General features: G+C 35.3%; 29 protein-coding genes and 12 pseudogenes (2 of these 41 cut by a window edge). 35 read left to right on the top strand and 6 right to left on the bottom strand.

Translation table 11 applies throughout. The features are described 5' to 3' along the window. The 5 genes from ABWU65_RS07865 to ABWU65_RS07845 form a co-directional block, all read left to right on the top strand. Positions 1-1,512: the 3' portion of a hypothetical protein gene (locus ABWU65_RS07865; RefSeq protein ID WP_353280091.1), read on the top strand. It extends 501 nt beyond the left edge of the window; 1,512 of the gene's 2,013 nt are visible here — the last part of the coding sequence; the start codon falls outside the window, past its left edge; its stop codon occupies positions 1,510-1,512. Further along, entirely contained in the window at positions 1,512-3,638 is a 2,127-nt protein-coding gene (locus ABWU65_RS07860; RefSeq protein ID WP_353280089.1) for a hypothetical protein, read from the top strand. The genes ABWU65_RS07865 and ABWU65_RS07860 overlap by 1 nt, the downstream gene beginning before the upstream one ends. 862 nt (positions 3,639-4,500) lie before the next feature. Continuing rightward, positions 4,501-10,410 (top strand): ankyrin repeat domain-containing protein, encoded by a 5,910-nt coding sequence (locus ABWU65_RS07855; protein WP_353280613.1) that lies wholly within the window; start codon positions 4,501-4,503, stop codon positions 10,408-10,410. A 263-nt stretch (positions 10,411-10,673) separates the two neighbouring features. Continuing rightward, a complete protein-coding gene (locus ABWU65_RS07850) occupies positions 10,674-12,833 on the top strand; it encodes an ankyrin repeat domain-containing protein (protein WP_353280611.1) in 2,160 nt (719 codons plus the stop codon). Further along, positions 12,818-18,181: a tetratricopeptide repeat protein gene (locus tag ABWU65_RS07845; protein WP_353280609.1), complete on the top strand. Its 5,364-nt coding sequence runs from the start codon at positions 12,818-12,820 to the stop codon at positions 18,179-18,181. The genes ABWU65_RS07850 and ABWU65_RS07845 overlap by 16 nt, the downstream gene beginning before the upstream one ends. Here ABWU65_RS07845 and ABWU65_RS07840 read toward each other — a convergent pair. After that, positions 18,175-18,984, bottom strand: a pseudogene (locus ABWU65_RS07840) (IS982 family transposase). The gene ABWU65_RS07845 and the pseudogene ABWU65_RS07840 sit on opposite strands and share 7 nt — an antisense overlap. 97 nt (positions 18,985-19,081) lie before the next feature. On the opposite strand from ABWU65_RS07840, the pseudogene ABWU65_RS07835 reads away from it, so the two are divergent. Together ABWU65_RS07835 and ltrA (ABWU65_RS07830) are read left to right on the top strand one after the other, a co-directional pair. Further along, a pseudogene (locus ABWU65_RS07835) lies at positions 19,082-19,255 on the top strand (transposase); the annotation flags it as partial. Positions 19,256-20,467: 1,212 nt separating this feature from the next. Then, positions 20,468-21,712 (top strand): group II intron reverse transcriptase/maturase, encoded by a 1,245-nt coding sequence (gene ltrA, locus ABWU65_RS07830; RefSeq protein ID WP_007302363.1) that lies wholly within the window; start codon positions 20,468-20,470, stop codon positions 21,710-21,712. 578 nt (positions 21,713-22,290) lie between these two features. Here the strand turns inward: ltrA (ABWU65_RS07830) and ABWU65_RS07825 are convergent. Further along, positions 22,291-22,530, bottom strand: a complete 240-nt coding sequence (locus ABWU65_RS07825) for a transposase (protein ID WP_019236516.1) — start codon at positions 22,528-22,530, stop codon at positions 22,291-22,293. A 695-nt stretch (positions 22,531-23,225) separates the two neighbouring features. Here ABWU65_RS07825 and ABWU65_RS07820 point away from each other — a divergent pair. From ABWU65_RS07820 to ABWU65_RS07800, 5 genes and pseudogenes are all read left to right on the top strand, one after another. Continuing rightward, positions 23,226-23,741, top strand: a pseudogene (locus tag ABWU65_RS07820) (ankyrin repeat domain-containing protein). Positions 23,742-23,810: 69 nt separating this feature from the next. Then, positions 23,811-26,372, top strand: coding sequence for an ATP-dependent chaperone ClpB (gene clpB / locus ABWU65_RS07815; RefSeq protein WP_353280608.1), 2,562 nt, complete (start codon positions 23,811-23,813; stop codon positions 26,370-26,372). A 27-nt stretch (positions 26,373-26,399) separates the two neighbouring features. Further along, complete coding sequence (locus ABWU65_RS07810) at positions 26,400-31,070, top strand: NAD-glutamate dehydrogenase (protein WP_353280606.1); 4,671 nt, start codon at positions 26,400-26,402, stop codon at positions 31,068-31,070. A gap of 5 nt (positions 31,071-31,075) precedes the next feature. After that, on the top strand, positions 31,076-31,366 hold the full coding sequence (locus ABWU65_RS07805; RefSeq protein ID WP_007302915.1) for a twin-arginine translocase TatA/TatE family subunit: 291 nt from the start codon (positions 31,076-31,078) through the stop codon (positions 31,364-31,366). After that, entirely contained in the window at positions 31,338-32,714 is a 1,377-nt protein-coding gene (locus ABWU65_RS07800) for a PleD family two-component system response regulator (RefSeq protein WP_007302914.1), read from the top strand. The genes ABWU65_RS07805 and ABWU65_RS07800 overlap by 29 nt, the downstream gene beginning before the upstream one ends. A 22-nt stretch (positions 32,715-32,736) precedes the next feature. Here the strand turns inward: ABWU65_RS07800 and recO are convergent, their stop codons facing one another. Beyond that, positions 32,737-33,465, bottom strand: a complete 729-nt coding sequence (gene recO / locus ABWU65_RS07795; protein ID WP_007302913.1) for a DNA repair protein RecO — start codon at positions 33,463-33,465, stop codon at positions 32,737-32,739. 196 nt (positions 33,466-33,661) lie between these two features. Between recO and ABWU65_RS07790 the strand changes: the two genes are divergently transcribed. Together ABWU65_RS07790 and ABWU65_RS07785 are read left to right on the top strand one after the other, a co-directional pair. Further along, complete coding sequence (locus ABWU65_RS07790; RefSeq protein WP_052265027.1) at positions 33,662-34,210, top strand: hypothetical protein; 549 nt, start codon at positions 33,662-33,664, stop codon at positions 34,208-34,210. A gap of 49 nt (positions 34,211-34,259) precedes the next feature. Beyond that, positions 34,260-34,353 (top strand): annotated as a pseudogene (locus ABWU65_RS07785) (IS200/IS605 family transposase); the annotation flags it as partial. Between the two features lie 103 nt (positions 34,354-34,456). Here ABWU65_RS07785 and ABWU65_RS07780 read toward each other — a convergent pair. Next, a pseudogene (locus tag ABWU65_RS07780) lies at positions 34,457-35,315 on the bottom strand (IS256 family transposase); the annotation flags it as partial. Positions 35,316-35,395: 80 nt separating this feature from the next. Here ABWU65_RS07780 and ABWU65_RS07775 point away from each other — a divergent pair. The 17 genes and pseudogenes from ABWU65_RS07775 to ABWU65_RS07695 all read left to right on the top strand — a co-directional run. After that, positions 35,396-36,199 (top strand): annotated as a pseudogene (locus tag ABWU65_RS07775) (IS4 family transposase); the annotation flags it as partial. Positions 36,200-36,261: 62 nt separating this feature from the next. Beyond that, a pseudogene (locus ABWU65_RS07770) lies at positions 36,262-37,090 on the top strand (IS630 family transposase). Between the two features lie 41 nt (positions 37,091-37,131). Continuing rightward, positions 37,132-37,933 (top strand): annotated as a pseudogene (tnpC, locus tag ABWU65_RS07765) (IS66 family transposase); the annotation flags it as partial. A gap of 427 nt (positions 37,934-38,360) precedes the next feature. Next, positions 38,361-38,483, top strand: coding sequence for a hypothetical protein (locus tag ABWU65_RS07760; RefSeq protein ID WP_262986403.1), 123 nt, complete (start codon positions 38,361-38,363; stop codon positions 38,481-38,483). 43 nt (positions 38,484-38,526) lie between these two features. Beyond that, positions 38,527-39,771 (top strand): group II intron reverse transcriptase/maturase, encoded by a 1,245-nt coding sequence (gene ltrA / locus ABWU65_RS07755; RefSeq protein WP_353280030.1) that lies wholly within the window; start codon positions 38,527-38,529, stop codon positions 39,769-39,771. Between the two features lie 461 nt (positions 39,772-40,232). Further along, positions 40,233-40,355: a hypothetical protein gene (locus tag ABWU65_RS07750; RefSeq protein ID WP_262986403.1), complete on the top strand. Its 123-nt coding sequence runs from the start codon at positions 40,233-40,235 to the stop codon at positions 40,353-40,355. A gap of 43 nt (positions 40,356-40,398) precedes the next feature. Beyond that, positions 40,399-41,643 (top strand): group II intron reverse transcriptase/maturase, encoded by a 1,245-nt coding sequence (ltrA, locus tag ABWU65_RS07745; protein WP_353280030.1) that lies wholly within the window; start codon positions 40,399-40,401, stop codon positions 41,641-41,643. A 461-nt stretch (positions 41,644-42,104) separates the two neighbouring features. After that, a complete protein-coding gene (locus ABWU65_RS07740; protein WP_262986403.1) occupies positions 42,105-42,227 on the top strand; it encodes a hypothetical protein in 123 nt (40 codons plus the stop codon). A 43-nt stretch (positions 42,228-42,270) separates the two neighbouring features. Beyond that, the gene (ltrA, locus tag ABWU65_RS07735) at positions 42,271-43,515 is read left to right on the top strand and encodes a group II intron reverse transcriptase/maturase (RefSeq protein WP_353280030.1); all 1,245 of its coding nucleotides are present in this window, start codon (positions 42,271-42,273) and stop codon (positions 43,513-43,515) included. 461 nt (positions 43,516-43,976) lie between these two features. Further along, positions 43,977-44,099 (top strand): hypothetical protein, encoded by a 123-nt coding sequence (locus ABWU65_RS07730; protein WP_262986403.1) that lies wholly within the window; start codon positions 43,977-43,979, stop codon positions 44,097-44,099. Between the two features lie 43 nt (positions 44,100-44,142). Beyond that, positions 44,143-45,387: a group II intron reverse transcriptase/maturase gene (gene ltrA / locus ABWU65_RS07725; protein ID WP_353280030.1), complete on the top strand. Its 1,245-nt coding sequence runs from the start codon at positions 44,143-44,145 to the stop codon at positions 45,385-45,387. Positions 45,388-45,848: 461 nt separating this feature from the next. Then, positions 45,849-45,971 carry a hypothetical protein gene (locus ABWU65_RS07720; RefSeq protein WP_262986403.1) on the top strand — a complete coding sequence of 41 codons (123 nt, stop codon included), beginning with the start codon at positions 45,849-45,851 and terminating at the stop codon, positions 45,969-45,971. Positions 45,972-46,014: 43 nt separating this feature from the next. Next, entirely contained in the window at positions 46,015-47,259 is a 1,245-nt protein-coding gene (ltrA, locus tag ABWU65_RS07715; protein ID WP_353280030.1) for a group II intron reverse transcriptase/maturase, read from the top strand. A 461-nt stretch (positions 47,260-47,720) separates the two neighbouring features. Next, a complete protein-coding gene (locus ABWU65_RS07710) occupies positions 47,721-47,843 on the top strand; it encodes a hypothetical protein (RefSeq protein WP_262986403.1) in 123 nt (40 codons plus the stop codon). Positions 47,844-47,886: 43 nt separating this feature from the next. Further along, positions 47,887-49,131 (top strand): group II intron reverse transcriptase/maturase, encoded by a 1,245-nt coding sequence (gene ltrA, locus ABWU65_RS07705; protein ID WP_353280030.1) that lies wholly within the window; start codon positions 47,887-47,889, stop codon positions 49,129-49,131. Between the two features lie 526 nt (positions 49,132-49,657). Next, positions 49,658-51,076, top strand: a complete 1,419-nt coding sequence (locus tag ABWU65_RS07700) for an AAA family ATPase (protein WP_265025150.1) — start codon at positions 49,658-49,660, stop codon at positions 51,074-51,076. Positions 51,077-51,145: 69 nt separating this feature from the next. Further along, a complete protein-coding gene (locus tag ABWU65_RS07695) occupies positions 51,146-51,784 on the top strand; it encodes a Bro-N domain-containing protein (RefSeq protein WP_353280604.1) in 639 nt (212 codons plus the stop codon). Positions 51,785-51,800: 16 nt separating this feature from the next. Here ABWU65_RS07695 and tnpA (ABWU65_RS07690) read toward each other — a convergent pair. Next, positions 51,801-52,219, bottom strand: a pseudogene (gene tnpA, locus ABWU65_RS07690) (IS200/IS605 family transposase). A 289-nt stretch (positions 52,220-52,508) separates the two neighbouring features. Here tnpA (ABWU65_RS07690) and ABWU65_RS07685 point away from each other — a divergent pair. The 3 pseudogenes from ABWU65_RS07685 (at position 52,509) to tnpA (ABWU65_RS07675) (ending at position 55,046) form a co-directional block, all read left to right on the top strand. Further along, positions 52,509-53,739: pseudogene (locus ABWU65_RS07685) on the top strand (IS256 family transposase). A 28-nt stretch (positions 53,740-53,767) separates the two neighbouring features. Continuing rightward, a pseudogene (locus tag ABWU65_RS07680) lies at positions 53,768-54,163 on the top strand (integrase core domain-containing protein); the annotation flags it as partial. A gap of 464 nt (positions 54,164-54,627) precedes the next feature. After that, a pseudogene (gene tnpA / locus ABWU65_RS07675) lies at positions 54,628-55,046 on the top strand (IS200/IS605 family transposase). A gap of 16 nt (positions 55,047-55,062) precedes the next feature. Here tnpA (ABWU65_RS07675) and ABWU65_RS07670 read toward each other — a convergent pair. After that, positions 55,063-55,209 carry a hypothetical protein gene (locus ABWU65_RS07670; protein WP_007302910.1) on the bottom strand — a complete coding sequence of 49 codons (147 nt, stop codon included), beginning with the start codon at positions 55,207-55,209 and terminating at the stop codon, positions 55,063-55,065. Positions 55,210-55,434: 225 nt separating this feature from the next. Between ABWU65_RS07670 and secA the strand changes: the two genes are divergently transcribed. Beyond that, positions 55,435-57,671, top strand: the 5' portion of a protein-coding gene (gene secA, locus ABWU65_RS07665) for a preprotein translocase subunit SecA (RefSeq protein WP_353280602.1). It continues 415 nt past the right edge of the window; the window shows 2,237 of its 2,652 coding nt (coding positions 1-2,237); the start codon lies at positions 55,435-55,437; its stop codon lies off the right edge, out of view.

Raw genomic sequence — 57,671 nt, 5'->3', positions numbered from 1 at the left:
TTAAAGGAAATTACTGAAGCATTTAAGAGCCATCTTGCTTTGCAGCCAGTATTAAAGTTAGATGTATCCGATCATTATAATAAAGTATATGGTGATATGTATACAAAGATTACTCAAGAATATCAGTTGAGAATTAGAAATGGTCAGGCAATTCGTCTTTTATATGAAGGTAATGAATCACTAGTAAAAAAGCTTGATGGTTTAAGGGATGGTGATGATAAATTAAGGTCGATATTAACCAGTATTAGTAAAGAAGTAGTGAATGGAATACGTAATGGTGAATTTATTGAGGAAGTTTATGATAAACTAATTGATAACGTACTCAATGCTGCAATTGAGGAAGGACATCATCCTTTATATCAAGAATGCAACAACACGGAAGGAGATAAGGAGCAAAAGATTGGAATAATAAAAGAAAGAATAAAGGAACAGGTCAAGAAAAACAATAGGCATGAACTTTTGAAAGAGTATATGGAATATGCTGCTGATAAAGATCAACCTAGTATGCATATCATCAGTGTGTTGATAGTCAATGGTGCATCTTTATTAGCAAGTTGTGTTATAGATCCGAGCACAAATCAATCAATTACAATAAAGGAGAGGTTGCAAGGATTGGGGGGAGAATATAAAGCTCTAATAGATAAATCGATTTTTACAGTAATGAGAAAGGTTCATAAATTGCTATTTGATTTTTCGATTGTAGGAAAGGAAGAAGTAGATTTACTTAAACTAGTATCAGAAACTCCTTCTGAGGACGGGTCTTTTGTAAAAAGTGGGGAGAAGGTGCCATTACTAAATGAGATAGGTGGTCAGGGTGAAAGAGAGTTTATGAGTCTATTGAAAACTTGCGTAGAAAATATTAATACTCGTAATACTTCATTTTTCGGTTCAATTGTAGAATTTTTTGTAGGTAAAGCTGAGCCATCTGAAAAAGATCGTGAAGAGGCATATGCCAAACTTTATGAGTGTATTGAGGTTGGTTACTTAGCAATAAGAACAGGATGTGACAGAGTAATAGTGGATTATATAAATGAGATAGAAGAGGAAGCAAGAAAATCTAACAATCCATATCTGAAGAAGTTGTATAAGAACTTTCTTACGCTTTTATATGATTATAATGACCTGCCTAAATCAATGTATATTGCTAGGTTTTGTAGATATATTTCCCGTACAATAACCTGGAGTCCAGCATGGGAGGAAATATTAACAGGACCTGATTATCGTACAGATGTAGGAGAATGGTCAAAAAACAAGTTTGAAGAGGTAGAAAAAGCAGAGAGACATGAAGAGAGTGTAAGACTAGCAGAGTCGGGAGCTAGGGAGAGAGCACTAGAGCAAAGTATTGAACAGTCAGATCAAGCGAGACAAAGGGCAGAGCAAAGGGCAGAACAAGAAGCTCAAAGGTCAGCTAAACTTGAAGAGATGTTGAGAAGAATGGGAGTCGATCCAGGTACTGCTTTGGATGATGTGAATGTAAGCCAAGGTGCAAGTGCAGGAATTGAGAGAAATTAATGGAACCAATTTTTCCTGAATATACATTTGGTAGTGTTAGTTTACCTTTATGGCAAAACAATATAATTAGACGTTTTTCTGAACATAGAAAATATCGGGTACTTTTGTGGGAGTTTGGTCCTACTTTATTTGAGCATTTATGCAAACAAAAGGGTTTTGATTCTAAGGTACTACTACAAAAGAATAAAAATGGTGAGGTATCAGAAAATGAATACCTGATGTTACTTGAAGCATTTGGTGAAATGAGAGTTTATTGGTGGTGGCCATGGAGCAAAAAAATCAAAGATGTTGAGCTAACTAAAGAACAGTGTGAAAGAGCGATAAATTACGATAGCTACTCTTTTTTGCAGAGATTAGTGCTTAGTGTATTTACAAATGTGATAGTACATCAATGGCATATTGTTCAATATGGATATATTTATAATTATCAACAGCTAACAAAGGAGGGATACATGCTAGATGCTGGAAAAGATATGGGAAAAAAAATGTTAGGAGCAGGAGCTACGGCATTAGGTGCAGGAGTAACAATATGTGTAGCAGGAATTATAGCTGCAGGTTCTTCTTATCTTGCTGGTAGACATACTGCAGAAGTAGGAACGCTAGCAATAGCAGATAAGTTTAGTAATCTGATTAGAGCAGTTATTTTAAGTAATAACATTGATAATGATTCTAATGCAACTTTAAATGAAGTACTGGAATCATTTGAATTAAAATGGTTACTGATGAATCTTGATATAAGCCTGAAAGATGTAGAAGTGGGTAAAAAGAGCAAAGAAGAACATAATAGATATGCTAAGGATAGAATTAATGATGTTAAGAGACTATCGTTAAAGTATCATCCAGATGTGCAAGCAGGTATACAAAATGCAAATAGTATGCAACAGAGAATTAATGCAATACTGAAAGCACTAAATAATGTACATGATTATGTAATGAAAGAAAAGCAAGGGTATGGTTACATATATAGATTATTTGGAGAAATTTCAGTCAATCTAATTAATAGCGGTCAAGATTTATTTAAGATAATCAATATAGCTGCATGTAATAAGTTGCATTATATAGCGTATTGGGAAGAAGGAAGGTTAATGGAATCAAGGAATCAATATTTGGAAGAAGTAAGAGAACACTATATAAAGCCATTAAAAAATAACTTAGGTTTTGTGAAAAAGATACTTGATGAGGAAATGTCTATAAGAGAAGCAAGAAACATTCTTGACTCAACAAAAGAGATAAGAAAGAAATTTGAACAACGTAATGAAGAGTATCAAAAATTCTATGAAGAGATTTGGATAGAAAATCTAAAATCGTTAAGTAAGGAATGTAAAAATTGTAAAGAGTTGGAGATAATAAAATTGGAAGTGGGTAAGTTATTAAAAGAAGGTGAAACACAATATAAAATATTAAAGAGTCACAAAAAAGATAAAGTACAACCTGACGAAATATTTGTAGAGCCAATATTGGAGTATTCTGATTTGATAAATTCATACTACAAATTGATAATAAAATTGTGTGAGAATATAGAAAGTTGTTTCTGTTGGGATAATAGTGATTTTTTTGAGCAACAGAAATTTGTGTTAGGAGCAGATGAAACTGAATTTACTGAAATAAGTAAGGAGTATATAAAAAAGCTCTCGTGTCAGGAATTATTCAAATTTGCAAACCTTATGGTAAATTATTATTATAATAAGGAAAATGGCAAAGGGTTACAAGAGGTGGTAGGTCAGTATTACAACGGTGGCAATCCAAAAAGGAGAGAAATAGGAAGTATATCAGTTTTTGCGCTAAATCAGTTAACAGAGTTGCTTGAAAAAAAGTTTGAGAAAAAAGAAACCTTTTTTGAAAAAGAAAAGAAAAGAACAAAAAAAGCAATAGAAGAATCAAATGATATAAGGAGGCGCATAGAAGAAATAGAAGTTAGAATTAGAGCATTAGAGCAAAGTAGAGAACAGTCAATTCAGGCAAGACAAAGGGCAGAGCAAACGGCAGAACAAGAAGCTCAAAAGGCAACAAAATTTGAAGAAATGTTAAGAAGAATGGGGGTAGATCCAGAAACTGTTTTAGATGATGTGAATGTAAGCCAAGGTGCAAGTGTAGGAATTGGGAAAGGTAGTGGGGCTGGTGTATAAGTTTTTTGAGTAGTTTTTTCAAGTATGCAAGAGAGAGCACTAGGTAGGAGATACAAGCTTTTTTATTGGTTGAATATTTTCAAAAGGTTCTCTCATTTAGCATCACAAAAAATTCAATTATTGACTCTTTCTAAAATTACAAAAAAGATCGTATATTTTTGAGAACTTTTTACGTAAAAGCGGTGTTATGAAAATAAAAGTTTGAAATCTTTGCAACAAAATTAGGCAAACCAGTTCGTATGTAGATATGGATAAAATGGGCTAATATGGCTAATTTTAGCGTTATAGTAAAGTTACTATATTAAAAAGTTCGTATGGGTCAAGTGGTAGTCCAACGCATCCCAAAACAAACTCTTCTCTCACTAGCTAGTTTTGGGTTCTGGAAATGGCTGTGTCGTTTAGGTTTTTAGTGATGTGTGAGATTAAGTGGGTATTAATTTATTTAAAAGTAGAAAGGATCAGTTAGTACATTAAAGTAAAAAAATAGAAGTATTTTTGCAAGCACTGGCTTTAGTTTTAAAAAAATATTAAAACATGAAAAAAGTTCTTGTTCTGCTAGATTTCTTTAGCTATAGTCGAGTTTAACATAATAAATACATGGGGTATTGAGTCAGATGCATTGTATTATGTACATCATTCAGAAAGCAATCCTGGCTTTTTTAAGAATATATCTAGTTTAGTAAGAAATCAAAAGAAAAGCACACTGTTACTCAGCAATCAAAGTTACTTGAAATTAACTTAAGGTTTCTACAGCAAATTGTTTTGGTACAGCTGTATAAGAATCAAATGTTGAAACCAATCTTTAGAAAAGAGGTTTACGACAAAATCATCAAAATATGAATATTAAAATATAGGGGGCTTTATGTTAGGTAAAGAAAATACAAAGGAACAAGTAATAGATAATCAATCTAGGTTAATAAGAATGCAAAAAGAAGACACACTACTATCTAGCAGTCAGCAAATATTAAAGCTGCCAGAAGGTTTTACAATAGGAAAAGCAATTGGAGGAGGAGATTGTTTCTTTGATGCAGTTGCACAGGGACTTAGACAGCTTAGGCCTGGCATGGAATTTACTGTTAAGTCTTTACGTCAGGTTTGTAAGAAGCTAACTTTAAATGATCAACAATTAAGAAAGCAAGTTATACAGGATGCTAGAAAGCTTGAGGGTTATGGAGTAATACTTCCGCAGCCTGGTATTAATGATGATGAATTATGGAGTGCTTACTTGGATAGCATAGAATATACTGTTGAAGATATAGAAAAAATGAAGAGCACAAATCTACCCTTGCATCAAGCATTAACTGGCTCAAAGTATGGAAGTACATTACAAGCTCCTATATGGGGTAGGGTTGAGATTGAGGGAAGGCTAATTTGTAAAAAGTATAATGTCAAGCTACATGTTATAGAGAGCAATCCATGGTATACTAATGATAATCAACAAGAGCCTTTTTTGCATCAATTAATAGATGATTCAGGTTTAAGAAATATAGGTGGATATGATAAAGTTGATTATAACGATGGTAGTATCTTGCATATAATAAATGGAGGATATTCTCATTTTGAGCCAATACTCAGAAAGGAAGTTCAGCAACCATTACCTTATTCTGACCTAACTCAAGTTCAGAGTATGTTGAAAGAACTGTCCTTGGAGCAAATATATGAAGAACTTATTAATACTATAGAGGACTGTAGTCTTTTAGAAATGGAAAAGCTTGAAAAGCTAAAAGTTTTTTTTAGAGCACATCCAAGGTTGGATGTTAATTGTCAGGTTAATCAACGTGGTGATACACTGTTACATATTGCTGTTTGTAATGACGAGTTAGAAATTATCAGGTTTCTATTGAGAAAAAGAGCTAACGCTAATATTTTAAACATGGAGGGTAAGACTTCCATAGACATCGCTAGAAGTAATAACAGGAAGGGTATTGCTAAGATACTGCAACCACTTGTTTCGTATAAAAGAATTGATGTCCCAGGAGATGGTAGTTGCCTATTTTGGTCTATTGCTTTAGCTTATTTAACTCCTGTAAAATTTGACAATAATAAATTCTGCAAGAGATTTTACCAATTATTTGGAGACGGCCATGATGTACAAACAATCCAAAGGCTAATCCAAGGTGATGTACATATTTGCCAAAATGATATGCTAAGGTGGTTAGTAGAGAAAATATTTCGTGAAAGAGTTGTTGAAAAAATGCGTTCGTTTCAAGAGGAATTGAAAGACGAGATTAGTATGATAGACTTTTTTGAGAGTAAAAATGAAGGTTATATAACAAATGGTAGCTTTAAAGAAAAATTTCTTTCTGACTTTGGCTCTGAAATTGAAGTTAAGCAGCAGTATGGAATCGAGTCTAGTAAACTCCAGCCTAGCCACTTCAATAGTAATGCAGTAGATGACATTTGTATTGAGCTTGAGAAGATACATAACCCTAAAAAGGTTCGTAAATTTCAATTTGAAGCATATTTAGAATGTATGAGGAGTCCTAAAGCTTGGGGTGGTACATATGAGATAAAAGCAATGTCCCAGCTATTAGAAACTGCAATAACAGTATGTAAGGAAAATTCATCCGAAACTTATGGTAAACAAAGAGAATGTCATAATAATGAAATACGCTTGTTTTATAAAAATAGGAATCACTGTCAATTTTACCAAACAGAATATTCAGATTTAGTAAAATTTGTTCAGAGCTTTGTACAATCATTTGAAATGAAGCTTATTATATATTCTACATTTGGAGAGATGATAAGAAGGAAAAAAGAAGTGCTTCCACAAGAAGTAATTAACAAAGATTTCGTACGAAGCATCTTTGGATTTTCAGTATGTAGAGGTGTAAGGACAATAGGTGGTGAGAGAGCATATAGGAGCAGAAGTTTTTCTTGTCTATCAGATTTAATAGAAATGTTTGACAGTTGTAAGCTCATTTTTAGGAAAGTGTTAGTAGATGCTGGGTGTGATATTTTTCAAAGCTTTGAAGCACAACTTGAGAAAATTGGTTTTGATCAAGTTTCAAGTGTAGTAGAGGATATTGTGGATAAGATAATTCAATATTATATTCAAAAAGAATATGATAGGAGTGTAGATGGTGCAAGCATAGTTGAAGCTCTTGTTCTAGATAAATATTCACAGAAAATACATGGTAAAGTGGCACAGTATGGAAAGAGGAGTTATAATATCATAGGTCTGTATGAAAATATTGGAATTGTAACGGGGAAAGAAGACTCTCTTATCTATTATGAAAAAAGAGATAAATCTAGTCAGTATGGTTATCGTCGTCTTTTTATATGTGAGAAGTTGAGAAAAGTGTATGATGAAGTAAAAACTACAAGTACGGAATTTGAGGATTACGTATATACTTTAGATCAACAAAGCTTTGTAAACACTGTGGAAGAGGTGTTCTCTATTGTTAATGAAGAGATTCAAATACCAAGTAGAGGAAAATGGAATAATCTTGTCGAACAGGTTAGATCACACATTGAGAAAGAAGCAGAGTCTTTATTTAAGGAAATTAAGTTTCTTCATAGAAAAAGAAAAACAAGCCTACTCTGTCGTCAAGAATCTTTAATCACAGCAGAAAAAAGAAAGCCCATTAGTGCTCGAGATACGGCAGCAAGCATAAAGCGGCTAAAAAAATCTGAAAAAAATCTTGAATATATGTCTTTAGTAAAAGACAGTCTAGTAAAGTTACAAGATTTAGCTTATTATTCTAAGCTAGAAAAAATATTTAAAAGCCATACTGAGGAAATTTTTCAAGAGTATAAGAAATCCTTTGAATTACATTATAATGACACAAAAAAAACTGATGGATTTCAGCTTAGTATAAAGGGAATTAATCAATCTTTCTTTTCTATAAAAAGATTTAAATCTAAATTGAAGAAACAGAAGCTTAAAGATGTGTGTCCCGCAGTAGATGACTTTACAGGAAGGCAAGAGCAAGTAAAAAGGATATGTCAAGAACTGCAAAAGGAAAAAGGAGCAGTGGTAGTAATAACTGGTAAATATGGCATGGGCAAAACTCAACTGGCTAGAAAGTGTGCTGAGGAAAGTAGAGAAAGTTATAGCCATATCTATGAGATAGAAGACAGTAACATGTTACCTATAGAGAGGCGTTTTTCTTCTTTAACCAAAAGGAAATTAGGTATATATATGGAAGAAAAAAAATCACTAATAGGAAGTAAAAAATGTCTAATTATTTGTCATAATGCTAAAAGAGAAGACATAGAAGAGGTTCTAGAGGTAGAGGATCGAGTAGGTTTTGATTTTTTATTCACTTTTCCTGATCAGCCTTGTAAAGGCGTAGTAGAAGTCGCTTTGGATGCTTTTGAAGAAGATCAAGCTGTACAACTTACTAAAAGAATTTTAGGAATAGTAGATAAATCACAAGACGAACAAATAAAAGTATTTGTAAAAAGGCTTGAAGGTTTTCCATTAGCTATAAAGCTAGCAGCAGCTTATATTAGAAATAGTAAGTTAAGTAATTCAAAAGAAGCATTTGGAATTCATGAATATTTAATAAAATATGAAGATCTTGATCAGGTAATTCCAAAAAATAATAAGCAGGACAAATATGATAGGGTTTTATTAGTAACAACAGGCATTTCCATGGAGGTAATGGAAAAGAAAAATGGTGGAGTACCTTTTAGGTGTTTGAAAGTTATGGCTCATTTGGGTAATAGCTACATTGACCCTGATATGTTTTTAGTTTTGGTTGAACTAGAGTCTACTTTCAAATTGATGGAAAATTATTCTCTGCTTGATATAGAAATGATAGGCAGAAAAAAAATGTATGTTATACATGAATCGATAAAAGAAGCCATACGTTCGCAAATCGCTGAAGATCAAAAGGAGGATATACTGCTAACTGCTGTGGAAATATTTGAAGATGAATTTAGCAATTTGTTGGAAAAAACTGATACTTTGCATCTTATAGCCTTAGTCGATTACCTTGGAAACTATAACACTTTTAAAGAAGAAGAGCCTTTTGTGATTAGATCTATCACACGTTTACATTTAGAGGGCGAGTATAAGGAAGTTGTCAGGCTTTCAACAAGAATATTGCCGATTATTGAATCTTCAACGGAAAATTCTTTAAAAATTAGATATTTACGTGCCCTTGCGTTAGTTGCATTAGAAGATTGTTCAGGGTTAAAAGAGCTTTTTGAACTCAGAAAAAGCAGCTACAGGGGTTATTTTGAGCAAATGCTTCTAGATCATTTTATAGTTATTACTTACACCATAGAGGAGAAGTATGATTGTGCATTAGATTATTTACGAAGTTGTGCTTCTCTACTTTCTGTCAGTGATAACTTATCAAGTAGATTGGCAACTCTATCAATTGATTTGGCTAGAGTATTTGTAATGAAGGAAGAGTATCTATGTGCATTTACAGTATTGTACTACGTTGAACATTTTAAAGTAGAATTTAATTCTACGGGAAAAGATAATTTCTATCAAGATTTTTTTAAAAACCATGACTTATTGTATTTTTCATACCTCAAATACACCCGGACCTTAGGAAAACTTTATAGCATTCAAGATGAAAAATACTTCTATCTTACAACAACATCGCCACATATCAACTTACATAAATTGAATTCATCGATTTTACAAGAATGTTTATTTGATATTCTAAAATACCAAAAGCAAAGTCCTTTCATACTTAGAAGTCCTTTTATTGAAAAAATGATAAGTATGAAAGATAAAAGAAATCTATTAGATGAAGTGTTAACGGAGTTCAACAACTTGATTAGCTCAGGTGAGTTGTATGAAAGCAATCATATAGGTTTTTATAAAAATCTTATACAATTATCTGTTGGGTATGCCTATCTTGGAAAAAAAGGGGCATCACAAGAACTTAAAAACATGCAAGAGTTACAGGAGAGAAGAATAGGGTTAAATCATCTTGGTACTACACAAAAAATGTCTACTGAAAGTGAAAGAAAAAAATGTTTAGAAAAGGAAATAGAGAAAAAATCATTTCTTCCACAATCCAAAGTAATTGATTTTGCTGTTGGTAATACTTTATATGAAGATAGTGTAAATCTATATTGTAGAAACAGTATAAGCTTTTTACACTATGTTGTCACTGCTAGCTCAGATATTATTGAATACCTTACAGATAAATGGGCTAATATGAATCTAAAATTCAGTAGTCTCTTAAATATTATTCCTAGCCTTTTAGAGCGAGGAGCTTGCATAAATCTACAAGATAAGCGTGGTAGGGGGGTTCTGCACTATGCTGTTATTGCTGGTCACCTAAATATTGTTAAATACTTTGTAGAAAAAGGAGCTAATGTAAATCTACAGGATAGAAATGGTGTTAGTCCTCTACAATACGCTGTTATCGCTGGTCGCTTAGATATTATTGAATACCTTTTAGAGCAAGGGGCTACTATGAATCTAGAATACAAAGATCTTTTGCGTTATTGTATTGCTATTCATGACCAAAATGTTAAAGCGCAATCAATTATGTCCTCAGGCCCTTGTTCTTCAGACTTAAAAGTGCAATCACATAGAAAACAACAGAAGACAACTATACATTTAGGTAAGTCTAAGAAAAGAAGATTAGAAAATACAAGTGCAATATCTAAGGAAAATACGCCGAATATACAACTGCTTCAAGATAACGTATCAGACACATCAATGCAATTTGAAGATCTTGATCATAGAATGCAAGGTGACATTTGTAATAAGTTAGAGGAAAAAGTTAATAGTCAATTGGAAAATAGTGACTCACAGCAGTTAGTTGACAATAGGTACTGGTGCATGCAATAAAATGAAGGAGCATAAGTGATAAGGTATCCGTACCTTCATTTAACAGAATGGCGCTAGATCAACACATTCCAAGAAAAACACTTCTCACGTCTCTTGATTTTGAGCGCTGGAAATGGTTATTTTATTGTCCCAAACTTGGGACAATAAAATAGCCTAAAGATACAATATCTATAAAAGTTACTTGTATTATCGATTTCATTTACTAATATATAATAAAATCTAATATGATCTTCAATTTAAATATAAAATAAGTAATTAACTTTATGGTGAAGGTAATAGATTATCTCAGGACAGATTCACAAGCAGTTAAGTTAGATAGGGAAGAAAAATCTTTTCAATTTAAAAATAGAATAAGACGTCAATATAACCCTAATGATATTAATATTGCCAAGTTGTTTCTTGCGATACGTGAGCATAGAACGGATAATCCTCAGCTAAATAAGATTAGTGAAATTGAAGGGTTACTTACTCAAGTAGAAAATATTAATGATATTGATCTCAATGATGGTGGTAATACACCACTACATGTTGCTGTAAGCAAAAATCATCAAGACATTGTTGAACTTCTTTTGAATGTGTCTGGTATAGACCCAAATATTAAAAATAATCAAGGTAAAACTCCACTAGATATTGCTAAGCAACAAAATAAGGGAGAGATTATTAGGACTCTAGAAGAACATTTAAAAAAATTTTCTGATCAAGTAAAAGGACTTTCTGCACAGGAGGAGGAAGTACATGAAAAGCTAAGAAAGTTTGTTGAAGATTTTGTTTTTATTTATGAACGCTCTTTATCAGAGTACTATAAGAGACTAGAAAATCAAAGAGGAAAGCAAGGTAAATGGGCTGATTTTGTTAATATGATAATATATATAGGAAAAGGTGGAACAGAACAAGGAGAAGCGGAATCAAAAGTAATTCCTCTTATTGGAATTAACATTCTTCGAGCAACAATATCCAGCATTGGTAGTAGTTATAATAGAGCAGAGCTTAAAAAGCTGATAGATCAATTGTATATATTTAAAAAGGATCCAATCAAAGTCAGGGAAGAGTTAGTAAAATCTGGTATTGAAATCTTTCAAAGTTTTGAGAGCCAATTTATACAAGTAACAGCAGAAGGAAGTTGGCGGAGAGCAATGACAAAATTAGCAGAAGATGCTGTGAATAGAGTGGTTGATTACTATAGAAAAAATACTGAAAAAGAGCTTTGTGCTTCCTCAATTACTGAGGGTATTATTTTTGGAAAATCAAAAAGATATAAACAAACCTACACTGGTGTTCCTCATATTAAGCTAGGACATACTTTAGAAAGTAAAAATTCATGGAATACTGCAGAAATATTTGATAAAGCGGGATTAGTAACGATAAAGAGCGATGGTCGTGCTGATAAATACTATAGGAGAATAGACGGAAAGAGTGATACTAGCAAATATGGCTATCGTCTTCTTTTGAAGTGGGAGTTGGAAAATAGAATAAAAAAATTCATGAAAGAATACAGTGAAGAAAATCCTCCCAGAGAAGAGTATAGGTATGTTTTAAAGTCAGATGGGAAAACAAATGAAGAATGGGAAGATGAATTATTGAATGAGATTAATAAGCAAGATCCGAAGTTAGTCGAAGAGAGGTTACTAAGCAAATTCAAAGGAGAAATGGAACAGGAAGCTGAAAAAAACTTCAATGAATTAGAGGATTATATAGGTAAGAATTTTAATGAGTTATCAGGTTACATAGAAAGTAATCAAAATGAGATTAAGGGAGTCTTTGATGAATTAATGAGTCAATATCAGGAAGCCAGTAGGCAACGTCACAAGATAGCAGATTCTATTGTAGAAGGAAGGAAAGAAAGTGAAAAAAGTTTCGAGAAAATAGATAAAAAGCTTGATAAGATATATGATGCAGTTGTAGCAAGAGAGCAAGTAAGAAAGCCTATTTGGTTTAATGTGAAAAAGCCAGTAATTTTGTTTGCTGGAAGAAGGGAAGAGTTAATTGACCTACATAATAAGATACAACTTAATTCAGAAAAAGTAACAGTAATATCACAAATAACCTCAATTAGCGGTTTAGGAGGAATAGGAAAAACTGAGTTAGCTAGACAATATGTTCAAGAATATAGTAAAGATTGTTATGACAACGTTATATGGATCAATGCTGAAAGTGAGATAGCTCTTGTTGAATCATTTACTCGATTAGCGAAGGATAAGCTAAAAATTGATACAAAAGATGCAAATGGAAAAGAAAAGGATATAAGATCTATCGTAGAAGAAGTTTACAATTTTTTTAGTAATAGTAAAAGCTTGTTTATTTTTGATGATGCCGAGAAAAGTAATTATTTGAATAAGTTTTTACCAATTCATGATTCATTACCGGGTGGTAATGGACCTTATATTTTAATTACTTCTCGTAATCGAGAGTGGGAAAGGGGATAGAAGTTATTAATCTGAACGAATTAAAGTCAGAAGAAGCGATAGAATTTGTAAAAAAGGGCTTGATTATAGAAGATGAATCTCAAAATGAAAAGATAAAAGCTTTGGTAGAGAAATTACAACACTTTCCTTTAGCTATACAGCAAGCAATATCATATATTGAAGATCAAAGAGTTACTAGAAAATTTGATATAGATGATTACCTAAAGGAATATGAGAAAAAAGCGAAAGATTTGCTTAATTATGAAGGATTTAGAGGAATTGATAATAACTATGCAAAAACAACTTTCACAGCTTGGAAGATTACAACCGATAAGATAGCAAGCAATGAAAAGTATGGAAAATTAGCTTTAAGGATTCTTGATGTTATGTCTTATCTTGCACCTGACAATATTAGTAGAGAATTCTTTTTAGATTTGACAGGAAATAATGAAGAGGAATTAAGGTCTGCTGTTCGTTTACTTATAAAATATTCTATGGTTAATGGTGAACAAGAGCAAGGTGTGTTGAGTATTCATAAATTAGTTCAAGAAGTGACAAAAATAGCGTTAGAAGAAGAGGGTAAAAGCGAAGAAGTTATGAAAGAGACTTTCGAGCTACTCAGAGCAAGTTTCCCTTATGGTAGTGATAAACTAGAAGACTATTTAAAAAAACGAGAATTATTACCGCACTTAGAGGCATTTTTATCACGTATAGATAGTTGGTTAAAAAAGAACCCTCAAGATAAAGAAAAAATAGAAAAGGATTATCTTGAAAATTTGTTGACATGGATGAGTGATGGGTATTTTAATTTGGGTAATCCCAAAAGAGAAAAGGAGTTGCTAGAAAGGGTTTTGCCTATTTTAGAAAAGCATTATGGAGAAGAGCATTTAAAAGTAGCTCGAACATTAGTAAATCTAAGTATCAATTATGTAGCTTTAGGTGATCATCAAAAAGCGAAAAGGTTGATAGAGAGGGGTTTAAAAATTGAAAGGAAACATCATGGAGAAAACCATTTTGGAGTAGCTAAAGTATTAGTAAACTTGAGTGTCACTTATCAAGCTTTAGGTGATTATGAAGAAGCAAAAGAGTTGTTAGAAAGGGCTTTACCTATTTTAAAGAAGCATTACGGAGAAGATCATTTTGAAGTAGCTAGAGCTCTAGTAAGCCTAAATATCACTTATACAGCTTTGGGTGATTATGAGAAAGCAAAAGAGTTGTTAGAAAGGGCTTTACCTATTTTAAAGAAGCATTATGGAGAAGATCATTTTGAAGTAGCTAGAGCTCTAGCAGATCTTAGTAATGCTTACGAAGCTTTAGGTGATTATGAGAAAGCAAAAGATTTGCTAGAAAAGGCTTTACCTGTTTTAGAGCATTACTATGGAGCAGAGCATTTTAAAGTAGGGATAATGCTAGAAGATTTAGGTATGTATTATCTAATGTTAGGTGATTATGAGAAAGCAAAAGAGTTACTAGAAAAGGCTTTGTCTGTTTTAGAGAAATGTTATGGATCAGAACATTTTGAAATAGCTAAAACATTAGTAAACCTGAGTATCAGTTATGAAGTTTTAGGTTATTATCAGAAACAAAAGAGGTTGCTAGAAAGGGCTTTACCTATTTTAGAGAAGCATTATGGAGAAAATCATTTTGAAGTAGCTATAGCCTTAGAAGATTTAGCTATTGCCGATGGAGCGTTAGGTAATGTTCAGAGAGCAAAAGAGTTACTAGAAAGGGCTTCTGCAATATATCAAAGGAGTAAAGTTGAAGAATGTTTGCCGAGTACGAGTTCATCAAGGAACAGAAGAGAAGCAAAAATTGGGAAATGTGAACTGTCTTGGGAAGACGTAGATGAATTCAATACAGAAAAAGATGAGAAAAGAGATTTTAGTAAAATTAAAATAGATAGTAAAAAGTTCATTGACTATATAAAAGATATACCAGAAGAAAAACGTTCTCAGCTAATTGAGCTAGCAGATAAAGTGCAAGTTAAGGGTAGGTTTAGCGATTTGGTCAATAAACTTACCAGTAATCAGAAGGTTATGAATCATTTAAATAGAGTAAAGAAAATCTCTAGCATAACTATGCATGGAATGATAGCTAAAAATATATTAGCTGACTTTTTAAACAGAGATTATCAAGGTGTAGCGATTAATGTTGGCTTTATTGCCGGTGGTCAAGGGTTTGCTAAAGTTGCTGAAGTTGCATCTCGTAAAGGATTAAATTTGCTCTCAGAAGAAAAGGTATTACTTGGTAGGTCTTTAAGAGTTGCATCACCTTTTCTTGCTCGAGGTACTTCTGCCTTTATTATTTATGATTTAGTAAATCAGGTAAAAGCATTTAAAAATGGTACAGAAGGAGCATTGGTTGGCGTAGTAGGAGATAGCATTTACCTGGGAGTTGACGCTGCAGAGATTGGGATTGAAGTTGCTGAAGGTTTTGAAGTATTAGAAGGAGTTTCATCTATTACTGGACCTATTGGAGCAGGAGTTGGCACTGCAGTATTTATTTACACTGATATTTATATGGTAGTAAAGAGAGTTGATAAAATTGATGAAATTATTCACTTAACTAGAGGAGAAAAATTTATTGAAGGATTGCGTGCATTTATAGGTATGCGACCTGAACAATATGTAGAAAAGTTAATGGAAGAAAAACAACTTTATAACCAATTAGTTAAGCAAGGACTTGAGTATTTAAAGGAGTATAGTGATATTCAAAGCTATGTATTCCCTACTGATCGATCAGTTGTGGGTTCTTGTCGTAAAGTGCTGCACACAACATCACTTGGGATTAGACATTATTATACTGAAGAATGCACAACTAAATTTGAGATAGATTTAGACAGTACAGTACTGCTTGACAGAAAAAGAACCGATATAAAATGGAGTAGAGCAAGACCGAATGATCCCAGTGGTGGAAAGTTATTTTGTTTACCAAGGGGAGATGGTGATCCTGCTCCAAATTATGGGTCATATTTATGTGAAAATGCGATTGGTTTATCTAATAACAAAACAGAAGGGTATACTTTAATTAATTTAGGAGAAGGTGAAGATTATGCAAAAGGATTTAAGGATAGCTCGAACATATTTGTAGTGAATGATGGATCTAAGAGATACTATGGAGGAAATAAGAATGATATATTTGTTTTGCAGGGAGATCTGATAGAAGGGTCTTTGTACGGAGAGGATGGAATTGATACCTTAGATCTGAATGGATTTGCTCAAGAAGCTATAAGTGTTAATGTATCTTTAAATACAAATATTAGTACTATCGTGTACAACCATTATGGTTATTATGGTTTTAGAATTAATTCAATGGAAAAAGTTCTTGGTAGAAAAGCTAAGTCAGACCGTATATTTAGCGCATGTGAAACTAAATTCATAGATGGTAACGGTGGTGGGGAAGATCAACTTGATTATGTACAAATAGAAAATAATAACTGTGTCTATGATATACAGGTAATAATTAGACCTTATACTGAAATAGATAATACGGCACTAAAGGGTAACTTTAGCTATATTCTACCATTTCAAAAAGGTAGTGCATCTGTTAAATTACTTGCTAATTTCGAAAATAACCATAGGTTTATATTCGACTACTTGCTTGCTGATATTCAGAGTATTGATATTAAAGATCACAATAGTATAAAGTTCGATTTTTCCTCAAAAGTTGCAAATAGTAACTTTAATATAGCTATCTTATATAACATAATGAACAATATAATCTATCAATTAAAAGACAGTGCTGAAATAAAAGTAGGTAAGGAAAGAAACTTGTATGCAATACAGAATACTAATAAAACTATTGATGAAATTATAGAAAGTTACCCAGCTATAGCGAATAAACTTAATATGACTATCGCTGTTCAAGATGGTGATGAATCTATACTTGTTGGCTATGGGAAGTGTGAGGTAATTTACAATAATCCAATCTATAACAGTCACTTAATTGGAAATGGTGGTAAAAACATATACGTAATTACTATAGCCTCAGGTGAGCAAAGATATGAACATAATATTTTTTCTATGCCACAAATAAACATCTACAATCCTGATCAAGCAAGTTCTATAGATACGTTAGATTTACGTAACGTGATAAAAATAATACAAGATGATTTGAAAATACATATTAATCTGCCAAGAATTTTTCAAGATGGAAATGATTTGCTAGTTAAGTTAGAAACAGAAGTAAAGCAAAGCTTTTCATTAGAAGTGCCAACAGTAGAAGTGCTAACAGTAAGATTAAAAGACGGTTTGAATTGGTATGAAAAGCTTCATATTATCTCAAATAGTGCACCTATGAAAATAAGTTCTAAATTAGAATTAAAGCCACTACCTTTGATCTTTGAAAAGGATAAAGAAATTATTGTGGTAACGGGTCAAGATGTGGAGAAAGATGCTGAGCTTATCACGCCTAGAAAAGGAGGAAACAATACGTTTGTTCGTAGTAATGGTCATGATCTAATAATAACTAATGCTTTTGATTCGACTATTACTAAAGATGATTTTTGCAGTATTACACTTAGTAAATTCTATAAAACACCTAAGATGAAAACGTTATCAATAAAATTTACTGATAAAGAGATAGTGTTAAAAGATTATGAGAAAGAAATAAGTACAGCAAGAGACGTTAATGTTGTGAAAAAAGAATATAAGGATCAAGTGTACGATGATGTGTTTACAGAAGTCATGTTATCTGATCAACCTCATAGACATAGGCAGCACATTAGAAACCGTAGAATGGTGAGTAGCAGTGCAAAACCATCTTCGTGGATAAATCATTTATTTGGTTGGGTAAAAAGCTCTGTGAGTGGGTTATTAGATTCGAGAGCTGCTCTACCTGAAACTTCAGCAAATTATTCTAATACATCTGGTACTAGCCAATTTAGTAGTGAAGTTTGTATCAGTAACAATTTTGGTTTAGGATTCTTCTTATTACAAAGTTTCCTAGATAAAAAATATCCTCTTCCTAAGTTTTGTTCTGCTACTCATGAAGAAGTGCTGGCTGATACACTTAATATAATGGAAGAATTTAAAAAGACACTTAAAAAAACAGCTAAACAATCTGGTGTATCAGTGAAAGGTTTTGACTTTTTTAAAGTGTATTCAGATATAGCAGGTCATGTAAGGAACGAAAGATATTCTAAAATACCAAGTACATTATATTCAGCCGCAGAAGAAGCCTATCCGGAAAATGAGAAGTTTTTGAGTATTTTAAAAGGCAATATTGAAAAGATGTTTGATAAGCAGCAGATAGTTAATGGTGGATATCAACCTAATGACATTGCTGATAATAAACCTAGAAGCTATTTTAATAACACAACAGTGGACAAAAAGCTACAAACTCCAGTTATGGATTATCCGAGTCAATAAAGCTTAGAAATAGAGGACTTTTTCGACTGCATGGAATACGAAACTAATGTTGAAAAAGTATGTACCAAAAAATTTATGGGGGATCTGTGCCGAAGCTCAAATTTATTTTTCAAACAACCAAAAACTGTCTCAATAATCAATTTTTCTCAATAGAATCTTCTCTTTTAAAGAAATCAGTGCGTTTTTCATGCCTTTTTTCACTTGAGTGATGAGTTTTAGACCTCTATCGAAGAGTTTCTCAAAGAGGTCCTTCTTCTTTATCTCTGAACAAAAGTCCTGTCAATTTTTTAGTCAAATTTGGTGTAGGTTTTCTGTCGTCAACGCTGCCTTTAGTTAGCGTAATAACTTGAACTTCGACTATTTCATTGATTACCAGATGCAATTTAAAACCGAACATAGGTAGTCTTTCCTATATTTGCCAACTCTTTGAAAACTTTATTTTTTGCGATCCTTTTTGTGTGGCAAACAGCGATTGCAGTTGTATCAATATAGAGTGATTTTTGCTTGCTCGCAGAACCACTGCAAAAGCATTGCCAAATACCATAAAACCCTGAGTTTTAGAGCAACAAATCTATGATACGAAGGGAGTTTTGAAAACTCAGAACTGTACAATAATTTAAGATAACTCAAGTAAAAAAACTTGAAATTTTTGCACAGCGATTGTGGTAAAGTAAGATTATAGTAAGTATTTCTGGCACGGTAATTTCAGGTATTCTTTTTGTTTTTTTGCCACTTGATAGAAGCTTTTCTGAAAGTTTTTCATCAGCAATGTGACAAAAATCTTCTATAAAACAGTAAAATATCTTTCTTCATGGATAACCTCTTAATTTTTGCTAAAATACCTGAGTTTACCCTATTCCTCTCTTTATTAATTCTACTTTCTAATCCATAACTGGGGTTAATAAGATTACTGAACTTGCTAAAGGAGTTGGTGCAGAAATTTTATATCTACCTCCTTATTCTCCAGATTTTAACAAAATTGAGCATAATTGGTTTGCTATAGAAAATAGAATTAGGAAAAACATTCCTCTATTCACATCTTTTCGTCATGCTGTCGATTCTTACTTCTTATGATTTTTTTGGACTATTATGGGAAGGGCTATATTTTAACAGTTTTAAAGCTGAAATAAAGAATATAGGTGTAACCACCGAAAAAGACTTTTTCTTATCAAAAAAACACCGTAAAACCCCATCCTTCAGGGCGGGGATATAAGGCGGAAGCGGGTGTTGACACCGAATATGCACAAAAGCATAATAGATTTAGCGGCAGGGCATGCCGTGTTGTGCCTGTGGAGGGGATAGTGCATTTAGCCTCCCGATGAAGCAGGAACCCACCGAGATGATTCAGACTTCGGTCTGAACGTGGTAGGAATCCTTGCCCTTTAGGGCGGGGAGGATGTCAACACACGAAGGCACCTCCCCTTCCTTTTTAATAAAAAATATCTATATACCTATTATAATATACGTAAATGTATATTATGCAAAATATAAGCAAGGTTATGCGCTGCTTAAACTTCTCTAATTAGTGACACTCAACTATAAGAGTAGCTTGCATAGCAAAGAAGATACTAAGTATCTTCTTTTTTATAGTTTCATTAGATTTAGATCTGATGACAACTCAGATAAATCGTTCAGCCCTTCCTGGAGCTGAGACGTAATAGAATTTAATTGATCACTAAATTTTACATCCTGTTCAAAGCTCCAATCACTTTCCCTACATTTACTAATGCATGCACTACGTAGTTCGTTATTATCCTGATGACAGTGCGCCGTAGAAACACGGAAAGTGTTGAAGCTGTGCAGTAGATGAGGGAGGGCCCCTCGGAGCCGGTTTGCAAGAGCAGGCTTCAAACAGCCATAAGCTGCTTTGGTAAAGAGCTAAGGTAGTGAGCGTTATGGAAAAGGCACAATTATGTGTCATGTATGAAATAGAGAGACGAACGCAAGTGAACCACTGATGAAGTGTCGAAAGCGTAGAGACGACGTCAAAACCAGGGGGTAGTCGTTAACCTGGGATGAATCTACTGGGAGCTTGTTTACTGGGTAGGTGGCGTCCGGCATAAAAGTGGCGTGAATCTATTTTAGGCTATTGCATGGAACTACGGGAACCTGTCGTTTCGATGAAAAGGGAGAAGTCCAAAGAGCTGATCTCTGAGGATGAGAGTACCGATGCGAAAAACAGGGGCGGATTAGCTCGTAGTAGCGAAGAAGTTTCTGTAATGGAAATGGAGTGAAGGGGCTAAGTTATTTAGTTTTAATTATTTATCAACCGAAAGGGAGGAGTTAATGAATAAAACAAAGTCTTTTGATATACCAAAGCAACTTATTTGGAGAGCTTATAAACAAGTATCGAAAAATAAAGGTGCAGCAGGTGTAGATGAGGTCTCGATAACAAAGTTTGAAGAAAATCTAAAGGATAATCTATACAAATTATGGAATCGGATGTCATCCGGAAGTTATTTTCCAGAGCCGGTAAAAGCTGTTGCGATACCAAAAGATACAGGAGGGCAAAGAATTTTATGTGTGCCTTCAGTATTCGACAGAATAGCGCAAACAGCAGCTACAATGTATCTTGAGCCGTTAGTAGAACCGAAATTTCACGAAGATTCATATGGTTATAGACCAAATAAGTCTGCGCTGGATGCGGTATACACAGCACGGAAGAGATGTTGGAAAAATGATTGGACGGTAGATCTTGATATATCTGGATTTTTCGACAATCTGGACCACGATTTAGCACTGCAGGCTATCAAGAAACACACAGACTGCAAATGGGTCATACTGTATGTTGAGAGGTGGATGAAAGCCCCCATTCAGCAAGCAGATGGCAGTAGGGTAACAAGGGATAAAGGAGTTCCGCAAGGAGGTTCAATAAGCCCAATCATTTCAAGCATATTTATGCACCATGCGTTTGATATGTGGATGAAACAAAATTATCCAACAGTACCATTTGAAAGATATGTAGATGATGCGATAGTGCACTGCAGAACTAAAAGACAGGCAGGATTTATGAAAGTAATGATTGAAGAAAGATTGGCTAAGTGTAAATTGAAGTTACATCCTGAAAAGACACAGATTGTGTACAGTAAGGATGATGATAGAAAAGAACAATTTCCTAAACAAAGCTTTGATTTTCTAGGTTATACTTTTAGACCTAGAGTAGCAAAGAATAAGATGAGGAATTATTTCATCTCATTTCTACCTGCAATTAGTAACAAAGCCAAGAAGAAGATCAAGAAAACCATAAAGTCATGGAGAATACATCGGATTACATGGACCACACTAGAGGAAATATCGAAGAAGATAGATCCAATAGTCAGAGGCTGGTTTCAGTACTATGGCAGGTTTTATAAATCAGAGATGTATCCATCTCTTAGAAATATAGAGAGATACCTCATAAGATGGGTCAGGACAAAATATAAGAAACTTCGTGATCACGGAAGACTAGCAAAGCAATTTCTAGGAAAAGTGAGAAAGAGGTCTCCAAGTATTTTCTATCATTGGACACTTGGGTTAGGATCAAAAGGCTAAATAATGGGAGCTGTATAAGCCGAGAGGTTTCCGTGCAGTTCTGCGAGAGACTGGTGGGGAAGCTCCGCCGGTCTACTCTCCTTTAGGACATGCGCGTATGCAATGGTAATATTGTTCATACGCTTCTTCTCTAGTATTATACGCAGCAGCACTTTTTGTATTACTTTTCATAATATTCTCCTTAATTAAAAAACTAGTATAATATTAACATGTAACTATGAATTTTATACTAAATATAGTACATCTTCTTTTCAGAACAACATAAAAAATCAAACTACCCATACCCTCTCCTAGCATTTGGTTAACCAGCAATCATTTATCGCTCTGCTGTAAGAAGTGTAGCCACTGCCAAGTATAGCCCTTCCCAGGTTTTGTTGAATGGCAAGGAATAAGGAGGAGTAATGAAAGGAATTTACGAGGCAAATTTGAAAATAGGCATACCTATATCAGTAAAGTTATTAATAAAATAGCATTTTAAAAGCACCTCTTGAGAGCGATTTACCTCAGATTTATTCTTAAAACTAAATCCAAATGTTTTTTTGAGCCTCAGGAAAAAACTCTCGATACGTGAACGTATTTCATACCTTGTCTTCTTTTTCCAGTGGGTAAGTTTTCCTTATACTAATGTTGTTGTTTCTTTCTGATAGATAATCTATATTGCTGCAGATTTTTGCATTTTTTCTTGGCTTTATGATGGGTTTCAAATTGTATTGATTGCACAACTTATATAAATTATCTGTATCATAAGTTCCATCTGCACGCAGAGACTTAATCTTATAGATATCACCCATTTCCTTTAGTATTTTAGATGCTATCATGTGAAAGAAAATTAGTATATCGAACTGCTATTGCCTTTTTGCTGTTTACGTCCAAAGCAACATATAGCTTTCTTATTTGATCTGTAACATTATACTTCCTTATCTTGGCGTTATCTTTGTTATGTTGAGTACTGTTACTATAAATATGCATTACAGTACTATCTATAGCAATTTCAATATTCTCTATGTCATTTTTATCTGTTCTGTGGTCACATAGTTTCAAATTAAGTTTGACGAGAAGCTTGTGAATACTTGGAGATTCTTCACTATACTTTGTAAATATCCTTTTATAAATCCAACTGCTTGCCTTAAGCCTATTCCAAATAGATTAACGACTATACGTACTGCAATAACAACCTTATCGCTATAAATCTCCAGGAATTTTTTCTGAACTTTCGTACCAGTTTTCTATAGCTTCATCGATAAAATGAAAGACATTTCCTCTTTTTTCTAAAAATTGATTATACTCTTTAATGATTACTGACCTTCATCTTCTTTGGCATATACTCTACACAATGTTCATTTCTTAATAAAGTAACCACTTTCTTTAGATTTTCTCCCTTTTTTCTCCCATCTCTACTCGCTATGCAACAAAGCCAACTCAGGTTACCTTACTATGTTGTCATCATCTTTGAGTAAGTAATGTTAATAAAAAATGAGTAAATGATCTATTTAATATTAAAAAGATGTTGAATATGGATAAATTGAGTCAAGATACAAAAAAAAAGCTGCATTTTTGGTGGCTTATAACATTAATAGTATGTATTATTGCTACCTATTACTACATGAAGTCAAAAGCTGCAGATAATTATAAAACGATATTACGCATTGCTTCTCAAAATTGTAACTTAGAAACTGTAAAATTCTCAGTAAAAAATTTATTAGATACTGATACACACATGCCTAAGTTAACTGCGTTACATTATGCTGCAGAAGGGGATATTTAGAGATAGTTAGGTTTTTAATAGATGAGGGAGTTAACGTAAACATTATTAACAAGTATGTAAGCACAGCACTACATAATGTTGCATATTATGGTGATTTAAGGATTATCAAATTTTTGCTAGAAAAAGGCGCTAATCCTAACATTATAAACGATGATGGAAAAACCTAGAAATGTAGCTGTGTTAAGGTCAAGGCATAACAAAGATAAGCCCTACGATCAAATATTCAACCACTATGGATTAAAATCCATAGTGGTTGAATGCTGAATGACTTTAAGTTTAAAATTGAGAAAGTAGTTGTTATATATATCAGCAAGTATGAGTTAAATTTGTATTATGGACTTGAATAAATTTACCGAAAAAGCAAAAAGCCTAATCCAGAGCGCTCAAATGAAAGCATTGGGAGCTGGGCATCAGATTTTTATGCCTGAACATTTACTTAAAGTAATGCTTGAAGATGAGTCAGGTTTAGTTCAGGATTTGATAGGCACCTGTGGTGGAAATGTTCAGAATATTTCTGATGCTGTGAGTAGTACAATTAAAAAGTTTCCAGTGGTTGGAGGACCAGGTAGTGTTGGACTTCAGCTTTCAAGAGAGGTAGCAAAAGTTTTTGATGATTCAATTGGTATTGCGAGGAGAAATAAAGACACATTTGTTACTGTTGAGCGGTTGTTGCAGGGCCTTGCTGCACAAAAAGATGAAATTGTAGGTAAAATTTTAGCAGAAGGTGGTGTAACACCGCAAAAATTAAATTCAGTTATTGCAGAAATGAGAAAAGGTGGCAGTGCAGACTCTCCAAATAGCGAGGAAAAATTAAATGCGGCAAAGAGGTATACAAAAGATATTACAGAGCTTGCTATGCAAGGTAAGCTTGATCCTGTAATTGGTCGTGATGAGGAAATCAGAAGAACTATGCAGGTATCGTTGAGGCGAACAAAAAATAATCCAGTACTGATAGGTGAACCTGGTGTTGGAAAAACTGCAATAGTTGAAGGTTTAGCAAACAGAATTGTTGCAAATGATGTACCACTTGGTTTGCGTGATGCAAAAGTTTTAGCTTTGGATCTTGGTGCATTAATTGCTGGAACAAAATTTAGAGGGGAGTTTGAAGAGAGACTAAAAGCAGTGATTAATGAGATTTTAAAAGCAGAGAGCAAAGTTATTTTGTTTATAGATGAGCTTCATACTTTAGTGGGAGCAGGAGCGACAAGTGGTGCGATGGATGCTTCAAATTTGCTCAAGCCTGCTCTTGCGCGTGGAGAAATTCGCTGTATAGGGGCTACAACTTTGGATGAGTATCGTCAACATATAGAGAAAGACCCTGCGCTTGCAAGGCGTTTTCAGCCTGTGTTTATTTCTCAACCGACTGAGACTGATACTATTTCAATACTGAGGGGTTTGAAGGAGAGGTATGAGGTGCACCATGGTATTAGAATCACAGATGGTGCAATAATCGCTGCTGCAACGCTTTCTAATAGATATATAACAGATAGGTTTTTACCTGATAAAGCGATCGATTTAATTGATGAAGCAGCAAGTAGGGTTAGAATTGAAATGGACAGCAAGCCTGAGGTTGTTGATGAGCTTGAAAGAAAGATTATACAGCTGAAAATTGAGTCAGAGGCTTTGAAAAAAGAAAGTGATGAAAACTCTAAGCAACGTTTAAAAAAGATAAATGAGGAAATTGAGAGTCTAAACAGTAAATTTGCTGACTTAAGCAGTAAATGGCAGATGGAAAAGAATAAAATAGCTAAAATACAAGAAACTGCTGAAAAATTGGATAATGCGAGGAAAGAGCTAGAATTGGCTCAGCGGAATGGAAATTTAGGAAGGGCAGGGGAATTGATGTATGGTGTGATTCCTCAACTTGAAAATGAGTTAAAAAATCAGGAAAAAGTTACTGATAGTTTCCTAAAGAAAGAAGTTACTGAGAGTGATATTGCAAATATTGTTTCAAAATGGACAGGCATTCCAGTTGATAACATGATGCATAGTGAAAAGGAAAAGCTCCTTAACATGGAAAATGAAATAGGAAAAAGAGTAATAGGGCAGAGAGATGCAATTGAAGCGATAAGTAATGCAGTAAGGCGCTCCCGTTCTGGTGTTCAGGATACTAATCGACCTTTTGGTTCATTTTTATTCTTAGGTCCAACCGGAGTTGGAAAAACAGAGTTAGCAAAATCTCTTGCCGAATTTTTGTTTGATGATCAATCAGCACTTCTACGCTTTGATATGTCAGAGTATATGGAAAAACACTCCGTTTCAAAGTTAATTGGTGCGCCTCCAGGATATGTTGGTTATGAACAAGGTGGCAGATTAACCGAAGCAGTAAGGAGAAGACCATATCAGGTAATTTTGTTTGATGAGATAGAAAAGGCAAATCCAGATATATTTAATATACTACTGCAGATTTTGGATGAAGGTAGACTAACCGATAGCCATGGCAAATTAATTGATTTTCGTAATACCATACTAATTTTAACTTCTAACCTTGGAGCTGAGATGATGCTAAGAGGAGCTACCGAATCTGTGAAAGATGAGGTGATGAAAATAGTTAAGTCAGCGTTTCGTCCAGAATTTTTAAATAGACTGGATGAAATTATTATATTCCACAGCTTAACCAAAGATGACATTGATAAAATTATAGATGTTCAATTCTCTTATTTACAAAAGATGCTTGCTAAGCGTAAACTGAGTATTAGTTTATCGCAAGAAGCTAAAGAACTAATAGCACAAACTGGATATGACCCTGAATATGGAGCGCGGCCTCTGAAAAGGGTAATACAAGAATGCATTCAAAATAATCTAGCTAAGTTAGTTTTATCTGGGGAAATAGTAGAAGGAGATGAGCTAATAGTGTATACTTCTGGTAACGAAATCTTAGTTAAAAAGATCTAGATTCGCTGTGTATTTTTGTTTTGAAAAATGTGTATAAATCATAATGTTAATGTTGAGTCTTTATTTAAGCTAGTTGATCAAGGGAATAAAAAAGAGAAAGAAAAAATTAAAGAGTTTATACAGTACTTTTATAATTTTGTTTATAATAGTGACCTAAAAGTCAACGATAAATTTCTTTTATACATTGCAGAAGATGCATACAACTTCATTCTTAAAAAAGAAAAAGAAGAAAGTAAATTGGCAGTAAGTAATGTAAATGATATTTCAGGAATAGAAGGCAATTTCACTATAATTAAAATCACAAATTATGACATGCCCTTTTTAGTGGATTCTGTCATTTCCACTATTAAGTCAAACGGTTTAACTATATGCTATTATAGTAACAGCATAATTAATGTTCAAAGAAAAAATAGCCTAATAGATAAAATTCATCTTTTAGAAGAAAGTAATGGAATCAAAGAGTCAGTAATATATGTAATTATTAAAGGCATAAGCGGTAGCTTTGTTGATACACTAGAAGAATCTCTACGAAAGACGCTAAAAGCAGTTAACTGCGTTGTAAAGGACTGGCAATTGATGCTCAAGAAGCTTCTTGAGCATCCGGCATTGGATGCTGGAGGCAGAGATTTTCTAGCTTGGTTGAAAAATAACAATTTTGTATTTTTAGGTTATCAAGAATACATTACTAATAAAGAAGGGAAGCTTGCTCTAAGTGGTAAGGAGAGCCTCGGGTTAATGAGAGCAAGTGAAGAGTACCAAAATTCATCAATTTTTTCTGAAAGCTTGAATTCTTTATACATACTAAGATCAGACCTAATCTCAATAGTTCATCGGCGTACCTATATGAATTGTATAGGAGTGAAAGAATTTAATGATCAGGGTGATGTAATAAGGGAACAGCATTTTTTTGGGCTATTTACTTCTATAGCAGAAGTGCAAGATATTCGAACTATTCCGGTAATAAAGGATAAGGTTACAACAATAGAAAAAAAGGCAGGATTTGTTCCTGGTGGCCATAACAATAAAGCTTTAATTTCCATTTTACAGGCATTTTCTTGTGACGAATTATTCCAATCAAATGAAGACGAGTTATTTGAAATTTGCACCTCGATCATGTCTCTTGCGATTAGACCAAGAGTCAAATTATTTTTGAGAAAGGTAGGGAACTTTATTAGTTGCATAGTATTGATACCGATGCGTTATGCTAGTGCAAGACTAATGTTTAAGATACGCGATATATTGAAAGATGAAACGAATGCAGAAAGTTCAGATATTTATAACAATCACATTATCAATGAATATGATTTGATGAAATTACACGTGGTGCTAAGAACCAAAAGCGCTAGCATTTTTGATGATGAAGTTTTGCGTATCGAAAACAAGTTAAGAAACATTACAGAAAAGTGGGAAGATCGTTTTATAGACAATTTATATAATACTTTTAGCACTGTTGAGGATATATTTATCCGCTATTGCAAGGCATTTCCGATAAGTTATCAAGAGAATTTTGAACCTCATGATGCGTATTATGATATGAAAAAATTGGAGATAGTGAGAAAGAAAAAAGTCAGCGAAGTTGATTTGAGGCTTACTCGTGACAATCTCAACTATCAATTGAAGGTTTACACTCCAAGCAACGGAGGCCTTGAATTGTCAAAGATATTAAAGGTTACTAAGAATTTAGGGGCTAAGATTCTATCTCATAATGGTTATTATATAGAAATCAACGGTGGAATATGGATACATCATTTTGTGTTGTCAAGAGTTGATGAATTAATAGACAACATTACTTTAAAAGAGCAGTTTGAGGTAACACTTGTAAAAGTGTTCAGCAAGGAAATAAAAAATGACTATTTTAACAGCTTGATCATTATTGCTGGGCTCGAGTGGAAGGAAGTGCTTCTGATTAGAGCGCTAAGCGCCTACCTAAAGCAGACATCATTTAGCTATAACCCAGAATATATCCAGAAAGTAGTATCAGAGTATCCAAAAGTAGTAAGGTATTTAGTAGAATTATTTCATTCAAGATTTGATACTAAAATAGATATTGATAGGGCAGAAACTACTAGCATTTTGATAGAAAAAATTGAAGAACTACTAAAAGAGATCAGCAACGTTTCAAATGATTACGTTTTGCGTTCGATATTTAACTTGATAATGGCAATTTTGAGAACCAGTTATTATCAAGATGATAAGCCATACTTATCTATCAAATTTGATTCAAGTAAAATAAATGGTTTACCTGACCCGCGCCCATACCGTGAATTGTATGTTTATTCAAACCTTTTTGAGGGAATACATCTAAGAGGAGGGAAGTTGGCTCGTGGTGGTTTGAGATGGTCGGATAGAACGGAAGATTTTCGCACTGAAGTTTTGGGACTCATGAAAGCCCAGATGACAAAAAATGCGGTCATTGTACCTGTTGGCGCAAAGGGTGGGTTTGTAATAAAGCAAGTTTATAAAGACAAAAACATTTTAAGGGAGAAAGGTGTTGAATGCTATAAGAATTTCATCAGAGGAATGCTTGATATTACTGATAATGTAGTTGATGGCAAAATAACTCCACCAGAAAATGTGATTAGGTATGACGAAGATGATCCATATTTGGTAGTTGCAGCAGATAAAGGCACTGCTTCATTTTCTGATTATGCAAACGAAATATCCTCTGAATGTAACTTTTGGCTCGAAGATGCATTTGCATCTGGTGGATCAGCAGGTTATGACCACAAAAAGATGGGTATTACAGCAAGAGGTGCATGGATTGCAGCACAACGCCATTTTTGGAGAATGAATAAGGATATTTACCAGGATACAACTGTTATTGGAATTGGAGATATGGCTGGCGATCTATTTGGGAACGGCATGCTGCTTTCAAGAAATATGAATTTAATTGGAGCATTTAATCATATGCATATTTTTGTTGATCCAAATCCTGATGCGGAAAAGAGTTTCGTGGAGCGTAAACGGCTCTTTGAATTACCGTTTTCCACTTGGATGGATTACAATAGAGATTTGATTTCTCATGGTGGCGGGGTATTTGAACGTAGTAGCAAACAAGTAGAAATTTCTCAAGAAATGAAAAAGTGCTTTGATATAACGGAAGATACATTATCTCCAAATGATTTGATTCGATATTTGCTCAAGGCAAAAGTGGATTTCATATGGAATGGAGGAATTGGCACCTTTGTTAAGGCAAAAAGTGAAAGCCATGGCATGGTTGGCGATAAAGCAAATGATGAATTAAGAGTAAACGGTCATGATATTAGAGCTTCTATGTTTATAGAGGGTGGCAACCTTGGTTGCACGCAGCTTGGAAGGGTAGAATACGCTAAAATAGGTGGGTATATCAATGCAGATTTTATTGATAATTCAGCAGGAGTAATATGTTCTGATCTTGAAGTTAACATCAAGATTGCTTTTGTTGCAATTATGAAAGAAGGGGGAATTTTCTTGGAAAAAAGGAATGAAATACTGGCTAGCATGATAGATGAAGTTGCATCTAAGGTACTTGAAAACCATAACAGGATTGAAACAAAAGCATTGCTTCTTGAGTGCTTGCAAGCTAAAGAAAAGTTGGAGCAGCACCATAAATTATTACTCAGTTTAGAGAAATTTGGGCTGCTAAACCGAGATGTAGAATTTCTTCCAGCTGAAGAAGAGGTAGCAAGAATGTTAACTGATGGAGAAGGTTTCTGTTCTCCTCAGCTTTCTGTTCTGATGTCTTATGCAAGAACAGCAATAAAAAATGAAGTTATACACTCTGAGCTACCTGAAAAAGATTTTTTGTGCCGTGATTACTTACTAAATTACTTTCCACAAAGGATGGTAACAGAGTTCAAGGATTCCATATTGAAACACCAACTTTGTAGGGAAATTATTTCTACTTGCATTACAAACGATGTAGTAAATAGGATGGGCTGTATATTTATTAATAATTTGGTTGAGAGTACTGGAATTAAAGTACATGAAGCAGTTAACATATATATCGTTGTTAATCACCTATATAATTTAAGTAGCCTTTGGCAGAAAATTGATGAATTGGATGGAAAAATTGATGTTGATTCATATTTGCAAGTAGTGAGAAGTGTGCAAAAATTTATTGGTAGGGTATCATTTTGGTTAGTAAAAAATCTTGGTAAGCTTAATCTTGTAGAACTAGATGGTGTTACAAAATTTAGGGGTGCAATTGAAACTTTAGGCCATGATATTTTAGATGATCGCCTGTTAAAGATCTATAATCATGGATTAACCTCTTTGGTAGAGCTTAACATAAATAAAGATCTAGCAAAAAAGGTTGCTGATTTACGTATTCTTATTTATGCGCTGGACGTTATATCTATTGCTGAACAGACATCTTTATCAATCTTTGAAGCTGGTAGAATATACTTTAAATTAAAGTCGCTGCTAAGGTTTGATATGATTAGAACAATTGCTGTCAAGATTAAAAGCCATTCTTCTTATTGGGATCGCAGCTTAATTAATGATTTATTAGATGATTTAAGCAATTATCATCATAAGCTAGCTGTTAAAGTTATAAAAGCTACTGATAATCATATAGATAAGGTTCAAACTTGGGCTCTTAATGATAAGGATTATATAGAGCGTTACAATAGCTTTTTAGATGAGATGGTTGCTTCTAAACTTGATTTAAGTAAATTAATACTCATAATCAGGAGAATTAAAGTACTTGCTTCATAGGAAAAATGTTTAATATAGGTCTTTCAGAAATTTTAGTTGTAGCTTTAGTGAGTATAATTGTTTTTGATAAAAGTAAAGTACCTGTATTTCTTAATCTTATTAAAAATATATATAGGTATTTCTGGGTTGTAAAATCAAGAGTTAGGAAATTGTTGAAGGATACCGGAATTAAAGAATTATATGAAGGGCATAACGTTGAAAAAGTCAATTACATAATTGGTGAAGATGGCAAGCTTTATCCTACTTACAATGTAGATAGTACAAAAAATGACAGCAAAAATCCTAGTAGTAGATGATATACCATCTAATGTTAAGCTTTTGGAGGCTCAGCTAAAAGCAGAGTACTATACAGTTATTGTAGCTTATGATGGCGAGGAGGCGATAGATTTAGTAGCGGAACAGCAGCCAGATATTATCTTACTTGATGTCATGATGCCAAAAATGAGTGGTTTTGAGGTTTGTAAGAAGCTAAAGAATGATCCCTTAACGACTTATATTCCAATCATTATGGTAACTGCGCTGCATGACACTCATGATAGAGTGGAAGGAATTAATGCTGGTGCGGATGACTTTCTAACTAAGCCGATAGATGAAACTGCTTTATCTGCAAGAATTAAGTCTCTTGTGCGCTTAAAGATGATAATAGATGAGTTGTGCTTGAGAGGAGAAACTAATGCTGAGATTGGTGGAGTAGCAGAAAGCAGTATTATGGATTATTCTAATCAGATTTTTGATGCTAACATACTTGTTGTAGATGAGGACACCTTTCAAGCAGAGCAGATACACAATGTTCTAAAGCAACGCTTCAGATCAATTAAAATACTGCACGATCCAAAAGAAGCATTAAAGGTTGGTATTAAGGATAATTACGACCTGATTATTTCTGACATGCAGTTTTCAAAAACTGACGGCCTACGGTTGTGTTCTAAGTTTCGTAGTAAAGTAGAAACACGTTATACACCAATTCTGATCCTTTCTGAAGATTATGATAAAAGCAATTTAGTAAAGGCACTTGATGTAGGTGCTAATGATTATTTAACAGTACCTTTAGATGAGAGTGAATTAATAGCTAGGGTTAATTTGCAAGTGAAACGCAAAAGGTATCAAGATGCCTTGAGAATGAATTTATTTAATAATGTAGAAATGTCTATAAAGGATCCATTAACTAACTGTTATAATAGAAGATATTTTGATGCACACTTAAGAAATATTGTTAAGGATTCTGTGGAAAAAGATAGAAGTTTATCTCTTATGATACTTGATATAGATTATTTTAAGATGGTGAATGATAACTTTGGGCATAATGCTGGAGATGAACTTTTAAAGGAAATACAGAAAAGAATTTCTGAAAATATCAGAGTGACAGATTTATTAGCTAGGTTTGGTGGTGAGGAATTTGTTGTTGTAATGCCAGATACCAATGTATCAGATGCGTATACTATTGCAGAGAGAATAAGGAAAATTATTGCCAAAGAACCTTTTATACTTGTGGGTAAAAATACAACCCATAATGTAACTGTGAGCATTGGAATTTCAGCAATGCAAAGATCTGACCTTGATGATGTTAAAAAATTTATAGTACGTGCTGACAAATATTTATATAAAGCAAAAAACAGTGGTAGAAATAGAGTGGTTACTGGTTGAAGTTCTTTCAAATAAGTAGTAACTAAGATTCAAATGATAGCATAAAATTTCTCAACTCCGGAAATTTCGCATTTAACTGCAGAAATAGATATTTATTTAAAAAATACCCTGTAATTTTTAACCCTAGTCTGAATTCTTGATATGAGTAGCTATTTTGTAGGTTGTTATTGTATACATCATGCAACATCTGTGGAAAAGGTAGTAATTTATCTGCATAACAGTCACCTACTTTTTTTGACACTGCTCTACCAGTTTTTGGAGAAATAAATTGTAGATTTTCTTTCACACCTGTTACAGCACATTTTGATAGGTCTAACTTAAATCCAAGTTGCGTAAGAAGCAGAAGCTCTAAGTTAAGGTAATGACTTTGCCAAAACTGGCTATTATGTTTTATTACATCGATGAAATGTCTAAAATTATCATATAACTTGATGCAGGATTCACTTTCTGGAAGCACTTTTTCTAATATAGACGAGAAAGAAACAATAGCAATGCTTTTTAACCTATCTTGAAAGAAATGATGAAATGGAGATTCAATCAATTCGCACTTTAAAAAACCTAGATTTTCAGGTAGCTTAGCACTCCATTCTGCATGTAATAGATTACTTATTTGAAACTTATAATTGCTATTGTTTGTTAACCTAGTTAATCCTCTGCACTTTCCATGATTTTTTGTAAATAGAGAAAGAATTAAATTTTTGTCACCGTATTTTTTAACAGCTATAATAACACCTTCATCTTTCCATCTCATTCAGAGTATATTGACCATATGATATTATAGAGATAATAAAATTAGTGTAGCAAATTTGAGTTTAAGTCAACTGAAATATATTGACTTTATGTGCAATATTAGCTTTAAACCAGTAAAACAAGCTGCTTAACATATGCGCCCTCTCTATTTTAATTATACTCTTCTTTTGTTTCTATGTTGTTTTTTGCTTTTTTCAATGAAAGCCCAAACGGATGATTCGTCAGTTATTCCTATACCACAAAGAAAAAAAGAATTAGTTGAGTTAGTACAACCGAGGCAAATTATTGAAATACAGGAAATTGATGAGGGTATTCCAATTCCCAAAAGAAAAAAGGGTGTAGAAAGAAAACTAAGAGAAGACATCAAAGAGGTGAAAAATGAAATAAGAGATAAGAAAAATATTGAGAACAAAGATGATGAATTGGCTGTAACAGAAATTATTAATTCTATAAGGGATAAACTGACAGAGTGTTGGAGCATTCCTGAGAGCATAGTTTATAAAGAAAATTTTAGTATAAAAATTAACTTATTATTATCCAGTAAAGGCGAGATCGTTGTAGCCAACGTAGCAGATAGTAGTTCTTATCAAAATAATCCTCTTTTTAGATCAGCAGCAGATAATGCAATGCGTGCAGTATATAAATGTAGCCCGTTAATTGGCTTACCTGCTGAGCAGCATCACATTTGGCGCGAAGTCACGTTAGATTTTATTGTCCCAAATTTAGGAGAAAAACACTGGACTTAAAGTCCATCCTTTTAAGAATATAATTTTAAGGTGAAAAATCTCAAAGAATATGGAATATTATAGAAAAAGCAGTCACTCTGTATATATATCACATAGTGTGGATAACAAAATATCGATATCCAGTATTAGTTGGAGATATTGGATGGCTTTGTTGCATGGCTACCAATGAGAAGGTGTGATGTAAGGGATTTACGAGGCAAATTCGAATAGGCGGGAATGTTCAAAAAAGTGTGTCAAGCCGCATTTTTAGTTCAACTCAATTTTCAATCTGTTGGGAAAGAAGATGTCAAGTTGAGACATAGTTAAAGCCCAATTAGGGAGAGCCATAATCCACTTTTGCTCCACTTTTTTTATAGCACAATATACCAACTTATACAAGGCATTTGTACTGGTAAATGAGCCCTTGGTTTTAATGAATTTCCTGATTCGTCTATGCAACCCCTCAATTGGATTGGTGGTATAAATTAGCCTTCTAACAGGGCCAGAATACTTAAAATAACCAGACAAATTTTCCCAATTGTTTTGCCACGATTTTATGACCAAAGGATATTTTTCACCCCATTTTTCTTCCAGCTCAAGCAAATAATTTTCAGCGATTTCTTTACTTGAAGCACGATATATTTTTTTCAAATCATTCATGAAAATTTTCACATCTTTGCTGGATACATATTTCAATGAATTTCTTATCTGATGCACTATACATATTTGTACTTCTGCTTTGGGAAATACACTATTTATAGCCGCAGGAAAACTTTTTAGACCATCAACACATGCAATCAGAATATCCTCTACCCCTCTCTCTTTTAGGTCATTTAACACTCCTAACCAGAACTTCACTTTCGGCTAAATAAAAGCCTAGTACTTCTTTTCTGCCATTTTGATCTATGCCTAATATATTATACATGCATTTACTTACGCAATGCCCGTCCTCCTTGACTTTGAAAAACATGCCATCCATGAATACTATTGGATATACAGATTGCAGTGGACGACTGCGCCATTCATTGATTAACGGCAGTAATTTGTCGGTAATACTTGATATCTCTGCTGCCGATATTTTGTGGTCATACATCTCCTCTACATGCGATGCTATGTCCCTATACCCTTACTATTACCCACAAATGTAAATGGACTTATAAATAAAGGATTAGAATATTAAAGTTTGTGAATATTGAGGGTATAAAAATGGCAAACAAGGGTAATGAATGGGCTAGAAATGAATTGGGGGATGATGCACTTGGAGATAAAAGACTGACAGATCGATTAGTAAATATTGCTGATAGTTTAATAAGTTTACCTGAAAGTTCAATCAATCAAGCATGTGGAAGTTGGTCAGAAGCAAAAGCAGCTTATCGTTTTTTTCAAAATGAGAATGTAAAAGGAAGTGATATCTTAACATCGCATATTGCAAAAACTGTTGAAAGAACAAAAACTCATAAAAGGATTCTTGTGATTCAGGATACAAGTTGCATTTCATATATGGGACATGAAAAAATAAGAGGATTGGCAGTTGTTTCAAAAAAACAAAGTAAAGGTATTATGATGCACACAGCTTTTGCGATTAGTACAGAAGGCTTGACATTAGGAATACTAGACCAAAAGCTTTACTCGAGACCATCTATATCTAAAGAAGACCAAGAGCTAGAAAAAAGAAGACGTTGTAGAAACGTTAGTATTGAAGATAAAGAAAGCATAAAGTGGCTAGAAAGTTTAAAGAAAACAAATGAAATTATAGATTCAACTCAAACAGAAACTATAACGGTATGTGATAGAGAAGCAGATATTTATGATTTTTTTGAGCTTGCTTACCGTCTTAATTCAGCGGTTTTGATAAGAGCTTGTAGAAACCGAAACGTAAATAAAACATCTAGGTATTCTCGAGAAGAAAAATTATGGCAATTTATAGAAAGGGTTCCTTGTACTGGAAAAGTAGAAGTTGAAATTCCGGCTAGAGATAACAAGCCAAAAAGGATAGCATCTTTAGAAGTTATAGCACTTCTCATAATAGTCCAAAAAAGGTAAGATATGGATTTATAGTAGTGATGGTAAGCATGCCAGCAGCATATAGTTATGACTTAAGGAAAAAGGTAATGGAAGCATTGGATGAAGGAGAGAGTGGAGAAACTGTTGCCAAGAGATTTAAGATTGGAGAAACAACTTTATATGAGTGGAAGAAAAGACGTGAGAAAACGGGAGATTTTCAATCAAAAAAGCTTGGAAGCGTGGCATAAAATTACCGACTGGAATGCATTTGCCGAATTTGCAAATGAGCAAGGTGGCAAAACTCAGTCAGAGATGCTGGGGCAATATTAGTAGACAAACAATTCATCGAGCACTTAAAAATATAGGATTCACAAGAAAAAAAAGACCTACGGATATAAAGAAAGAAATGAAGAAAAGCGAGCTCAATTTTCAAAGGTTATAGCAACAAAAGAACCTAAAGAATTAGTGTATATAGATGAGTCTGGCATTGATAACACTGAACCTATGGGTATTGCCAGAAAGGACAGCGGTTTTATGCCCTAAAATCTGGAAAGAAAACTCAACGAATTAGCATGGTTGCAGCCTTAAGTGGAAGAAAAATAATTGCTCCGTTAACCTTTAAAGGCCACTGCAATATGGATATCTTTAATAAATGGTTTGAGCAGTTTCTGACACCGATTTTGGAACCTGGACAAACTGTTATCCTTGATAATGCTACTTTTCATAAGTCTAATAAGATTTGCTAAAGGAGTTGGTGCAGAAATTTTATATCTTCCTCCATATTCTCCAGATTTCAACAAAATTGAGCATTATTGGTTTGCTATAAAAAACAGAGCCAGGAAAAACATTCCTCTATTCGAATCCTTTCGTCGTGCTGTTGATTCTGCCTTCCTATGACCTGTTCGGACTATTATGAGAAATGTTATAACCCCAGCATTAACATGAGTATAAGTGTTGGTAGTGTGTCCAACAGCGAAGCAAGGGTCTCATCAAAATGTAAAGAAGTCTATGAACAAATAGAGGAAGAAATGAAAGCAAGCGAAATTTTGCATATTGATGAAATCAGTCACTACAACAAAGGCAAGTTGGGATGGTGCTGGATGTTTGCCAACAATAACGCAAGTCTTATGAAGTTAGCAGATACAAGAGGAATGAGGTTTTTAAAGAATAGTGCATTTTGTGATTACAAAAATCGTGTAATTACCGACAGATATGCAGTTTACAACTACTTCAGTGATGAAAAACGACAAATTTGTTGGGCTCACTTGTTGAGAAATTTCGAGAGGTTATCTCATAGCTGGAATAGTGAAGTAATGAGACTTGGCAATTGTTTAAAAGATGCAGCTAATGGATTATTTGCATTAAAAAATGCTTTGTCAGAAAATGAAATTAGTATTTCAAAGTTCACTAAGCAATCTAAAGAGTTGCGAAGATTTATGCAGTACTGCATGATAAAAATATCTTATATACTTGAAGCAAAAGGAGCTTCACGAACGGTAAAGGGTATTATAAAATCCGAGCCAATGATGTGGACATTTTTGGATGACCCAAAGAATATTCCATTAACGAATAATCATGTTGAACGACAAATACGGCGTTATGTTGTCTATCGTAAGAATTCATATTTTGCACAGTCAGAGCGAGGGAATAGATTCCTTGAGCGGATAATTTCTCTGTATCTCACTTGGAGACAAAAAAAAGTTAAATCCATTTCAAAACCTTTTATCTATTGTCTCTTAAGCCGCACCTCTGAACGGATACCCGTAACTGGGTTTAAAGCGATTCTAGTGTGCCGTAGAGACACAAAGACTGTTCAGAAAAGAACAAGCTGAGTGCAAAAGCTACGCAACAGATGAGGGTGGGCCCCTTGAAGCCAGTTTACAAGAGCAGGCTTCAAACAACCATAAGCTGCTTTGGTAAAGAGCCAAGGTAGTGAGCGTTATGGAAAAGGCACAATTATGTGTCATGTGTGAAATAGAGAGATGAACGAAAGTGAACCACTGAACACGTGTCGAAACTTAATGCGATGATGTCAAAACCAGGTGCGTAGAATTCACTTGGGATAAACCTATCGGGAGCTTGTTTACTGGGTAGGTGGCGTCCGGCATAGAGGTGGCATGAATCTATTTCAGGCTATTGTGTGGAACTGCGGGAACCTGTCGTTTCGATGATAAGGGAGAAATCCAAAGAGCTGATCTCTGAGGGTGAGAGTACCGATGCGAAAAACAGGGACGGATCAGCTCGTAGTAGTGAAGAAGTTTCTGTAATGGAAATGGAGCGAAGGGGCTGAGTTATTTAGTTTTAATTATTTATCAACCGAAAGGGAGGAGTTAATGAATAAAACAAAGTCTTTTGATATACCAAAGCAACTTATTTGGAAAGCTTATAAACAAGTATCGAAAAATAAAGGAGCGGCAGGTGTAGATGGGGTCTCGATAACAAAGTTTGAGGAAAATCTAAAAGATAATCTATACAAATTATGGAATCAGATGTCATCCGGAAGTTATTTTCCAGAGCCAGTAAAAGCTGTTGTAATACCAAAAGCTACAGGAGGAGAGAGAATATTAGGCATCCCTTCAGTAACAGATAGGATAGCACAAACAGCTGCCACAATGTATCTTGAGCCGTTGGTAGACCAGAAGTTTCATGAAGATTCGTATGGCTATAGACCAAACAAATCTGCACTGGACGCGGTAAGTACGACTTGCAAGAGATGCTGGAAGAATGATTGGACGGTAGATCTGGATATATCTGGATTTTTCGACAATTTGGATCACGAGTTAGCATTGGAAGCAATCAAGAAGCATACAGACTGCAAATGGGTCATACTGTACGTTGAACGGTGGATGAAAGTCCCTATTCAGCAAGCAGATGGTAGTAAGGTAGTTAGGGATAAAGGAGTTCCGCAAGGAGGTTCGATAAGCCCTATAATTTCGAACATATTTATGCATCATGTATTTGATATGTGGATGAGACAAAACTATCCAACCATGCCATTTGAGAGGTATGTAGACGACGCGATAGTACACTGCAAAACTCAGAAGCAGGCGGAATTTATCAAGGTAATGATCGGAAAAAGATTGGCTGAGTATAAGCTAAAACTACATCCTGAGAAGACACAAATAGTGTACTGTAAGGACCACTACAGGAAGGGCGAATTTCCCAAACAAAGCTTTGATTTTCTAGGCTACACTTTTAGACCTAGGTTAGCAAAGAACAAAGTTAAGGGTTATAGAGTCTTATTTATGCCTGCAATTAGCAACAAAGCCAAGAAAAAGATCCACCAAGCTATAAAATCATGGAAAATACACAGGCAAACATCTACAACCATGGAGGAGATATCAAAGAAAGTAAATCCCATAGTCAGAGGCTGGTTTCAGTATTATGGCAGGTTTTATAAATCAGAGATGCATCCAACTCTCAGAAATATAGAGAGATACCTAATAAAGTGGGCTAGGAAAAAATATAAGAAACTTCGAGCTCATGGAAGACTAGCGAGCCAATTTCTAGGAAAGGTGAGAAAAAGGTCTCCAAATATTTTCTACCACTGGGAACTAGGACAAGGATCAAAAGGCTAAATAATGGGAGCTGTGTGAGCTGAGAGGTTCATGCACAGTTCTGCGAGAGACTGGTGGGGAAGTTCCGCCGGTCTACTCTCCGTGTGCCGTAGAGACACAAAGACTGTTCAGAAAAGAACAAGCTGAGTGCAAAAGCTACGCAACAGATGAGGGTGGGCCCCTTGAAGCCAGTTTACAAGAGCAGGCTTCAAACAACCATAAGCTGCTTTGGTAAAGAGCCAAGGTAGTGAGCGTTATGGAAAAGGCACAATTATGTGTCATGTGTGAAATAGAGAGATGAACGAAAGTGAACCACTGAACACGTGTCGAAACTTAATGCGATGATGTCAAAACCAGGTGCGTAGAATTCACTTGGGATAAACCTATCGGGAGCTTGTTTACTGGGTAGGTGGCGTCCGGCATAGAGGTGGCATGAATCTATTTCAGGCTATTGTGTGGAACTGCGGGAACCTGTCGTTTCGATGATAAGGGAGAAATCCAAAGAGCTGATCTCTGAGGGTGAGAGTACCGATGCGAAAAACAGGGACGGATCAGCTCGTAGTAGTGAAGAAGTTTCTGTAATGGAAATGGAGCGAAGGGGCTGAGTTATTTAGTTTTAATTATTTATCAACCGAAAGGGAGGAGTTAATGAATAAAACAAAGTCTTTTGATATACCAAAGCAACTTATTTGGAAAGCTTATAAACAAGTATCGAAAAATAAAGGAGCGGCAGGTGTAGATGGGGTCTCGATAACAAAGTTTGAGGAAAATCTAAAAGATAATCTATACAAATTATGGAATCAGATGTCATCCGGAAGTTATTTTCCAGAGCCAGTAAAAGCTGTTGTAATACCAAAAGCTACAGGAGGAGAGAGAATATTAGGCATCCCTTCAGTAACAGATAGGATAGCACAAACAGCTGCCACAATGTATCTTGAGCCGTTGGTAGACCAGAAGTTTCATGAAGATTCGTATGGCTATAGACCAAACAAATCTGCACTGGACGCGGTAAGTACGACTTGCAAGAGATGCTGGAAGAATGATTGGACGGTAGATCTGGATATATCTGGATTTTTCGACAATTTGGATCACGAGTTAGCATTGGAAGCAATCAAGAAGCATACAGACTGCAAATGGGTCATACTGTACGTTGAACGGTGGATGAAAGTCCCTATTCAGCAAGCAGATGGTAGTAAGGTAGTTAGGGATAAAGGAGTTCCGCAAGGAGGTTCGATAAGCCCTATAATTTCGAACATATTTATGCATCATGTATTTGATATGTGGATGAGACAAAACTATCCAACCATGCCATTTGAGAGGTATGTAGACGACGCGATAGTACACTGCAAAACTCAGAAGCAGGCGGAATTTATCAAGGTAATGATCGGAAAAAGATTGGCTGAGTATAAGCTAAAACTACATCCTGAGAAGACACAAATAGTGTACTGTAAGGACCACTACAGGAAGGGCGAATTTCCCAAACAAAGCTTTGATTTTCTAGGCTACACTTTTAGACCTAGGTTAGCAAAGAACAAAGTTAAGGGTTATAGAGTCTTATTTATGCCTGCAATTAGCAACAAAGCCAAGAAAAAGATCCACCAAGCTATAAAATCATGGAAAATACACAGGCAAACATCTACAACCATGGAGGAGATATCAAAGAAAGTAAATCCCATAGTCAGAGGCTGGTTTCAGTATTATGGCAGGTTTTATAAATCAGAGATGCATCCAACTCTCAGAAATATAGAGAGATACCTAATAAAGTGGGCTAGGAAAAAATATAAGAAACTTCGAGCTCATGGAAGACTAGCGAGCCAATTTCTAGGAAAGGTGAGAAAAAGGTCTCCAAATATTTTCTACCACTGGGAACTAGGACAAGGATCAAAAGGCTAAATAATGGGAGCTGTGTGAGCTGAGAGGTTCATGCACAGTTCTGCGAGAGACTGGTGGGGAAGTTCCGCCGGTCTACTCTCCGTGTGCCGTAGAGACACAAAGACTGTTCAGAAAAGAACAAGCTGAGTGCAAAAGCTACGCAACAGATGAGGGTGGGCCCCTTGAAGCCAGTTTACAAGAGCAGGCTTCAAACAACCATAAGCTGCTTTGGTAAAGAGCCAAGGTAGTGAGCGTTATGGAAAAGGCACAATTATGTGTCATGTGTGAAATAGAGAGATGAACGAAAGTGAACCACTGAACACGTGTCGAAACTTAATGCGATGATGTCAAAACCAGGTGCGTAGAATTCACTTGGGATAAACCTATCGGGAGCTTGTTTACTGGGTAGGTGGCGTCCGGCATAGAGGTGGCATGAATCTATTTCAGGCTATTGTGTGGAACTGCGGGAACCTGTCGTTTCGATGATAAGGGAGAAATCCAAAGAGCTGATCTCTGAGGGTGAGAGTACCGATGCGAAAAACAGGGACGGATCAGCTCGTAGTAGTGAAGAAGTTTCTGTAATGGAAATGGAGCGAAGGGGCTGAGTTATTTAGTTTTAATTATTTATCAACCGAAAGGGAGGAGTTAATGAATAAAACAAAGTCTTTTGATATACCAAAGCAACTTATTTGGAAAGCTTATAAACAAGTATCGAAAAATAAAGGAGCGGCAGGTGTAGATGGGGTCTCGATAACAAAGTTTGAGGAAAATCTAAAAGATAATCTATACAAATTATGGAATCAGATGTCATCCGGAAGTTATTTTCCAGAGCCAGTAAAAGCTGTTGTAATACCAAAAGCTACAGGAGGAGAGAGAATATTAGGCATCCCTTCAGTAACAGATAGGATAGCACAAACAGCTGCCACAATGTATCTTGAGCCGTTGGTAGACCAGAAGTTTCATGAAGATTCGTATGGCTATAGACCAAACAAATCTGCACTGGACGCGGTAAGTACGACTTGCAAGAGATGCTGGAAGAATGATTGGACGGTAGATCTGGATATATCTGGATTTTTCGACAATTTGGATCACGAGTTAGCATTGGAAGCAATCAAGAAGCATACAGACTGCAAATGGGTCATACTGTACGTTGAACGGTGGATGAAAGTCCCTATTCAGCAAGCAGATGGTAGTAAGGTAGTTAGGGATAAAGGAGTTCCGCAAGGAGGTTCGATAAGCCCTATAATTTCGAACATATTTATGCATCATGTATTTGATATGTGGATGAGACAAAACTATCCAACCATGCCATTTGAGAGGTATGTAGACGACGCGATAGTACACTGCAAAACTCAGAAGCAGGCGGAATTTATCAAGGTAATGATCGGAAAAAGATTGGCTGAGTATAAGCTAAAACTACATCCTGAGAAGACACAAATAGTGTACTGTAAGGACCACTACAGGAAGGGCGAATTTCCCAAACAAAGCTTTGATTTTCTAGGCTACACTTTTAGACCTAGGTTAGCAAAGAACAAAGTTAAGGGTTATAGAGTCTTATTTATGCCTGCAATTAGCAACAAAGCCAAGAAAAAGATCCACCAAGCTATAAAATCATGGAAAATACACAGGCAAACATCTACAACCATGGAGGAGATATCAAAGAAAGTAAATCCCATAGTCAGAGGCTGGTTTCAGTATTATGGCAGGTTTTATAAATCAGAGATGCATCCAACTCTCAGAAATATAGAGAGATACCTAATAAAGTGGGCTAGGAAAAAATATAAGAAACTTCGAGCTCATGGAAGACTAGCGAGCCAATTTCTAGGAAAGGTGAGAAAAAGGTCTCCAAATATTTTCTACCACTGGGAACTAGGACAAGGATCAAAAGGCTAAATAATGGGAGCTGTGTGAGCTGAGAGGTTCATGCACAGTTCTGCGAGAGACTGGTGGGGAAGTTCCGCCGGTCTACTCTCCGTGTGCCGTAGAGACACAAAGACTGTTCAGAAAAGAACAAGCTGAGTGCAAAAGCTACGCAACAGATGAGGGTGGGCCCCTTGAAGCCAGTTTACAAGAGCAGGCTTCAAACAACCATAAGCTGCTTTGGTAAAGAGCCAAGGTAGTGAGCGTTATGGAAAAGGCACAATTATGTGTCATGTGTGAAATAGAGAGATGAACGAAAGTGAACCACTGAACACGTGTCGAAACTTAATGCGATGATGTCAAAACCAGGTGCGTAGAATTCACTTGGGATAAACCTATCGGGAGCTTGTTTACTGGGTAGGTGGCGTCCGGCATAGAGGTGGCATGAATCTATTTCAGGCTATTGTGTGGAACTGCGGGAACCTGTCGTTTCGATGATAAGGGAGAAATCCAAAGAGCTGATCTCTGAGGGTGAGAGTACCGATGCGAAAAACAGGGACGGATCAGCTCGTAGTAGTGAAGAAGTTTCTGTAATGGAAATGGAGCGAAGGGGCTGAGTTATTTAGTTTTAATTATTTATCAACCGAAAGGGAGGAGTTAATGAATAAAACAAAGTCTTTTGATATACCAAAGCAACTTATTTGGAAAGCTTATAAACAAGTATCGAAAAATAAAGGAGCGGCAGGTGTAGATGGGGTCTCGATAACAAAGTTTGAGGAAAATCTAAAAGATAATCTATACAAATTATGGAATCAGATGTCATCCGGAAGTTATTTTCCAGAGCCAGTAAAAGCTGTTGTAATACCAAAAGCTACAGGAGGAGAGAGAATATTAGGCATCCCTTCAGTAACAGATAGGATAGCACAAACAGCTGCCACAATGTATCTTGAGCCGTTGGTAGACCAGAAGTTTCATGAAGATTCGTATGGCTATAGACCAAACAAATCTGCACTGGACGCGGTAAGTACGACTTGCAAGAGATGCTGGAAGAATGATTGGACGGTAGATCTGGATATATCTGGATTTTTCGACAATTTGGATCACGAGTTAGCATTGGAAGCAATCAAGAAGCATACAGACTGCAAATGGGTCATACTGTACGTTGAACGGTGGATGAAAGTCCCTATTCAGCAAGCAGATGGTAGTAAGGTAGTTAGGGATAAAGGAGTTCCGCAAGGAGGTTCGATAAGCCCTATAATTTCGAACATATTTATGCATCATGTATTTGATATGTGGATGAGACAAAACTATCCAACCATGCCATTTGAGAGGTATGTAGACGACGCGATAGTACACTGCAAAACTCAGAAGCAGGCGGAATTTATCAAGGTAATGATCGGAAAAAGATTGGCTGAGTATAAGCTAAAACTACATCCTGAGAAGACACAAATAGTGTACTGTAAGGACCACTACAGGAAGGGCGAATTTCCCAAACAAAGCTTTGATTTTCTAGGCTACACTTTTAGACCTAGGTTAGCAAAGAACAAAGTTAAGGGTTATAGAGTCTTATTTATGCCTGCAATTAGCAACAAAGCCAAGAAAAAGATCCACCAAGCTATAAAATCATGGAAAATACACAGGCAAACATCTACAACCATGGAGGAGATATCAAAGAAAGTAAATCCCATAGTCAGAGGCTGGTTTCAGTATTATGGCAGGTTTTATAAATCAGAGATGCATCCAACTCTCAGAAATATAGAGAGATACCTAATAAAGTGGGCTAGGAAAAAATATAAGAAACTTCGAGCTCATGGAAGACTAGCGAGCCAATTTCTAGGAAAGGTGAGAAAAAGGTCTCCAAATATTTTCTACCACTGGGAACTAGGACAAGGATCAAAAGGCTAAATAATGGGAGCTGTGTGAGCTGAGAGGTTCATGCACAGTTCTGCGAGAGACTGGTGGGGAAGTTCCGCCGGTCTACTCTCCGTGTGCCGTAGAGACACAAAGACTGTTCAGAAAAGAACAAGCTGAGTGCAAAAGCTACGCAACAGATGAGGGTGGGCCCCTTGAAGCCAGTTTACAAGAGCAGGCTTCAAACAACCATAAGCTGCTTTGGTAAAGAGCCAAGGTAGTGAGCGTTATGGAAAAGGCACAATTATGTGTCATGTGTGAAATAGAGAGATGAACGAAAGTGAACCACTGAACACGTGTCGAAACTTAATGCGATGATGTCAAAACCAGGTGCGTAGAATTCACTTGGGATAAACCTATCGGGAGCTTGTTTACTGGGTAGGTGGCGTCCGGCATAGAGGTGGCATGAATCTATTTCAGGCTATTGTGTGGAACTGCGGGAACCTGTCGTTTCGATGATAAGGGAGAAATCCAAAGAGCTGATCTCTGAGGGTGAGAGTACCGATGCGAAAAACAGGGACGGATCAGCTCGTAGTAGTGAAGAAGTTTCTGTAATGGAAATGGAGCGAAGGGGCTGAGTTATTTAGTTTTAATTATTTATCAACCGAAAGGGAGGAGTTAATGAATAAAACAAAGTCTTTTGATATACCAAAGCAACTTATTTGGAAAGCTTATAAACAAGTATCGAAAAATAAAGGAGCGGCAGGTGTAGATGGGGTCTCGATAACAAAGTTTGAGGAAAATCTAAAAGATAATCTATACAAATTATGGAATCAGATGTCATCCGGAAGTTATTTTCCAGAGCCAGTAAAAGCTGTTGTAATACCAAAAGCTACAGGAGGAGAGAGAATATTAGGCATCCCTTCAGTAACAGATAGGATAGCACAAACAGCTGCCACAATGTATCTTGAGCCGTTGGTAGACCAGAAGTTTCATGAAGATTCGTATGGCTATAGACCAAACAAATCTGCACTGGACGCGGTAAGTACGACTTGCAAGAGATGCTGGAAGAATGATTGGACGGTAGATCTGGATATATCTGGATTTTTCGACAATTTGGATCACGAGTTAGCATTGGAAGCAATCAAGAAGCATACAGACTGCAAATGGGTCATACTGTACGTTGAACGGTGGATGAAAGTTCCTATTCAGCAAGCAGATGGTAGTAAGGTAGTTAGGGATAAAGGAGTTCCGCAAGGAGGTTCGATAAGCCCTATAATTTCGAACATATTTATGCATCATGTATTTGATATGTGGATGAGACAAAACTATCCAACCATGCCATTTGAGAGGTATGTAGACGACGCGATAGTACACTGCAAAACTCAGAAGCAGGCGGAATTTATCAAGGTAATGATCGGAAAAAGATTGGCTGAGTATAAGCTAAAACTACATCCTGAGAAGACACAAATAGTGTACTGTAAGGACCACTACAGGAAGGGCGAATTTCCCAAACAAAGCTTTGATTTTCTAGGCTACACTTTTAGACCTAGGTTAGCAAAGAACAAAGTTAAGGGTTATAGAGTCTTATTTATGCCTGCAATTAGCAACAAAGCCAAGAAAAAGATCCACCAAGCTATAAAATCATGGAAAATACACAGGCAAACATCTACAACCATGGAGGAGATATCAAAGAAAGTAAATCCCATAGTCAGAGGCTGGTTTCAGTATTATGGCAGGTTTTATAAATCAGAGATGCATCCAACTCTCAGAAATATAGAGAGATACCTAATAAAGTGGGCTAGGAAAAAATATAAGAAACTTCGAGCTCATGGAAGACTAGCGAGCCAATTTCTAGGAAAGGTGAGAAAAAGGTCTCCAAATATTTTCTACCACTGGGAACTAGGACAAGGATCAAAAGGCTAAATAATGGGAGCTGTGTGAGCTGAGAGGTTCATGCACAGTTCTGCGAGAGACTGGTGGGGAAGTTCCGCCGGTCTACTCTCCGTGTGCCGTAGAGACACAAAGACTGTTCAGAAAAGAACAAGCTGAGTGCAAAAGCTACGCAACAGATGAGGGTGGGCCCCTTGAAGCCAGTTTACAAGAGCAGGCTTCAAACAACCATAAGCTGCTTTGGTAAAGAGCCAAGGTAGTGAGCGTTATGGAAAAGACACAATTATGTGTCATGTGTGAAATAGAGAGATGAACGAAAGTGAACCACTGAACACGTGTCGAAACTTAATGCGATGATGTCAAAACCAGGTGCGTAGAATTCACTTGGGATAAACCTATCGGGAGCTTGTTTACTGGGTAGGTGGCGTCCGGCATAGAGGTGGCATGAATCTATTTCAGGCTATTGTGTGGAACTGCGGGAACCTGTCGTTTCGATGATAAGGGAGAAATCCAAAGAGCTGATCTCTGAGGGTGAGAGTACCGATGCGAAAAACAGGGACGGATCAGCTCGTAGTAGTGAAGAAGTTTCTGTAATGGAAATGGAGCGAAGGGGCTGAGTTATTTAGTTTTAATTATTTATCAACCGAAAGGGAGGAGTTAATGAATAAAACAAAGTCTTTTGATATACCAAAGCAACTTATTTGGAAAGCTTATAAACAAGTATCGAAAAATAAAGGAGCGGCAGGTGTAGATGGGGTCTCGATAACAAAGTTTGAGGAAAATCTAAAAGATAATCTATACAAATTATGGAATCAGATGTCATCCGGAAGTTATTTTCCAGAGCCAGTAAAAGCTGTTGTAATACCAAAAGCTACAGGAGGAGAGAGAATATTAGGCATCCCTTCAGTAACAGATAGGATAGCACAAACAGCTGCCACAATGTATCTTGAGCCGTTGGTAGACCAGAAGTTTCATGAAGATTCGTATGGCTATAGACCAAACAAATCTGCACTGGACGCGGTAAGTACGACTTGCAAGAGATGCTGGAAGAATGATTGGACGGTAGATCTGGATATATCTGGATTTTTCGACAATTTGGATCACGAGTTAGCATTGGAAGCAATCAAGAAGCATACAGACTGCAAATGGGTCATACTGTACGTTGAACGGTGGATGAAAGTCCCTATTCAGCAAGCAGATGGTAGTAAGGTAGTTAGGGATAAAGGAGTTCCGCAAGGAGGTTCGATAAGCCCTATAATTTCGAACATATTTATGCATCATGTATTTGATATGTGGATGAGACAAAACTATCCAACCATGCCATTTGAGAGGTATGTAGACGACGCGATAGTACACTGCAAAACTCAGAAGCAGGCGGAATTTATCAAGGTAATGATCGGAAAAAGATTGGCTGAGTATAAGCTAAAACTACATCCTGAGAAGACACAAATAGTGTACTGTAAGGACCACTACAGGAAGGGCGAATTTCCCAAACAAAGCTTTGATTTTCTAGGCTACACTTTTAGACCTAGGTTAGCAAAGAACAAAGTTAAGGGTTATAGAGTCTTATTTATGCCTGCAATTAGCAACAAAGCCAAGAAAAAGATCCACCAAGCTATAAAATCATGGAAAATACACAGGCAAACATCTACAACCATGGAGGAGATATCAAAGAAAGTAAATCCCATAGTCAGAGGCTGGTTTCAGTATTATGGCAGGTTTTATAAATCAGAGATGCATCCAACTCTCAGAAATATAGAGAGATACCTAATAAAGTGGGCTAGGAAAAAATATAAGAAACTTCGAGCTCATGGAAGACTAGCGAGCCAATTTCTAGGAAAGGTGAGAAAAAGGTCTCCAAATATTTTCTACCACTGGGAACTAGGACAAGGATCAAAAGGCTAAATAATGGGAGCTGTGTGAGCTGAGAGGTTCATGCACAGTTCTGCGAGAGACTGGTGGGGAAGTTCCGCCGGTCTACTCTCCCAACCTCAGGGTACAACTATACCACCAAGACCCAAGTTACTCACATAGGGTAGCTTAAAACTCGATTATGAGGTACTTCTAAATTATCTTTTACCTTAAACTTTCACTTACTAGAAAGAGGCCTGTTCAATTTTATTATGTTTTTTATTCCTTGTAAAATATTTTTTCAAAAAAGTGAACAGTTTTTGTAATTTCGGTGAAACAAGAGCTGGTTTTGGAGGTCTTATTGAAATATAACGACTTTTATCTAAAATTCTTAAGTTGAGTTTTTAGGTAATCTGTATAAATAATTTGTAGATGAAGCTAAAGGAAAAAAGTTTTGCCATAAACATAAGCTACAAAACCCTCTCAATAATTCAAGATGGAGACAAAGATCTAAATTTATTTATTTACGTCTCTAATTTTATCTCGTATAATGGAGACAAAGATTTATATTTTGTGTTTTATGTCTCCATTATTTATTGGTAGAAAAACTGAGTTAAAACAACTACTGGAGCTTACAGAAAAAAATACTGCATCTTTTGTAGTAGTCAAAGGAAGGCGTCGTATAGGAAAAAGTCGTTTAATTCAAGAGTTTGGTAAATACTTCGAGCAATATTACTCCTTTATAGGTTTGCCACCAGAAAAGCATACTACAATGTCCTACCAACTTAATGAATTTTCTAGACAAGTTGCTAGACAATTTAATACATCTTTTGCTAGGTATGATGACTGGAGCGATTTACTATGGGCAGTTGGTGAACGTCTACTATCAGGAAAAACATTATTGCTGTTTGATGAAATTTCTTGGATGGGCTCAAAAGATCCAACCTTTTTAGGCAAAATAAAAAATTTTTGGGATACGCAGCTAAAAAATAATAACAAGCTAATTTTCGTTGTTTGTGGATCAGCTTCATCATGGATCGAGAAAAATATACTTAGTAGTACTGGTTTCGTAGGGAGAATATCGTTAACTTTAACACTCGGAGAATTATCACTTTCTGATTGCAATGAATTTTGGCCAAAAAATATTTCAGCATATGAAAAGTTCAAGGTGCTTGCAGTAACTGGCGGAATTCCAAAGTATTTAGAAGAGGTAAATTTTAAGCATAGCGCTGAAGAAAATATTAAAAGGCTTTGTTTTACAAAAGGTGGGTTTTTAGTTGAAGAATTTAATCAAATATTCTCAGATTTATTCATGCGAAAAACGGCTTTTTATAAGCAAATAGTCAGAGCTCTTTCTACTGGAGCTAAAGAACAAGAAGAAATTTGTGCTACTTTAAATATCGTAAGACATGGACGCATTTCTGAGTATCTACATGAGCTTGAGCTTGCTGGTTTTATTGCAAAAGATCATACTTGGAGTATAAAAACTGGTACTGATTCACGACTCAGGAGATACAGACTTCAAGATAATTATTTAAGGTTTTATCTAAAATATATCGAAAAAGATCTAGGGAAAATTAGTCGTGACACCTATTCTATAGGGTTCTTACCAGAGTGGTATACAATTATTGGGCTTCAATTTGAAAATTTGGTGCTGAACAATAGAAAGAGCATACATAATATCTTAGGGATTGATGGAATAATAAGCGAGAATCCATTTTTTCAGAAAAGAACACGTAATAGTGCAGGTTGTCAAATTGATTATATGATTCAAACGAAGTTTAACACTCTCTACATTTGCGAAATCAAATTTTCAAAAGATAAAATTGGTCATTCAATAATACAAGAGGTACAAAAGAAAATAGATGCACTAAATCGTCCAAAAGGCTTTTCATGTCGTCCAGTCCTTATCCACGTTAATGATGTAAGTGATGATGTTATAGATAGTGGTTACTTTTCACACATAATTGATTTTGGAAAATTATTAAATTGTAAGTAATGGTTTTTCTGACTTTAAAATAGTGTCTTTTTAGTTTTTATGTCTATTCTTAACTTATAGAGGTTGCTTATGACTGATACTTTAACTTTAAAAGAGGGAGATATTGAAACTACTGCTTTTGATAATAGCAATTTTACTAGAGTATTACACGATGGAGAATGGTGGTACGTAATAACAGAAGTAATAGCTTTTCTGACAGGTAGTAAGAACCCATCTGACTATCTAAAAAAGATAAAAAGCAGAGATATAGGGCTTTCTGAAGGATGGGGACAATTTGTCACCCCCCTTGAAATTAAAACAAAAGGTGGTAAACAGAATGTTAATTGTACAAATGTTGAGGGGTTGTTTCGTATTTTGCAGTCTATTCCTTCCAAAAGAGTTGAACAATTTAAACGTTGGCTTGCAAAAGTCGGGTATGAAAGGCTACAAGAATATGAAAATCCTGAGCTTGCACTCAAACGAATCTATGCCGATTATGCTGCAAAAGGGTACCCTCAGGAATGGATACAAAAGAGAATAGAATCGATAGCTGTCAGAAATCAACTAACAAAAGAATGGGGTAACAGAAATATATCTGACCACAATAATAAGTATATTGAAGGTAGGGAATACGCAATATTGACAGACGTAATTTCTGAGGGAACGTTTGGAGTAAAAACAAAGCATCATAAGGAATTCAACCACTATGGATTAAAATCCAAAGATTGAGAGAGAGCATAGAATGCTAACTTTCGACTTGAAAGTCACCAAATTTATCTTCTTTTTTAGAGTGATTTTCAATATAATTTTTTATCATTTCGTCAGTTACATTTCCGCTAGTCCTGACAAAGTAGCCTACTGCCCACAACCCAATATCTCTTTTTTAGCTCTGGAAAGTTTTGCTGGATTTTTCTGGAACTTTTTCCTTTTATTAACTGCACTAACTTACTAATACTTAAGTATGGGGGTACAGAAACGTATACGTGTACATGACTTGACGCAACTCTACCTCTGATAATTTCTACTTGATTATTTGCACATACTTCTTGTACAACTTCTTTAGCTTTCTGTCCAATATCTCCAACTAGTACTGGATATCGATATTTTGTTATCCACACTATGTGATATATATACAGAGTGACTGCTTTTTCTATAATATTCCACATTCTTTCAGATTTTTCACCTTAAAATTATATTCTTAAAAGGATGGACTTCAAGTCCAGGGTTTTTCTCCCAAATTTGGGACAATAAAAATTTAGAAGCGGCAAAGGAAGGAGGTAAGAACGCAGGCACAGCAAGAGAGGCATTTGAAAAAGCTAGAGGTGTGAAAGTCGTTTCTTCAGATAACTTTTTAAAGAGGATTAAAGATTAAAGTTCTCACTGGGAATGTTCAAAAAAGTGTGTCAAATCGAAAAAAAGTAATAAATTGATATAAAAAAATGGAGGTTTGAAAATGAGTCAGAAAATAGTAAACAGAACTAACGGATTGGTAGATTATAAAGAGTTGGAAACAAATATCCTGTCGTCTATACGAGAAGGAAGACCGTTGACAGGAAAGGAGGGAGCATTAACGCCATTTATAAAAAGGCTGCTTGAAGCTAGTCTAGAGAGTGAAATAGAACATCATTTATCTGCTGGAAGTGAAGAAAACAATCGTAGAAACGGGAGGAATGGCAAGACTTTGAAGACAAGCGCAGGTTCATTTGAACTATTGACACCAAGAGACAGAGAAGGAAGTTTTGAACCACAAATAGTGAAAAAAAGGCAAACAAGCTTACATCCAGAGCTTGAAACGAAGATTTTGAGCACATTTGCCAGTGGTATGAGCTATAGAGATATAGCGTCACACGTTGAGGAAATTTATGATCACAAAATATCGGCAGCAGAGATATCAAGTATTACCGACAAATTACTGCCGTTAATCAATGAATGGCGCAGTCGTCCACTGCAATCTGTATATCCAATAGTATTCATGGATGGCATGTTTTTCAAAGTCAAGGAGGACGGGCATTGCGTAAGTAAATGCATGTATAATATATTAGGCATAGATCAAAATGGCAGAAAAGAAGTACTAGGCTTTTATTTAGCCGAAAGTGAAGTTCTGGTTAGGAGTGTTAAATGACCTAAAAGAGAGAGGGGTAGAGGATATTCTGATTGCATGTGTTGATGGTCTAAAAAGTTTTCCTGCGGCTATAAATAGTGTATTTCCCAAAGCAGAAGTACAAATATGTATAGTGCATCAGATAAGAAATTCATTGAAATATGTATCCAGCAAAGATGTGAAAATTTTCATGAATGATTTGAAAAAAATATATCGTGCTTCAAGTAAAGAAATCGCTGAAAATTATTTGCTTGAGCTGGAAGAAAAATGGGGTGAAAAATATCCTTTGGTCATAAAATCGTGGCAAAACAATTGGGAAAATTTGTCTGGTTATTTTAAGTATTCTGGCCCTGTTAGAAGGCTAATTTATACCACCAATCCAATTGAGGGGTTGCATAGACGAATCAGGAAATTCATTAAAACCAAGGGCTCATTTACCAGTACAAATGCCTTGTATAAGTTGGTATATTGTGCTATAAAAAAAGTGGAGCAAAAGTGGATTATGGCTCTCCCTAATTGGGCTTTAACTATGTCTCAACTTGACATCTTCTTTCCCAACAGATTGAAAATTGAGTTGAACTAAAAATGCGGCTTGACACACTTTTTTGAACATTCCCGATCGTGGTACAGAGTATTGTGGCAAGCCAGGAAATCATGCGTACCAATTATATTTGGGAGTAGAAAATATTGATCATTCTAGAACCAAAGCTTACTCTCCACAGACTAATGGTATATGTGAAAGGCTTCATAGAACTATGCAAGATGAATGTTATAATATTATTTTTAGGAAAAAGATTTATAGTACTTTGGAAGAACTCCAGTTAGATGTCGATCATTGGTTGCATTCTTACAATAGAGCTAGACCTCATTCCGGTAAATATTGCTATGGTAAGACTCCTATGCAGACCTTTTTTGATAGTATGCATATTGCTTACCAAAAAAATATTGATAACATTAAAACAGATTCTGATATCGGTTTTGACTTCGTCGATTCTTCTGTCAGTTAATTTATGCCTGTCAGATTAAGTCTAAACTATTACATAGTTTCACGCCACCTACCCAGTAAGCAAGTTCTTTGTAGATCTATCCCAGGAGAGATGGGAGCTCCTGGTTTTGACGTCGTTTCAGCCCTTTCGACACTTCATCAGTGGTTCATTTTCATTCGCCTCTCTATTTCGTACATGACACGTATTTGTGCCTTTATCCATAACTCTCACTACCTTGACTCTTTATCAAAGCAGCTTATGGTTGTTTAAAGCCTGCTCTTGCAAGCCGACTGTGAGGGACCTTTCCCTCATCTATTGTGCAGCTTAAGCACTTAGTTTGCTCATTTCTGATCTTTCTTTGTGTCTCTACGGCACACCCCATCCTTGGCAAACTAATTTTATTGTCCCAAATTTGGGAGAAAAACCCTGGACTTGAAGTCCATCCTTTTAAGAATATAATTTTAAGGTGAAAAATCTGAAAGAATGTGGAATATTATAGAAAAAGCAGTCACTCTGTATATATATCACATAGTGTGGATAACAAAATATCGATATCCAGTACTAGTTGGAGATATTGGACAGAAAGCTAAAGAAGTTGTACAAGAAGTATGTGCAAATAATCAAGTAGAAATTATCAGAGGTAGAGTTGCGTCAAGTCATGTACACGTATACGTTTCTGTACCCCCATACTTAAGTATTAGTAAGTTAGTGCAGTTAATAAAAGGAAAAAGTTCCAGAAAAATCCAGCAAAACTTTCCAGAGCTAAAAAAGAGATATTGGGTTGTGGGCAGTAGGCTACTTTGTCAGGACTAGCGGAAATGTAACTGACGAAATGATAAAAAATTATATTGAAAATCACTCTAAAAAAGAAGATAAATTTGGTGACTTTCAAGTCGAAAGTTAGCATTCTATGCTCTCTCTCAATCTTTGGATTTTAATCCATAGTGGTTGAATGAAGAATCTTTAAACCCTTTTGTACCAAATTTTAATGAAGCAAAAAATTCTTCTAATTCTTCAAAAGGACAACTATTTTTCTCTAATTTTACTTTTATAATATTGCTTAACATTGTAACTCCACTAACCGTTTTATACATGTAGCTTAAGACTATTTTAATAATTTATCAAGAAAGTTTAATTATTAATTATAATATTTAATAAAATAAATAGACTCTTTTACATTTCATCTGCAAGAATCTTTTCCTTAGTTTGTAAATAAAGATTTTCTGAATCTAATTGCCGCAGGTTACGTTTAGTAATATAATCTCATATTAAATAAAACTTTACCTAAGTTTATGCCAGACTCTACGTTAGTTTTAACAACTATTCTTATATTCTTCATCTTTACGTTGTCACTTTTTTTTATAAAAAGGATATTTGGATCAACGAACAAGAAGATAATAAAATCCTTCAGAAAAATTGCTCAGCAGATTAATGCGCTAGAGCAAGAAATGCAGAGCTTATCTGATGAGGATCTTGCTAGTAAAACTGCGGAATTAAAACAAGAACTGAAAAATGGAAAAACACTAAATGACCTTCTCGTACCTGCATTTGCGGTTGTACGAGAAGCATCACGAAGATTCCTTAACATGAGGCATTTCGACGTTCAGCTAATTGGTGGCATGGTTCTCCATAATGGCATGATATCAGAAATGAAAACAGGAGAAGGAAAGACACTCGTCGCAACTTTAGCTGCATATCTAAATTCTTTAGAAGGAAAAGGTGTGCACATCGTAACTGTTAACGACTATCTTGCAAAACGAGATACAGAGTGGATGAGTAAATTATATAATTCTCTTGGAGTTTCTGTTGCATTTATTACAAATAATTTGACAGACGACGAGAGAAAAAAGGCTTATAGCGCAGATATCGTATACTCAACAAATAATGAACTTGCCTTTGATTATCTACGAGATAATATGAAATTTTCTCAAGAAGATATGGTTCAGAGAGGCTTCAATTACGCGATAGTAGACGAAGTAGACTCTATACTGATTGATGAAGCGCGTACTCCGCTCATTATTTCTGGCCCACTTGAGGAAAATAATCAGATATATAAGCATATCAATAAAATAGTAATCAAATTAGTTGATTCTGACTATGAAGTCGATGAAAAGAGTAGAGCAGTGTTCCTCACTGAAAATGGCATTTCACGAGTGGAGGAATTACTAAAATCGTATAACATCATTCCTGAAAATTCCTCGCTCTATGATACTAGCAATATTATACTGACTCATTATATAGATCAAGCACTTCGTGCACATAAGCTGTTTACTGCTGATAAAGATTATATAGTGAAAAACGGTAAGGTGGTAATTATTGATGAGTTTACTGGGCGCATGATGGAAGGTAGGAGATATTCTGATGGTCTTCACCAGGCATTGGAGGCAAAGGAGAATCTTGAAATTCAGCATGAAAGTCAAACTTTAGCATCAGTCACATTTCAGAACTACTTTCGTATGTACAACAAACTTTCTGGTATGACAGGAACAGCAGTAACAGAGGCAGAGGAGTTTCATGATATATATAGATTAAATGTAGTAAAAATTCCAACTAATGTGTCTGTTAAAAGAATAGATGTTGACGATGAAATTTATGGCACAGAAAAAGAAAAATTTAGTGCTGTATTGAAGTTCATAGAAGAATGCCACAAACGCCTACAACCAGTCCTTGTTGGTACGGTAAGTATTGAAAACTCTGAAAAACTTTCTGCGCTTTTGCAAAGCTATTCTCTTAAGCATTCAGTACTAAATGCTCGTTATCATGAACAAGAAGCGTACATAATAGCGCAAGCTGGAATACCAGGCAGCATTACTATAGCAACAAACATGGCAGGACGTGGAACTGATATTCAGCTTGGTGGAAATGTTGAAATGATTGCAAAAATAGAGCTCGAGAAAATAAAAAATGCTGATGAAAGAGAAAAAAAATATCAAGAAATAGTCGAAAGAGTAAAAAAAGATAAGGAAATTGCTATAAAAGCTGGTGGCTTATGTGTTATCGGAACCGAAAGGCATGAAAGCAGGAGAATAGATGATCAACTGCGTGGCCGTTCTGGTCGTCAGGGTGACCCTGGACTTTCTAAGTTCTTTCTATCACTTGAAGATGATTTAATGAGAATATTTGGCTCTGATAGAATGAGGAATTTTTTACAAAAAGTGGGACTAAAGAACAATGAAGCTATTCATCACCCATGGATTAATAAAGCACTTGAGAAAGCACAGAAGAAAGTTGAAGTTAGAAATTATGATGTGCGGAAGTCTTTGCTAAAGTTTGATGATGTAATTAACAATCAACGTAAGGTTATTTTTAAGCAGAGAAATCATATTTTAAACAATGAAATCAATGATTTAGTTGAAGTATATAGTGAAGTAAATGAGGATATAATAGAAGGTATAGTACAAAGTGGTTATTACGAAGATTATGTTGAAGATATTGCAAAAGAATTCCACATAAGATACGGGATAACGCTTAATCTAGCAGAGTTTTTGAATAAACAAGAAGCCTTGGATTATATAAATGACAAAATACA

Origin of the sequence: Wolbachia endosymbiont (group B) of Silvanus unidentatus, from assembly GCF_964028615.1 — a bacterium.
Classification (GTDB): Bacteria; Pseudomonadota; Alphaproteobacteria; order Rickettsiales; family Anaplasmataceae; genus Wolbachia.
This window is presented reverse-complemented; position numbering and strand designations above follow the sequence as displayed.

Excerpts from the sequence above, each read along its gene's own strand:
- clpB (WP_353280608.1), top strand. The coding sequence starts at position 23,811 with ATGGACTTGAATAAATTTACCGAAAAAGCAAAAAGCCTAATCCAGAGC.
- ltrA (WP_353280030.1), top strand. The coding sequence starts at position 42,271 with ATGAATAAAACAAAGTCTTTTGATATACCAAAGCAACTTATTTGGAAA.
- ABWU65_RS07805 (WP_007302915.1), top strand. The coding sequence starts at position 31,076 with ATGTTTAATATAGGTCTTTCAGAAATTTTAGTTGTAGCTTTAGTGAGT.
- ABWU65_RS07740 (WP_262986403.1), top strand. The coding sequence starts at position 42,105 with ATGATAAGGGAGAAATCCAAAGAGCTGATCTCTGAGGGTGAGAGTACC.
- ABWU65_RS07670 (WP_007302910.1), bottom strand. The coding sequence starts at position 55,209 with ATGTTAAGCAATATTATAAAAGTAAAATTAGAGAAAAATAGTTGTCCT.
- ABWU65_RS07810 (WP_353280606.1), top strand. The coding sequence starts at position 26,400 with ATGTGTATAAATCATAATGTTAATGTTGAGTCTTTATTTAAGCTAGTT.
- ltrA (WP_353280030.1), top strand. The coding sequence starts at position 38,527 with ATGAATAAAACAAAGTCTTTTGATATACCAAAGCAACTTATTTGGAAA.
- ltrA (WP_353280030.1), top strand. The coding sequence starts at position 46,015 with ATGAATAAAACAAAGTCTTTTGATATACCAAAGCAACTTATTTGGAAA.
- ABWU65_RS07855 (WP_353280613.1), top strand. The coding sequence starts at position 4,501 with ATGTTAGGTAAAGAAAATACAAAGGAACAAGTAATAGATAATCAATCT.
- ABWU65_RS07730 (WP_262986403.1), top strand. The coding sequence starts at position 43,977 with ATGATAAGGGAGAAATCCAAAGAGCTGATCTCTGAGGGTGAGAGTACC.
- ABWU65_RS07700 (WP_265025150.1), top strand. The coding sequence starts at position 49,658 with ATGTCTCCATTATTTATTGGTAGAAAAACTGAGTTAAAACAACTACTG.
- ltrA (WP_353280030.1), top strand. The coding sequence starts at position 40,399 with ATGAATAAAACAAAGTCTTTTGATATACCAAAGCAACTTATTTGGAAA.
- ABWU65_RS07760 (WP_262986403.1), top strand. The coding sequence starts at position 38,361 with ATGATAAGGGAGAAATCCAAAGAGCTGATCTCTGAGGGTGAGAGTACC.
- ABWU65_RS07825 (WP_019236516.1), bottom strand. The coding sequence starts at position 22,530 with ATGATAGCATCTAAAATACTAAAGGAAATGGGTGATATCTATAAGATT.
- ABWU65_RS07800 (WP_007302914.1), top strand. The coding sequence starts at position 31,338 with ATGACAGCAAAAATCCTAGTAGTAGATGATATACCATCTAATGTTAAG.
- ABWU65_RS07750 (WP_262986403.1), top strand. The coding sequence starts at position 40,233 with ATGATAAGGGAGAAATCCAAAGAGCTGATCTCTGAGGGTGAGAGTACC.
- ABWU65_RS07710 (WP_262986403.1), top strand. The coding sequence starts at position 47,721 with ATGATAAGGGAGAAATCCAAAGAGCTGATCTCTGAGGGTGAGAGTACC.
- ABWU65_RS07790 (WP_052265027.1), top strand. The coding sequence starts at position 33,662 with ATGAAAGCCCAAACGGATGATTCGTCAGTTATTCCTATACCACAAAGA.
- ABWU65_RS07850 (WP_353280611.1), top strand. The coding sequence starts at position 10,674 with ATGGTGAAGGTAATAGATTATCTCAGGACAGATTCACAAGCAGTTAAG.
- ABWU65_RS07720 (WP_262986403.1), top strand. The coding sequence starts at position 45,849 with ATGATAAGGGAGAAATCCAAAGAGCTGATCTCTGAGGGTGAGAGTACC.
- ltrA (WP_007302363.1), top strand. The coding sequence starts at position 20,468 with ATGAATAAAACAAAGTCTTTTGATATACCAAAGCAACTTATTTGGAGA.
- ltrA (WP_353280030.1), top strand. The coding sequence starts at position 47,887 with ATGAATAAAACAAAGTCTTTTGATATACCAAAGCAACTTATTTGGAAA.
- ABWU65_RS07860 (WP_353280089.1), top strand. The coding sequence starts at position 1,512 with ATGGAACCAATTTTTCCTGAATATACATTTGGTAGTGTTAGTTTACCT.
- ltrA (WP_353280030.1), top strand. The coding sequence starts at position 44,143 with ATGAATAAAACAAAGTCTTTTGATATACCAAAGCAACTTATTTGGAAA.
- ABWU65_RS07695 (WP_353280604.1), top strand. The coding sequence starts at position 51,146 with ATGACTGATACTTTAACTTTAAAAGAGGGAGATATTGAAACTACTGCT.
- recO (WP_007302913.1), bottom strand. The coding sequence starts at position 33,465 with ATGAGATGGAAAGATGAAGGTGTTATTATAGCTGTTAAAAAATACGGT.